Source organism: Metabacillus rhizolycopersici (assembly GCF_020075705.1).
Genome location: NZ_JAIQUM010000012.1, coordinates 57,672 through 112,742 on the forward strand (window position 1 = coordinate 57,672; position 55,071 = coordinate 112,742).

The 55,071-nt window shown below is 36.7% G+C and carries 48 protein-coding genes, 1 pseudogene, 1 riboswitch and 2 other annotated features (1 of these 52 cut by a window edge); of the genes and pseudogenes, 45 read left to right on the forward strand and 4 right to left on the reverse strand.

Annotation, left to right across the window (positions count from 1 at the left end):
- From K9V48_RS07955 to K9V48_RS08080, 26 genes are all read left to right on the forward strand, one after another.
- Positions 1-361, forward strand: the 3' portion of a protein-coding gene (locus K9V48_RS07955; protein ID WP_224138205.1) for a DUF441 domain-containing protein. It extends 104 nt beyond the left edge of the window; 361 of the gene's 465 nt are visible here — the last part of the coding sequence; its start codon lies off the left edge, out of view; it ends in the stop codon at positions 359-361.
- A gap of 764 nt (positions 362-1,125) precedes the next feature.
- Positions 1,126-2,244: a citrate synthase gene (gene citZ / locus K9V48_RS07960; protein WP_224138206.1), complete on the forward strand. Its 1,119-nt coding sequence runs from the start codon at positions 1,126-1,128 to the stop codon at positions 2,242-2,244.
- A gap of 226 nt (positions 2,245-2,470) precedes the next feature.
- On the forward strand, positions 2,471-3,742 hold the full coding sequence (gene icd, locus K9V48_RS07965; protein ID WP_224138207.1) for an NADP-dependent isocitrate dehydrogenase: 1,272 nt from the start codon (positions 2,471-2,473) through the stop codon (positions 3,740-3,742).
- 351 nt (positions 3,743-4,093) lie between these two features.
- Positions 4,094-5,032 carry a malate dehydrogenase gene (gene mdh, locus K9V48_RS07970; RefSeq protein WP_224138208.1) on the forward strand — a complete coding sequence of 313 codons (939 nt, stop codon included), beginning with the start codon at positions 4,094-4,096 and terminating at the stop codon, positions 5,030-5,032.
- Positions 5,033-5,369: 337 nt separating this feature from the next.
- Positions 5,370-5,846: a MaoC/PaaZ C-terminal domain-containing protein gene (locus K9V48_RS07975; protein WP_224138209.1), complete on the forward strand. Its 477-nt coding sequence runs from the start codon at positions 5,370-5,372 to the stop codon at positions 5,844-5,846.
- Positions 5,847-6,516: 670 nt separating this feature from the next.
- Positions 6,517-7,236, forward strand: coding sequence for a response regulator transcription factor (locus K9V48_RS07980; RefSeq protein ID WP_224138210.1), 720 nt, complete (start codon positions 6,517-6,519; stop codon positions 7,234-7,236).
- Positions 7,229-9,001 (forward strand): two-component system histidine kinase PnpS, encoded by a 1,773-nt coding sequence (gene pnpS / locus K9V48_RS07985; protein WP_224138211.1) that lies wholly within the window; start codon positions 7,229-7,231, stop codon positions 8,999-9,001. Before K9V48_RS07980 ends, pnpS begins: the two co-directional genes overlap by 8 nt.
- A gap of 340 nt (positions 9,002-9,341) precedes the next feature.
- Complete coding sequence (gene hflK, locus K9V48_RS07990) at positions 9,342-10,319, forward strand: FtsH protease activity modulator HflK (RefSeq protein ID WP_224138213.1); 978 nt, start codon at positions 9,342-9,344, stop codon at positions 10,317-10,319.
- The gene (hflC, locus tag K9V48_RS07995) at positions 10,309-11,238 is read left to right on the forward strand and encodes a protease modulator HflC (protein ID WP_224138215.1); all 930 of its coding nucleotides are present in this window, start codon (positions 10,309-10,311) and stop codon (positions 11,236-11,238) included. The genes hflK and hflC overlap by 11 nt, the downstream gene beginning before the upstream one ends.
- Positions 11,239-11,389: 151 nt before the next feature.
- Entirely contained in the window at positions 11,390-14,020 is a 2,631-nt protein-coding gene (polA, locus tag K9V48_RS08000) for a DNA polymerase I (RefSeq protein ID WP_224138217.1), read from the forward strand.
- Positions 14,021-14,121: 101 nt separating this feature from the next.
- A complete protein-coding gene (mutM, locus tag K9V48_RS08005) occupies positions 14,122-14,946 on the forward strand; it encodes a DNA-formamidopyrimidine glycosylase (RefSeq protein WP_224138218.1) in 825 nt (274 codons plus the stop codon).
- A 261-nt stretch (positions 14,947-15,207) separates the two neighbouring features.
- Entirely contained in the window at positions 15,208-15,849 is a 642-nt protein-coding gene (ytaF, locus tag K9V48_RS08010; protein WP_224138219.1) for a sporulation membrane protein YtaF, read from the forward strand.
- Positions 15,850-15,868: 19 nt separating this feature from the next.
- Entirely contained in the window at positions 15,869-16,462 is a 594-nt protein-coding gene (gene coaE, locus K9V48_RS08015; protein ID WP_224138220.1) for a dephospho-CoA kinase, read from the forward strand.
- 172 nt (positions 16,463-16,634) lie between these two features.
- Positions 16,635-17,654 (forward strand): glyceraldehyde-3-phosphate dehydrogenase, encoded by a 1,020-nt coding sequence (locus K9V48_RS08020; RefSeq protein ID WP_224138264.1) that lies wholly within the window; start codon positions 16,635-16,637, stop codon positions 17,652-17,654.
- Between the two features lie 394 nt (positions 17,655-18,048).
- Positions 18,049-18,429, forward strand: coding sequence for an adenosylmethionine decarboxylase (speD, locus tag K9V48_RS08025; protein ID WP_111613720.1), 381 nt, complete (start codon positions 18,049-18,051; stop codon positions 18,427-18,429).
- Positions 18,430-18,575: 146 nt separating this feature from the next.
- Entirely contained in the window at positions 18,576-18,971 is a 396-nt protein-coding gene (locus K9V48_RS08030) for a cytosolic protein (protein WP_224138221.1), read from the forward strand.
- A 55-nt stretch (positions 18,972-19,026) separates the two neighbouring features.
- Positions 19,027-19,485, forward strand: coding sequence for a transcriptional regulator NrdR (gene nrdR / locus K9V48_RS08035; RefSeq protein WP_111613722.1), 459 nt, complete (start codon positions 19,027-19,029; stop codon positions 19,483-19,485).
- A 282-nt stretch (positions 19,486-19,767) separates the two neighbouring features.
- Positions 19,768-21,216 (forward strand): replication initiation and membrane attachment family protein, encoded by a 1,449-nt coding sequence (locus K9V48_RS08040; protein ID WP_224138222.1) that lies wholly within the window; start codon positions 19,768-19,770, stop codon positions 21,214-21,216.
- 31 nt (positions 21,217-21,247) lie between these two features.
- On the forward strand, positions 21,248-22,186 hold the full coding sequence (gene dnaI, locus K9V48_RS08045) for a primosomal protein DnaI (RefSeq protein WP_224138223.1): 939 nt from the start codon (positions 21,248-21,250) through the stop codon (positions 22,184-22,186).
- 333 nt (positions 22,187-22,519) lie between these two features.
- The gene (ytxC, locus tag K9V48_RS08050) at positions 22,520-23,371 is read left to right on the forward strand and encodes a putative sporulation protein YtxC (protein ID WP_224138224.1); all 852 of its coding nucleotides are present in this window, start codon (positions 22,520-22,522) and stop codon (positions 23,369-23,371) included.
- A gap of 574 nt (positions 23,372-23,945) precedes the next feature.
- Entirely contained in the window at positions 23,946-25,883 is a 1,938-nt protein-coding gene (thrS, locus tag K9V48_RS08055; protein WP_224138225.1) for a threonine--tRNA ligase, read from the forward strand.
- Between the two features lie 178 nt (positions 25,884-26,061).
- Positions 26,062-26,187, forward strand: a sequence feature (ribosomal protein L20 leader region).
- Between the two features lie 83 nt (positions 26,188-26,270).
- Entirely contained in the window at positions 26,271-26,792 is a 522-nt protein-coding gene (infC, locus tag K9V48_RS08060) for a translation initiation factor IF-3 (protein ID WP_224138265.1), read from the forward strand.
- 20 nt (positions 26,793-26,812) lie between these two features.
- Positions 26,813-27,013, forward strand: a complete 201-nt coding sequence (gene rpmI, locus K9V48_RS08065) for a 50S ribosomal protein L35 (protein ID WP_066326889.1) — start codon at positions 26,813-26,815, stop codon at positions 27,011-27,013.
- 31 nt (positions 27,014-27,044) lie between these two features.
- Positions 27,045-27,404, forward strand: coding sequence for a 50S ribosomal protein L20 (rplT, locus tag K9V48_RS08070; RefSeq protein WP_111613728.1), 360 nt, complete (start codon positions 27,045-27,047; stop codon positions 27,402-27,404).
- A gap of 243 nt (positions 27,405-27,647) precedes the next feature.
- Positions 27,648-27,914: a DUF1294 domain-containing protein gene (locus K9V48_RS08075; RefSeq protein ID WP_224138227.1), complete on the forward strand. Its 267-nt coding sequence runs from the start codon at positions 27,648-27,650 to the stop codon at positions 27,912-27,914.
- 69 nt (positions 27,915-27,983) lie between these two features.
- Entirely contained in the window at positions 27,984-28,580 is a 597-nt protein-coding gene (locus tag K9V48_RS08080; RefSeq protein WP_224138229.1) for a TVP38/TMEM64 family protein, read from the forward strand.
- Positions 28,581-28,667: 87 nt separating this feature from the next.
- Here K9V48_RS08080 and K9V48_RS08085 read toward each other — a convergent pair whose 3' ends face one another.
- Positions 28,668-29,063 carry a sigma-w pathway protein ysdB gene (locus tag K9V48_RS08085; RefSeq protein ID WP_224138231.1) on the reverse strand — a complete coding sequence of 132 codons (396 nt, stop codon included), beginning with the start codon at positions 29,061-29,063 and terminating at the stop codon, positions 28,668-28,670.
- Between the two features lie 160 nt (positions 29,064-29,223).
- Here K9V48_RS08085 and K9V48_RS08090 point away from each other — a divergent pair, with 160 nt between their 5' ends.
- Positions 29,224-29,712 (forward strand): dUTP diphosphatase, encoded by a 489-nt coding sequence (locus tag K9V48_RS08090; RefSeq protein ID WP_224138233.1) that lies wholly within the window; start codon positions 29,224-29,226, stop codon positions 29,710-29,712.
- An 84-nt stretch (positions 29,713-29,796) separates the two neighbouring features.
- Positions 29,797-30,882, forward strand: a complete 1,086-nt coding sequence (locus tag K9V48_RS08095; protein WP_224138234.1) for a M42 family metallopeptidase — start codon at positions 29,797-29,799, stop codon at positions 30,880-30,882.
- Between the two features lie 45 nt (positions 30,883-30,927).
- On the opposite strand, the gene sspI is transcribed toward K9V48_RS08095, so the two are convergent.
- Positions 30,928-31,137, reverse strand: a complete 210-nt coding sequence (gene sspI / locus K9V48_RS08100; RefSeq protein ID WP_111613736.1) for a small acid-soluble spore protein SspI — start codon at positions 31,135-31,137, stop codon at positions 30,928-30,930.
- Positions 31,138-31,250: 113 nt separating this feature from the next.
- On the opposite strand from sspI, the gene K9V48_RS08105 reads away from it, so the two are divergent.
- The 3 genes from K9V48_RS08105 (at position 31,251) to pheT (ending at position 36,194) form a co-directional block, all read left to right on the forward strand.
- A complete protein-coding gene (locus K9V48_RS08105; protein ID WP_224138235.1) occupies positions 31,251-32,003 on the forward strand; it encodes a TrmH family RNA methyltransferase in 753 nt (250 codons plus the stop codon).
- A 205-nt stretch (positions 32,004-32,208) separates the two neighbouring features.
- Positions 32,209-32,485 (forward strand) — a binding site (T-box leader).
- 66 nt (positions 32,486-32,551) lie between these two features.
- The gene (gene pheS / locus K9V48_RS08110) at positions 32,552-33,586 is read left to right on the forward strand and encodes a phenylalanine--tRNA ligase subunit alpha (RefSeq protein ID WP_224138236.1); all 1,035 of its coding nucleotides are present in this window, start codon (positions 32,552-32,554) and stop codon (positions 33,584-33,586) included.
- Positions 33,587-33,779: 193 nt separating this feature from the next.
- Complete coding sequence (gene pheT / locus K9V48_RS08115; RefSeq protein WP_224138237.1) at positions 33,780-36,194, forward strand: phenylalanine--tRNA ligase subunit beta; 2,415 nt, start codon at positions 33,780-33,782, stop codon at positions 36,192-36,194.
- A gap of 272 nt (positions 36,195-36,466) precedes the next feature.
- On the opposite strand, the gene rnhC is transcribed toward pheT, so the two are convergent.
- Entirely contained in the window at positions 36,467-37,411 is a 945-nt protein-coding gene (gene rnhC, locus K9V48_RS08120) for a ribonuclease HIII (protein ID WP_224138239.1), read from the reverse strand.
- A gap of 224 nt (positions 37,412-37,635) precedes the next feature.
- Between rnhC and zapA the strand changes: the two genes are divergently transcribed.
- The 13 genes from zapA to K9V48_RS08185 all read left to right on the forward strand — a co-directional run bounded on the left by zapA (position 37,636) and on the right by K9V48_RS08185 (position 53,610).
- Positions 37,636-37,908, forward strand: a complete 273-nt coding sequence (gene zapA, locus K9V48_RS08125; protein ID WP_410429585.1) for a cell division protein ZapA — start codon at positions 37,636-37,638, stop codon at positions 37,906-37,908.
- A gap of 9 nt (positions 37,909-37,917) precedes the next feature.
- Positions 37,918-38,457, forward strand: a complete 540-nt coding sequence (locus K9V48_RS08130) for a CvpA family protein (protein WP_224138242.1) — start codon at positions 37,918-37,920, stop codon at positions 38,455-38,457.
- A 256-nt stretch (positions 38,458-38,713) separates the two neighbouring features.
- Positions 38,714-40,438, forward strand: a complete 1,725-nt coding sequence (gene polX / locus K9V48_RS08135) for a DNA polymerase/3'-5' exonuclease PolX (RefSeq protein WP_224138243.1) — start codon at positions 38,714-38,716, stop codon at positions 40,436-40,438.
- A 159-nt stretch (positions 40,439-40,597) separates the two neighbouring features.
- On the forward strand, positions 40,598-42,958 hold the full coding sequence (locus K9V48_RS08140) for an endonuclease MutS2 (RefSeq protein WP_224138244.1): 2,361 nt from the start codon (positions 40,598-40,600) through the stop codon (positions 42,956-42,958).
- A 15-nt stretch (positions 42,959-42,973) separates the two neighbouring features.
- Complete coding sequence (locus K9V48_RS08145; protein WP_224138245.1) at positions 42,974-43,378, forward strand: DUF350 domain-containing protein; 405 nt, start codon at positions 42,974-42,976, stop codon at positions 43,376-43,378.
- Between the two features lie 484 nt (positions 43,379-43,862).
- Entirely contained in the window at positions 43,863-45,548 is a 1,686-nt protein-coding gene (locus tag K9V48_RS08150; protein ID WP_224138246.1) for an AMP-binding protein, read from the forward strand.
- 190 nt (positions 45,549-45,738) lie between these two features.
- A complete protein-coding gene (gene fadR / locus K9V48_RS08155; protein ID WP_224138247.1) occupies positions 45,739-46,326 on the forward strand; it encodes a fatty acid metabolism transcriptional regulator FadR in 588 nt (195 codons plus the stop codon).
- Positions 46,327-46,474: 148 nt separating this feature from the next.
- Positions 46,475-47,248 carry an enoyl-CoA hydratase gene (locus tag K9V48_RS08160; RefSeq protein WP_224138248.1) on the forward strand — a complete coding sequence of 258 codons (774 nt, stop codon included), beginning with the start codon at positions 46,475-46,477 and terminating at the stop codon, positions 47,246-47,248.
- Positions 47,249-47,300: 52 nt separating this feature from the next.
- Positions 47,301-48,074 carry an electron transfer flavoprotein subunit beta/FixA family protein gene (locus tag K9V48_RS08165; RefSeq protein ID WP_224138249.1) on the forward strand — a complete coding sequence of 258 codons (774 nt, stop codon included), beginning with the start codon at positions 47,301-47,303 and terminating at the stop codon, positions 48,072-48,074.
- A 63-nt stretch (positions 48,075-48,137) separates the two neighbouring features.
- The gene (locus K9V48_RS08170; protein WP_224138250.1) at positions 48,138-49,115 is read left to right on the forward strand and encodes an electron transfer flavoprotein subunit alpha/FixB family protein; all 978 of its coding nucleotides are present in this window, start codon (positions 48,138-48,140) and stop codon (positions 49,113-49,115) included.
- A 261-nt stretch (positions 49,116-49,376) separates the two neighbouring features.
- Positions 49,377-49,691 (forward strand): thioredoxin, encoded by a 315-nt coding sequence (trxA, locus tag K9V48_RS08175; RefSeq protein WP_224138252.1) that lies wholly within the window; start codon positions 49,377-49,379, stop codon positions 49,689-49,691.
- A gap of 342 nt (positions 49,692-50,033) precedes the next feature.
- Positions 50,034-51,806 carry an excinuclease ABC subunit UvrC gene (uvrC, locus tag K9V48_RS08180; RefSeq protein WP_224138254.1) on the forward strand — a complete coding sequence of 591 codons (1,773 nt, stop codon included), beginning with the start codon at positions 50,034-50,036 and terminating at the stop codon, positions 51,804-51,806.
- Between the two features lie 68 nt (positions 51,807-51,874).
- Positions 51,875-52,053: riboswitch (Lysine riboswitch) on the forward strand.
- A gap of 327 nt (positions 52,054-52,380) precedes the next feature.
- Positions 52,381-53,610, forward strand: a complete 1,230-nt coding sequence (locus K9V48_RS08185) for an aspartate kinase (RefSeq protein WP_224138256.1) — start codon at positions 52,381-52,383, stop codon at positions 53,608-53,610.
- Between the two features lie 174 nt (positions 53,611-53,784).
- Here K9V48_RS08185 and K9V48_RS08190 read toward each other — a convergent pair whose 3' ends face one another.
- On the reverse strand, positions 53,785-54,276 hold the full coding sequence (locus K9V48_RS08190) for a YslB family protein (RefSeq protein ID WP_224138258.1): 492 nt from the start codon (positions 54,274-54,276) through the stop codon (positions 53,785-53,787).
- 569 nt (positions 54,277-54,845) lie between these two features.
- Here K9V48_RS08190 and K9V48_RS08195 point away from each other — a divergent pair.
- Positions 54,846-55,071 (forward strand): annotated as a pseudogene (locus tag K9V48_RS08195) (succinate dehydrogenase); the annotation flags it as partial.

Genomic DNA, 55,071 nt, shown 5'->3' on the forward strand with positions numbered 1-55,071 from the left:
ACTAATCGGGATGGAATCAAAGATATTACCAACAATTGGATCGAAGGGGATTAATTGGGGGGTAACCATTATCACAATAGCAGTCCTCGTTCCAATTGCAACAGGCGATATTGGATTTAAACAACTTATAGATGCAGTAAAATCTACATATGCTTGGATCGCATTGGGTGCAGGTATTGCAGTTGCCATAATCGCAAAAAACGGATTGATTCTTTTAACAGAAGATCCCCACATTACGACAGCGCTTGTTTTTGGAACAATTTTGGCAGTGGCTTTGTTTAATGGAGTTGCGGTTGGTCCCTTGATTGGTGCGGGTATTGCTTATTTAGCAATGCAGATTGTTAAGCTCTTCAGCTCTTAATTTTGTCGTAAAAGAGTTAGGTGGGCACTATTAGGATGACTTTGCGAAGGCGGTCAGTTCTATCCCTGTTGTTTCTGTAATATATCAGTAGTAAGGCTTGAGAATCATTTGGTTTACGTATTGATTTAGCCTAATTTACTTTGCATAAGAAGAAAAGATTACGTAAGCAGAAATGTACACTAATATAACAATTTTATGATAAGATATTAATAATACGATAGAGTGAAGCGATAAAACTCCTAAAAAAAAGTTTTTCTAACAAATTTTTGATGTGGAATGAAGTATTTTCATTTCCAAAAGTCTGAAAATTGTTTATAATGGGATTAGGTCCATTACTCCAACCTGTATTTTGGAAATATCAACTTAAGTCCTTATGGCAGAGCCTTAGCTTTTCTTTCCCTATCATTCACAGAATATCAATTCCGTGAATGATAGGGGAAAATGTCAGTATGAAAATAAAACCGTTTTATTATTTTAAAACCTAGAAATGTAAGCATTTACTTTATTGAGGTGCTTACATATGAGCAAGCGCTCAATCAACTAAAAGTTTAAATGAAAGAGCATAGAAATACATACACTTATAAATAAATTCAGAATATTTTGTGTGATTTGCTCGATTAAAAAATATCTAATTCCACAGATATCTTTGTATACATATATAGACTAAATGGAAAAATGTGTGTTGCACAAATTTTTTGTGGTTGATATTATTAGACTTTTAAGATGATTCTAATGGGGAATAAAAGGTAAAGGAGAGGATTTATATGACATCCACAAGCGGTCTTGAAGGAATCGTCGCTACTACTTCAGCTGTCAGTTCAATTATTGATGACACATTAACATATGCAGGCTATAACATTGATGACTTAGCAGAAAACGCAAGTTTTGAAGAAGTGGTATATTTACTATGGCACCAAAAGCTTCCAAATGTAGATCAGCTAAATGAAATTAAGAAGCAACTTGCGGAAAATGCAAAAATTCCACAGCAAGTCATCGACCACTTCAAAACATATCCTATCAATAATGTGCATCCAATGGCGGCTCTGCGCACAGCTGTTTCATTACTTGGCTTATTTGATGATGAAGCAGATGTGATGGATACAGAAGCAAATTATAGAAAAGCAATCCGTCTGCAAGCACAGCTTCCAACAGTCGTATCAACATTTGCACGTATCCGCAAAGGACTTGATCCAGTCGAACCTAGAACAGACTTATCTATGGCAGCTAACTTCCTATTTACATTAACTGCTCAAGAACCAAATGAAGTTGCAGTTGAGGCCATGAATAAAGCTCTAGTCTTACATGCTGATCATGAATTAAATGCGTCAACTTTTACTGCACGCGTATGTGTTGCAACTCTTTCTGATGTTTATTCAGGGATTACAGCAGCAATTGGTGCGTTAAAAGGTCCTTTACATGGCGGAGCAAATGAAGCTGTCATGAAAATGCTTACTGAAATTGGAAAAGTAGAGAATGCAGAAAGCTACATTAACGAAAAGTTAAATAACAAAGAAAAAATTATGGGCTTTGGCCATCGAGTCTATCGTCAAGGTGATCCACGGGCGAAACACTTGAAGGAAATGTCTGAAAAGCTTTCAAAAATTACAGGTGAGTCTAAATGGTATGAAATATCAACGAAAGTGGAAGAACTTGTAACAGCTCAAAAACCACTTCCACCTAATGTTGATTTCTATTCAGCATCTATGTATCACAGCTTAGGAATTGATCATGACTTGTTCACACCAATTTTTGCTGTTAGTCGCGTTTCAGGTTGGTTAGCTCATATTTTAGAACAATATGATAACAACCGCTTAATTCGCCCGCGTGCTGAATACGTAGGACCTGACAAACAAATATATATACCACTAGAATTACGAGGCTAATATTACTTCGTATGGAAATGGTATAACTAGCTTCTGAATATCCATATTATGTAATCCTCCCTGTTAGATCAGGGGAGGGTTGCTGTGTAGAGTCACTCCTTTTTCATAAAAAAAATGTAAAAGGCTATGATAATCTGCAAAAATGTTCAAAATCTATTATAATTAATCATGTAATTATCTATTATAAAAATAGATAAAGATGATACATAATCTGGGAGGTTTTCTTGTGACACAAGGTGAAAAAATTACAGTTGCTAATGGAGTATTAAATGTACCAAATAATCCAGTTATCCCATTTATTGAAGGAGACGGAATTGGTCCAGATATTTGGGCATCAGCATCACGAGTTTTAGAAGCTGCTGTTGAAAAGGCGTACGACGGTGAGAAAAGCATTGTTTGGAAAGAAGTTTTAGCGGGTGAAAAAGCCTTCAATCAAACAGGTGAGTGGCTACCAAAAGAAACATTAGACGTAATTAATGAATATTTAATTGCGATCAAAGGGCCTTTAACAACACCAATCGGTGGAGGGATTCGTTCTCTAAACGTGGCACTTCGTCAAGAATTGGATCTATTTACATGCTTACGCCCTGTTCGTTATTTCCAAGGTGTACCTTCACCAGTTAAGCGTCCAGAAGACACGGATATGGTTATCTTCCGTGAAAACACTGAAGATATTTATGCTGGTATTGAGTATGCGCAAGGTTCTGAAGAAGTAGAAAAATTAATCAACTTCTTGAAAAATGAATTAGGTGTTAATAAAATCCGTTTCCCAGAGACATCTGGACTTGGTATCAAACCAGTTTCCCAAGAAGGGACAAGCCGACTTGTAAGAGCTGCAATCAATTATGCAATCGAGCATGGACGTAAGTCAGTAACACTTGTTCATAAAGGAAATATCATGAAATTTACTGAAGGGGCCTTCAAAAATTGGGGTTATGAGCTAGCGGAAAAAGAATTCGGTGATAAAGTGTTTACTTGGGCAGAATTCGATCGTATTGTTGAAAAAGACGGTAAAGACGCTGCAAACAAAGCACAAGCTGATGCGGAAGCAGCTGGTAAAATTATTGTAAAAGATTCAATTGCTGATATCTTCTTACAACAAATCTTAACACGACCTCGTGAGTTTGATGTTGTAGCAACAATGAATTTAAACGGTGATTACATTTCTGATGCACTTGCTGCACAGGTTGGTGGAATTGGTATTGCACCTGGAGCGAATATCAACTATGAGACAGGACATGCCATCTTTGAAGCTACTCATGGAACAGCACCAAAATATGCTGGTCTTGACAAAGTAAATCCATCTTCAGTTATTCTTTCTGGTGTACTTATGCTTGAACATTTAGGATGGAATGAAGCAGCAGAATTAGTTATGAATTCAATTGAAAAAACAATTGCTTCGAAGGTTGTAACATACGACTTTGCCCGTTTGATGGAAGGGGCAACTGAAGTAAAATGCTCTGAATTCGGTGATGAACTTATTAAAAACATGAGTTAATTAGAAGAGCATAAGTTTTTTAGCAATCATGCCGTTTCCTCCTTATTAGGAAACGGCATGATTGTATAAGACGTTAAATGTGGTGTTAATCGACTGGATTGCGTTTGCCTGTACGTGCTTCGAGAGTAGTTGTTGCAGCTAGAAAAGAAATCTAAGGATATAAAACGTAAACTTTCTTCTTAGGATTCAAAACCTATAATCTTTATCAATTACAGTTTTTTAGCTAGTTGAATGGGAGTGTCTGTTCCTTTTAGTGAAAGCTATCACAAGCTCTCTTTTAAAAAGAGTGCTTGCGGCTTTGAATTGGAACTGATTTTCTTCTCCAAACCTACAATTAAGGGGATGTTATCTATGGCAATTAAGCGTAAAAAAGTATCTGTTATTGGCAGTGGTTTTACAGGAGCAACAACGGCGTTTCTATTAGCTCAAAAAGAACTTTCAGATGTAGTACTAGTTGATATTCCACAAATGGAAAACTCTACAAAAGGAAAAGCTTTAGATATGTTAGAAGCAAGTCCTGTTCAAGGGTTTGATGCGAATATTACGGGTACATCAAACTATGAAGATACAGTGAATTCTGATATCGTTGTTATTACAGCAGGTATTGCAAGGAAGCCTGGTATGAGCCGTGATGATCTCGTATCAACAAATGCAGCTATTATGAAAAGTGTAACACAAGAAATAGTAAAATATTCACCTGAATGTACAATCATCGTTCTAACAAACCCTGTTGATGCAATGACATACACTGTATTTAAAGAGTCGGGGTTCCCTAAACATCGTGTAATTGGACAATCAGGAGTTCTTGATACAGCACGTTTCCGTACGTTTGTTGCTCAAGAATTAAATCTTTCTGTTAAAGATGTGACAGGCTTTGTATTAGGCGGCCATGGTGATGATATGGTACCTCTAGTGCGATATTCATATGCAGGTGGAATTCCATTAGAAACCTTAATTCCGAAGGATCGACTAGATGCAATTGTTGAAAGAACACGCAAAGGTGGCGGAGAAATCGTTAACTTGCTTGGAAATGGAAGTGCATACTATGCACCTGCTGCATCACTAGTAGAGATGGTTGAGGCGATTCTTAAAGATCAACGACGTGTTATTCCATCAATCGTATATTTAGAAGGTGAGTATGGTTTTGACGGTATCTATTTAGGTGTTCCTACAGTTCTTGGCGGTAATGGTTTGGAGCAGATTATTGAGCTTGAATTAACAGATGATGAAAAATCAGCACTTCAAAAATCAGCAGATTCAGTTAAAAATGTGATGAAGGTATTAGCATAAGAAGAACGCCCTAAGCGTTTAGGTGAAAGATAGAAAAAAGGAAAGTTGGGGGAAACCTCAATTTTCTTTTTTATCGTTTAGAAAACTATAAAAATCTTGAACTGTGGATAAGTGCACGACATCCAGCGCAAGCGTCCGGCCCCGAAGCACAAGGACGTGCAAGTGCAGTCAATGCGACAGGACGTAGCGTTCTTGACTGCCTTTTGGGTCTAAGTCAATCAGGAATTGAAGGTAAAAAACACCTTCAATTCCTGATTGACTTATTTGTACGAGGCTGATCAAGGCGCTTGCGCTTTTGTTCTTAAAAATTCCTTCAAATAAATAAGGTGGTGCGAAGATGCTTCTTGATAAAAAGCGAAAGCCTGGCAGGCATATTGAAGAAATTACTGTTGGAGAAAAATTATCATTAACTGAAAAAATTGAGGATAAAGATTTATTACTTTATCTTGGACTAACAAACGACGCCAATCCTCTTTATATCCAACATGATTATGCATCTCAAACTCCATATGAAAAACCGCTTGTTCCAAGTTTATTGTTAACCGGAATTATTACTTCTGCCGTTTCGAAATATTTACCGGGCCCTGGAAGTCATATTGTTAAACAAAACTTGACATTCGTTAAGCCATTATATCATTATAGTATTGTACAATTCTTATTTGAAGTTAGTGAAATAAATATTTCAGAAAATAAAATTGTGGTCGATGTACAAGCAGTTAATGTAGAAGAGGAAGTTGTTTTGGAAGGAAATATTACTGTATGTCCACCTAGTACAATGAACCTATTGGAAGATAAAGAATTAGATAACTTTTAATCAATACCTAACTTTTCAACAGGTAATATTATTTTCGAGCTGACTCAATTTGAGCCAGTTTTTTATTGTATAGGAAATTATAAAATTCATGTACTGTGGATAAGCGCGCGACATTCAGTGCAAGCGTCCGGCCCCTTGGGGTTATAAGCCACGCATGAATTGGTCTTCTATTCATGCGTGGCTTATGCCTGCCTTAGGCTGATCAAGGCGCTTCCGCTTTTGTGCTATTATTCAGAAATTTCTCTTTTTGGAAGTTCCCCAAAGAATAAAGAGAATTGGAGAACTTCTAGGAAGCACCGAATAAATTAAATAATACCTACATAAACAAGTATTTTTCACTTATAACTATAATTGCGGGTTATTAAGAAGGATAAATGAGGAGAAACTGCCAGTAAAAGTCCGATTAAGTTCAACTAACCTTTCGTGGGGAAAAATCCCCCCACGAAAGGAAGTTTCACTATGCCCCACTTAAACTGGCAGTAATCACCTATCCATTGACTAGTAGTTATTAAGAGGTATAGTTGAGGAGAAACTGCCAGTAAAAGTCCGATTAAGTTCAACTAACCTTTCGTGGGGAAAAATCCCCCCACGAAAGGAAGTTTCACTATATAATAGAAAGTAAAAAGAAGATTGGTTCAGTTGAAGGGAAATACGATCCTTGGAGGCTTATATGAGTAAGAAGGTTTTAGTAGTAGATGATGAACAATCGATTTCAACGTTGCTTCAGTATAACTTGGAACAAGCCGGTTATAGTGTCATAACGGCTATGGATGGGGAAGAAGGATTGTATCGATGCATAAATGAAGATCCAGATTTCCTTGTTCTCGATCTGATGTTACCTAAAATGGATGGGATTGAAGTGTGTAAGCAGCTTCGACAAAGAAAAATAATGGTGCCGATTTTAATGCTAACGGCAAAAGATGATGAATTTGACAAAGTGCTCGGTCTTGAACTCGGTGCTGATGACTATATGACTAAGCCATTTAGTCCAAGAGAAGTAGTAGCAAGAATCAAGGCTATACTTAGAAGATCACAGTCACTTGTAGAAGTTGAGACAAAGGTAGTTGAAGAATTAGAACAAGTGTTGATCGGTGATTTAAAAGTATTACCAGAACATTATGAAGCTTACTATGGAAAGGAACGTTTAGACTTAACTCCTAAAGAATTTGAGTTGCTCGTTTACTTGGCTAAACATAAAGGGCGTGTTCTAACGCGTGATCAACTTCTTAGCGCTGTTTGGAATTATGATTTTGCAGGTGATACGAGAATCGTCGATGTACATATTAGTCATTTGCGAGACAAGATAGAAATAAACACGAAAAAACCTCTTTATATAAAAACAATTAGGGGATTGGGATATAAGCTTGAGGAGCCAAAGATGGATGAATAGATTTCGTTCGCGATTATTATTTGCTTTAATTCCCTTAGTGCTCATTGTCCTTGTTGCCGTAGCGTTACTGCTTGGACAAATTTTTAATAGTTATTATACAAGTTCTTTTATTGAGAATATGGAAAAAGAGGCAAAATTAACGGAATCAATAATTGCGGAAGAAGGGCTATCGCATACAGAGTCGTTCAGAATTATCACTGAACTAGGTAATACATTTAAATCACAAATAATAGTAATGGATGAGAAAGATCATGTTGTTTATGATGAAGGTAAGGTAGAGTACAATCATTTACAACTAATCGAAAATGCTCTACCTACTATGAAAAGCAAGAAAGCCGGTTATTATTATACGGTACAAAAAGAAAAACTAGCATACTATGGGTTACCGATCATGAAAGGTGAAGCGTATAAAGGACTAATTCTTATAAGTTCATCAGTAGAGCCATTAGATAAAGTGAATTATCAAATGTGGCTAATTTTAGTGGTAAGTTTAATTTTGGCATTTATTATTATATTAATAATCGGAGTTAAAATTACCGAACAATATACTCGACCGATTGAATCAGCTATAATAGTTGCTATGGAGCTTGCCAAGGGAAATTATAAGGCTCGTACATATGAAGATCATTTAGATGAAACAGGAATGCTTAGTCAGTCGATAAATATTCTTGCAAGGAACCTTCAAGATATGACAAGAGCCCAGGAAATGCAGCAGGATCGGCTTCAAACATTAATTGAAAACATGGGAAGTGGCTTAATTTTAATTGATGGTCGTGGCTATATTAATTTAGTTAATCGTGCGTATAAGGAGCTTTTTGAGGTGGATTCTGCAAATTTCCTTTATAAGCTATATCATGACGCATTTACTCATAAAGAAATTATTGAAGTTGTAGAAGAAATTTTTATGACAGAGGTAAAAGTTAGGAAACAGTTACACCTGCCATTAAAAATAGAACGAAGGCATTTTGAAGTGTATGGGGCGCCAATTATCGGAACCAATGACGAGTGGAAAGGTATCGTCCTTGTTTTTCATGATATTACCGAATTGAAGAGACTAGAGCAAATGAGAAAAGACTTTGTTGCAAATGTATCTCATGAATTGAAAACGCCAATTACTTCGATTAAAGGTTTTAGTGAAACTTTGTTAGATGGGGCGCTGAAGGATCAACAAACAGCAGAGTATTTTTTATCAATTATACTTAAGGAAAGCGATCGGTTACAGACGCTTATACAAGACCTATTAGATTTATCTAAGATCGAACAACAAGGATATCAATTGTCTATACAGACATGTGATGTCAAAGAAATTTTAGAAGATATCAAAATCATTCTTCAAAATAAATCAAAAGAGAAGGAAGTAGAAGTGTCAGTTTCTCTCCCAGAGGGTCTTTTGTTAATTGAAGGTGATTTATATCGCCTAAAGCAAATCTTTATTAATTTAATAAGTAATGCTTTAACTTATACCCCAAAGGGTGGTTCTGTTAATGTGAAAGTCAAAAAGCATGATCAATTTGTACAGGTCATTGTTTCGGATACAGGAATTGGTATGAAGAAAGAAGAAATACCGAGAATCTTTGAACGCTTTTATCGGGTAGATCGTGCAAGAAGTCGAAACTCTGGCGGAACGGGTTTAGGATTGGCAATTGTTAAACATTTAGTTGAAGCACATAAGGGGCAAATAAGTGTTTCGAGTAAAATTGGTGAAGGGACGACATTTACTGTAAAGTTATATAAAAAGTATCAAGGAAGTCAGAAGGAAGAATAAATGAGATGAAAGTGTAAGTTTCGACAATCTTTACATTAAATTTACATATAATTTACAACTAATTTATTCTATCTTAATATAAACTTGATATTATACTAAGTGAAAACCCCTTCATCCAAGGAGCCAATCTTTTGGACGAGAGCGAAGAGCTCTCGTCCCTTTTTTTTTTTTTTGCAACTTGAAAAATTGTACGTGTTTTCAGTTTTTTTAATGAAATTTAAAAAATCACAAAAATGAAATTATTTTGAAACCTTTTTGAAATATAATCGTACTAAAGTTAGGTAACAAATTGAATGTTTACATATTCGCATGTAAAGTTTAAAAGGAGGTAGGGGATAAAATGTTAAGCATAAAAAGAGTTTTAGCTATCATTGGTGGTGCCTTTTTAATTATTATTTTAGCTATTGTCGCTTTTACTTCATGGTTCACAGTTGATGAGTCTGAACAAGCTGTCATGATTACACTAGGTGAAATAGAGGAAGGCATTAGTGAACCGGGACTTCATTTTAAATTTCCATGGCCAATTCAATCTGTAGAAGTTCTTTCTAAAGAAACGTTCAGTCTCCAATTTGGCTATGAAGAAACGCAAGATGGTGAGGTAAAGGACTTTCCTAAAGAAACCAAAATGATTACAGGTGATGAAAACATTGTATTAGCTGATATGGTTGTTCAATGGAAGATATCAGAACCTGGTAAATATTTATTTAATGCAGAAAATCCAAATGAGATGCTAGAAGATGCTACTTCTGCGAGTTTAAGGAGTATCATTGGTAACTCAAACATTGATGATGCATTAACATCTGGTAGGGGCGAAATTGAAAAGCAAGTACAGGAGCTCTTATCTACGCTTATCGCTGATTACGATATTGGCATCACGATTTTAGCAGTTAAGTTACAGGATGTCGATCTTCCGAATGAAGAGGTAAGGAAAGCATTTACTAATGTGACAGATGCACGTGAAACGATGAATACGAGAACAAACGAAGCGAATAAATATCGAAATCAACGCACTGAGGAAGCAAAAGGAGAAAAGGATGCAATTATCTCTGCTGCAGAAGGAGATAAAGCGGCACGTATGCAAGAATCACGTGGTGATGTAGCGCAATTCAATGCGATCTATAGTGAATATAGCAATGCAAAAGAGATTACACAGAAGCGTTTAGTATTAGAAACGATTGATCAAGTCTTACCGAATGCAGAGATTTATATTATGGAGGATAACGGAAATACGATGAAGTATTTACCAATCAAGGATGCAACTACAAAGCCTGTAGCACCACCAGTAGAGCAGGAAGGGAGTGTTAAGGATGGGCAATGATAAAGTTGTAAACATCGAGGAAAGAAAGGCAGGTTTCTCTTATAAAGGTTACTTGCGCGGTGGAATCATTCTAATTATTGCGATCTTACTTCTGGTGCTCATCCTATCGAATTTGTTTATTGTTAAGGAAAATGAATATAAAGTTGTTCGTCAATTTGGTGAGGTCGTTCGAATTATTGAAGAACCAGGATTAAATTATAAAATTCCATTTCTCCAATCGATAACAACTCTTCCTAAATATCAAATGATCTATAATGTCGAAGAGGCAGAGATTAATACAAGGGATAAAAAGCGGTTAATTATTGATAACTATACGGTTTGGAGAATTGAGGATCCGAAAAAAATGATTGCGAATGCCCGTACGGTCGTTAATGCGGAAACGAAAATGGCAGAGTTTGTTTTTTCGACAGTTCGATCTGAATTAGGTCGGTTAAATTATGATGAAATTATTAATGACGAGAAATCATCAAGAGGAAGTTTAAATGACCAGGTTACAGAGATCGTAAACGAATTATTAGCAAAGGATGAATATGGAATTGTCGTTACAGACGTCCGGATGAAACGAACGGATTTACCAGCTGAAAATGAACAATCTGTCTTTACAAGAATGATTTCTGAGCGGGAATCAACGGCACAAGGTTATTTATCTAAAGGTGATGCAGATAAAAATAGGATTATTGCCGATACGGACAGAGAAGTGAAAGAGATGTTAGCAAAAGCTAAGGCTGATGCAGAAGTTATTCGAAGTGAGGGTGAAAAGGAAGCAGCTAAATTATACAATACCTCATATTCGAAGGATCCTGAATTTTATGAACTTTATCGTACATTACAATCATATAAACAAACCATCGATGAAGAAACAGTAATTATAATTCCATTTGACTCTCCTTACGCTAGCCTGCTAAAGGGAGTACAATAAAGGATAACGTGTTTTTCTAACTATATCTATATTAAAAATGAAAGAACCGTGGTTTTCCTTTCTATTTATTCTCATGATAGAATAGGAAGGGAAACTCGCGGCTCTTTTTTTGTTTACTAATAGTACGTAGCTATTCTGAGGAGGAAGAAATATGACCAAGAAGATTGTTTTAATTGATGGAAATAGTATTGCCTATCGGGCGTTTTTTGCTCTTCCATTATTAAATAATGATAAAGGTGTACATACGAATGCAATCTATGGATTCACAATGATTTTAATGAAAATATTAGAAGATGAGAAGCCTTCACATATGCTAGTTGCATTTGATGCAGGAAAGACCACCTTTAGACATGAAACGTTCCAAGAATATAAAGGTGGACGTCAAAAAACTCCACCGGAATTATCAGAGCAATTTCCTTTTATTCGAGAGCTTCTCGATGCCTATCAAGTATCGCGTTACGAGCTTGAAAAATATGAAGCGGATGATATTATTGGAACTCTTTCTAAGCAAGCGGAAAAGGAAGGTTTTGAAGTTAAAGTAATCACTGGCGATAAAGATTTAACACAGTTAGTTACAGACAAAATAACAGTAGATATTACGAAAAAGGGAATTACAGATGTTGATTCCTATACACCTGACTTTGTGAATGAGAAATATGGATTAATACCAGCACAAATTATTGATATGAAGGGTCTGATGGGTGATACGTCAGATAATATCCCAGGTGTTCCAGGAGTAGGTGAGAAAACGGCAATAAAGCTTTTGAAGGAATTTACCACTTTAGAAAATGTCTTAGATTCTGTAGAGAAGGTAAGTGGAAAAAAGCTTAAAGAAAAGCTTACAGAACATCGTGACCAAGCAGTAATGAGTAAAAAACTTGCAACAATAGATTGTGACGCACCAATAGCAATATCGGTGGGAGATGCTCAATATGAAGGATTCGATCTCAATAAAATTACTGAAATTTTCAAAGAGCTCGGTTTTAATACATTGTTAGAAAAGCTCGGCGCAGAAGTTGGTGGAGAAGAAGAAATTATCCCTGACATTAGCTTTGAAAAAGTCACTGAACTTACATCCGATGTGCTAACAGACGAAGCAGCACTTTATGTAGAGGTATTGGAAGAGAGTTATCATAACGCAGATATTCTTGGATTTGCTATTCATAATGAGAACGGACATTATTACATACCTGCTGATGTTGCATTATCATCTGAGTTGTTCAAAAGTTGGGCGAAAGACGAGACGAAACATAAAATTGTTTATGATGGAAAGAAGACGAGTGTTGCTCTTAACTGGAAGGGGATCGTTTTAAAAGGGGTAAGCTTTGATGTATTAATTGCTGCTTATTTACTAAATCCATCTGATACGTTTGATGATGTTGCCAGTGTTGCGAAGAAAAATGGCTTAACAATCGTTCAATCTGACGAGGTAGTATACGGTAAAGGCGCCAAGCGTTCAGTACCCGATGAGGATATACTTAGTGAGCATCTTGTGCGAAAAGGACAAGCAATCTTCGCTTTAAAGGAAAATCTTGAGAATCAGTTAGAGCAAAATGATCAGTCATCCTTATTTTATGATTTAGAGCTGCCACTATCCGTCATCCTTGCTGAAATGGAAGCAACAGGTGTTAATGTTAATAGTGAGCGATTGAAAGACATGGGCGAGGATTTAGCCATGCAAATAAAGACTCTTGAAGAGAATATTCATGCGCTTGCAGGTGAAGAGTTCAATATTAACTCTCCGAAACAGCTCGGGGTCATTTTATTTGAGAAGCTAGGATTACCGGTGATTAAAAAAACAAAGACAGGTTTCTCTACATCAGCAGACGTTCTAGAGAAGCTTGAGGACAAGCATGAAATAATTAGAGAGATTCTTCATTATCGTCAACTTGGAAAACTAAATTCAACCTATATCGAAGGTTTATTAAAGGTTGTCTATAAAGATACTGGTAAGGTTCATACGCGTTTTAATCAAGTGTTAACGACAACGGGACGACTAAGCTCAATCGATCCGAATCTCCAAAATATCCCGATTAGACTGGAAGAAGGAAGGAAAATTCGCCAAGCATTTGTTCCTTCAAAAAAAGACTGGGTGATCTTTGCAGCTGATTACTCACAAATTGAATTAAGGGTTTTGGCACATATCGCAAATGATAAAAATTTAGTAGAAGCCTTCCGAAATGATTTAGATATTCATACGAAAACGGCAATGGATGTCTTTCATGTTGCTAAAGAAGATGTTACCTCAGATATGAGAAGACAAGCAAAGGCAGTTAATTTTGGTATTGTGTACGGAATTAGTGATTATGGACTTTCGCAAAGTCTCGGAATCACACGGAAGGAAGCTGGAGAATTTATCAAACGTTATTTAGAAAGCTTTGTCGGTGTTCAAGATTATATGGATGACATTATCGCAGAGGCGAGAGAGAAAGGCTATGTGAAAACACTTCTTCATCGCAGAAGATACATCCCAGAAATCACAAGTAGTAACTTTAATTTACGTAGCTTTGCAGAAAGAACTGCAATGAATACGCCAATTCAAGGTAGTGCAGCAGATATTATTAAAAAAGCGATGATTGATATGGCGGCACGATTGAAGCAAGAAAATATTCAAGCGAAGTTATTATTACAAGTGCACGATGAATTAATCTTTGAGGCGCCAAAAGAAGAAATCGCAATCCTTGAAAAAATAGTCCCTGAAGTAATGGAAAATGCAGTAGAGCTCAATGTTCCATTAAAGGTGGACTACTCCTATGGTGATTCTTGGTATGAAGCGAAATAAATAACAAAAGCGGAAGCGCCTTGTTCTGTTATATTTTCTATACTATACCAGTCCTTCGCCCAGATCTTAATTATTGAATTACCTAAAAAGGAAGTGATGTTATGCCAGAGCTACCAGAGGTCGAAACGATCCGTCGAACGTTGCTTCAGCTTGTTAAAGGGAAAACGATTCAAAGGGTTACGATTCGTTGGCCAAAATTAATAAAAAATCCAGATCAGCCTGATCAATTTATAGATGCCTTAATTGGTCAATCGATCCATGATGTAACACGTCGAGGGAAATTCTTAAAGTTTATCCTCGACGATTATACACTCGTCTCTCACTTGCGGATGGAGGGACGTTACGGTCTCTATGAGGCTGATGAGGAATATGATGCTCATACACATGTTATGTTTACATTTACTGATGGAACAGAATTACGTTATCGAGATGTCCGAAAGTTCGGTACGATGCACTTATTTAAAAAAGGGGAAGAAGAAACAGAACTTCCATTATCAAAGCTAGGACCTGAGCCTTTTTCAGAACAATTTACTGTCGATTATTTATGTGAACGTTTAAAGAAAACAACTAGAAAAATTAAAGCAGCATTATTAGATCAAGCAGTTGTCGTTGGACTTGGTAATATTTATGTTGATGAAGCGCTATTTCGTTCAGGGATACATCCCGAGCGCATTGCAAGCCAATTAACACCAAAAGAGTACAATGTTTTACATAAAGAGATTATTGCAACACTTAATGAGGCTGTTGCACAAGGAGGGAGTACGATTCGCTCCTATGTAAATACTCAAGGTGAGATTGGCATGTTTCAACTTGAATTACTTGTCTATGGAAGAAAAGATGAACCTTGTAAAAAATGTGGAACGATTTTAACTAAAACTGTTGTTGCTGGAAGAGGCACTCATTTTTGTGAGAAATGTCAAAAATAGAAATAGTATCAATTAATTTAAGAGGAGGAAGGTAAAAGACTAAAGAGGGGTCTTTTACCTTTTTTTCGTTTAGTGTAACTGTAAAATTCTTGTACTATGGCTAAGTGCACGACATTCAGCGCAAGCGCCTAGCCCCTCCAAAATCATAAGCCTTGCTTAAAAAGAAACATCATGTATTTCTTCAGATGATTCCACTTTTCACATTATTTGGGCTACTATCATACACTATGTTAGCAATCAGAAGGAAGGGGCTAGGCCGTTATGTTCCAACTCGCATCACTATTATTTTTAGCGTTCGCAGTAAGCTTAGATAGCTTTTCAGTGGGCTTTACGTATGGTATGAGAAAGATGAGTATTCCATTTAAATCAATTTTAATTATTGCTTGTTGTTCTGCAGGAACACTGTTAGTCGCTATGCTAGTTGGCGATTTATTGACGAGGATTTTTCCGATTTATGTGACAGAAAGGCTTGGTGGATTCATTCTAATCCTAATTGGTGCATGGGTATTGTACCAATTTTTTAGACCTGCTAAAGAAGTTGCTGAGGGAGAGGTAGAAACAGAAAAAACATTAATAAATTTTGAAATAAAAACACTTGGGATTGTTATTAATATACTTAGAAAACCGATGTCAGCGGATATTGATAAGTCAGGAACAATTACTGGGATTGAAGCATTACTGCTTGGATTTGCTTTATCATTAGATGCCTTTGGCGCTGGGATAGGTGCAGCATTATTAGGTTACTCCCCTCTCATTATGAGTATTTTAGTGGCGTGTATGAGCTCCTTGTTTGTTACTGTTGGGATTAAATCAGGTAATATCTTTTCAAAATTTTCCTGGGTGGATAAATTTTCTTGCTTACCGGGGATCATTTTAATTATGATAGGAATATGGAAACTATAAACAATGGGGGCAAGGCGCTGTGACAGTTGTATTAGGTTTAACAGGTGGAATTGCAAGTGGGAAAAGTACAGTATCTACTATGATTCGTAAACGTGGAATTCGTGTAATTGACGCAGATATCATTTCAAGAGAGGTCGTCGAAGTTGGTAAGCCTGCTTATCATCAAATTGTGGAACTATTTGGCGAGGATATATTGCATGATAACGATACAATTAACCGAGAAAAACTTGGAGCGCTAATCTTCGGAGATGAGAAAAAACGAAATCAATTAAATCGCATAGTCCATCCTGCTGTTCGGGAGGAAATCTTTGAGCAAACGAAAGAAGAGAAAGAAAAAAGTGCAAAAGCTGTTGTATTAGATATACCTTTATTATTCGAGAGCAAATTAACACATTTGGTAGATAAAACGATTCTCGTATATGTTGATGAGAAAACACAGTTGGAACGCTTAATGAAGAGGAATGGCTTTAGTGAGGATGAGGCGATGATGAGAATTCGCTCTCAACTCCCTCTTAAGGAAAAAATAATACTTTCAGATGAACTCATTAATAATAATGGTTCGATTGAAGAAACGGAAATCCAGTTACATGAGATCTTAAGTAAATTAATGTGAAGTATGAAGAGGCTACTGTAGTCTCTTTTTTTTGTGATTAAAATTGAAACGCGGAAATGTATGTAACAAAAACAAAAAAATGTCATATTAACCACATTTTTATCATATATGTGTTATACTGAAATTAATTAATTTATAAATAGTATAACATATATATGAGAGGGGATTTATGATGAGAGCCAATATTGCAATTAATGGTTTTGGTCGTATTGGGAGAATGGTATTTCGCAATGCAATGAAGGAGAAACTGAATATTAAGGCGATAAATGCAAGTTATCCTGCGGAGACGCTTGCGCACTTGATTAAATATGATACAAATCACGGGAAATTTGATGGTGAAGTTATTGCGAATGAGGACCATCTCATTGTAAACGGTAACAAAATCCTGTTAATAAATGAACGTGACCCTAAAAAATTACCTTGGAGTAGTTTAGCGATTGATATTGTTATTGAAGCGACAGGGAAATTTAATGAGAAAGACAAAGCGATGGCTCATGTTGATGCAGGAGCGAAAAAGGTCATTTTAACAGCACCAGGAAAAAATGAAGATGTTACGATTGTTATGGGTGTGAATGAACAAGAATACGATTCCGAAAATCATATCATTATTTCCAACGCTTCTTGTACAACAAACTGTCTAGCACCAGTTGTAAAAGTTCTAGACGAATCATTTGGCATAAAAAATGGACTAATGACAACTGTTCACGCCTACACAAATGACCAAAAAAACATTGATAACCCGCATAAGGATTTACGAAGAGCAAGGGCTTGTGCGCAATCGATCATACCAACAACAACTGGAGCGGCAAAGGCTCTGTCAAAAGTACTCCCGCATCTCAATGGTAAATTACACGGCATGGCATTACGGGTACCAACACCGAATGTATCGTTAGTAGATTTAGTTGTCGATGTTGAAAAGAATGTGACGATTGAAGAAATCAATAGTGCCTTTAAAGATGCAGCGAAGGGTAAACTAAAAGGTATTCTCGACTATACGATGGAACCATTAGTTTCGATCGATTTTAATACGAATCCTTATTCGGCAATTATAGATGGATTATCTACAATCGTTATTGAAGACCGTAAAGTGAAAGTATTAGCGTGGTATGATAATGAATGGGGTTATTCGTGTAGAGTTACGGAACTAACAAAATTCGTTGCTGAAAAAATGAATAATTTATTAAAAGTTTAAGGCATTTTTCTTATTATTTCGGAAGCGTTTTGATTCATATGCAATGATAAAGCGAGACTTAGCATAATCTTAACGGCGGTTCCCACCATTTTTCGTTATTTCTTTTGAATCCAGTGGTAGGGATTTTACTGCCCATTTTGAATGGGGTTTATTGTGTATTACCTTATAAAATCTCCGCCCTTTAACTAGTGATAAACTTTTTTGGTAAAAGTTTGTTGCAAAACATATACAAACAAAGTATACTATTTTTCGTGAACTTCTAATTAAAGCTAAGGTGTTTGGGCTACTTAAAGGGTTAGGACCTCTCTGGACTAACTTTCCCCCGTGGTAGTTAAACATATACCGTTTAGCAAAGAAGTCCTATGAAAATATAGTTAAAGGGGGACCCATGAATATGGAAACAATGGGTAGACACGTAATCTCAGAATTATGGGGTTGCGATTTTGATAAATTAAATGACATGGATTTTATTGAAAAAACATTCGTAAATGCTGCGTTAAAATCTGGTGCGGAAATTAGAGAGGTGGCATTTCACAAATTTGCTCCTCAAGGAGTAAGTGGTGTTGTTATCATTTCTGAGTCACATTTAACGATTCATAGTTTTCCAGAACATGGTTATGCAAGTATTGATGTTTACACGTGCGGTGATTTAAATCCTAATATTGCTGCAGATCATATCGCAGAATCATTAGGTGCTCAAACACGTGAAAACATAGAAATCCCAAGAGGAATGGGACCAGTACAAGTTAAACAAACTCAAGCAAAAGTTCTTTGATTTTTTAGACAAACATGAACAATCTGTTCAGAGGTGCTGATTATTTAATCCGCACCTCTTTTTATTATCGGAAATTTTCAGTATGATAGAGGGAGAATAACTTTGAGCACTATTCGAAAAAATAGTTGAAAGAGGAGAAATTGTACATGAGTTTTAGTAATAAATTAAAAGACTTTTTTAGTACTTACCAAGAAACAAATGAAAAACATCATATATCAGATTTGAAAAGTCATTATTATAAAACTACATACAAAAATGCGTTACATTCTATTCAATCAATTATTGAACAAACAACTGGAATGACCATTACATCGATTTCGGAAGAACGTGGTGAAATAAGTGTGAACATTGATCACCCTAAAAAGGCCTTTTTAATCGTGACTGTTATTTCTGTCCGCCCTTATGAAACAGCAGTCGACTTTACTGTATCAACGAATACATTTTTACCAACAGATTTTGGTTTTAGTAAAAAAATTATTCAACAGCTTTATAAAAGGCTTGATGAAAAAGAAACGTTTGTTGGTGTAGGGAAAAGTATGTAAAAAACATCAAGAATGTAGAAGGTATCCATATAAAGTTTTGATTGGAGCTGGTTATATGAAATGCCCTTCGTGTCAGCATAATGGTACGAGAGTTTTAGATTCAAGACCTGTAGATGATGGTAGATCGATCAGGCGTCGCCGAGAATGTGAAGAATGCCAATATCGCTTTACAACATTTGAAAAGGTTGAGGAATTTCCTTTAATTGTAGTGAAAAAAGAAGGAACAAGAGAAGAGTTTAGCCGTGAAAAAATTTTACGTGGACTCATTAAGGCGTGTGAAAAAAGGCCAGTTCCTTTGCAAAAGTTAGAGGATATTGTTCATGAAATAGAAAAAGAGTTAAGAAGTCAAGGTGTTTCGGAAGTGGATAGTGAGCTTGTAGGTGAAATGGTAATGGACAGGCTTGCAAAAATTGACGAGGTTGCGTATGTGCGATTTGCATCTGTCTATCGCCAATTCAAAGATATTAATGTATTTATAGAGGAATTAACCGATCTAATTAAAAAAGCGAGGTAAGATGGAAGGGAGCTAGTGAAGAAATGTTCTTCAAGCTCTTTTTTCAGTGAATAGAAAGCAAACGTGAAGATTTGATTAGTACCTTATTTCTCGAATGGTAATAAGGATTATGAATAATATGATTTGGACATAGTGTTCGTGTCCTAAGCGTCTTAGCCCCTCTTCGGGCTAAGACGCTTAGGAATTGAAGGTAAATAAAGAACACTTTCTATTCCAGAGCGTCTTATTTGCCCGAGGCTGAACAAGGCGCTGTCGCATTTCTAAATGGAAGGTTTGAAGGGGATGAATCAGCATTGGAAGGAATTACTTGCTATCGATCGTTATGCGGTAAAGAGTAGTTCGGTTCTTCAAGACTTAGATAGAAAGATCTTAACATTACTTTATCAACCGTTAATTGGTTCTAAATGCTATAGTCTTTTTATGACGCTGTGGGGAGAGCTTGAACAAAATCGGTTATGGGGAGATGAGACTACCCATCACAGTTTAATGACGATTATGCAAAGTAATCTACGTGATATTTACCGTGAACGATTGAAGTTAGAAGGCCTTGGTTTATTAAAAACGTATGTAAACGAAGGTGAAGAATTTAAGCGATATGTATACGAACTTCAATCTCCTCTTACACCGAATGATTTTTTTCAAGATGGTGTGTTAAATATCTATCTCTATAATCGAGTGGGTAAAAACAAATTTTTGCAATTAAAACGGTTTTTCTCTGATCAGCAAATGGATGAAGAAATGAAAGATATCACGAGATCCTTTAATGATGTCTTTAACTCTGGTCAATCTGCCCATATGATTTCAAGGGTTAATGATGAGACATTTGACGATTTAACTTTGTCTAGTGAAAGAGAGTATGTCCAAACAAATAATCATACGGCGATAGAAATATCTGACGATACATTTGACTTCGATTTATTTTTCACGGGGATTTCTGACGCAATGATTCCAACAAAGGCGATTACACCCATAGTGAGGGAAGTAATAAAGAAGCTTTCTTATTTATACGGAATAAATGCAATAGACATGAAGAATGTGGTAATGAATAGTATTGATCAAGATGACGCAATTGATATTGAAATACTTAGAAAGTCAGCGCGAGATTGGTATCAATTTCAACATGGAGATGAGCTGCCAGGTTTACTTGATAAAACTCAACCACTTCCATTACAATCGATGGAAAAGGGAAAAAAACAGCGTTCACAGGAAGAAGAACTTATGTATCAATTAGATACAATTTCACCGAGACAGTTTTTAACAGATGTTTCTGGTGGTGTTCCTCCAAGTGCTGGCGATTTACAAATTATTGAAGAAGTAATGCTCGGACAAAAACTAGAGCCAGGAGTAGTAAATGTCCTCATTTATTACGTTATGTTAAAAACAGATATGAAACTTACAAAAGGGTATGTTCAAAAGATCGCAAGTCATTGGACAAGAAAGCAAATTAAAACAGTAAAGGCTGCGATGGATCTTGCTAAACAAGAACATCGTCAATATCAACAGTGGGCAGAAGAAAAGACTACGAAAAAAACATCTACTAATAAAAAGGCTCCTATTCGTAAAGAGATGCTACCTTCATGGTTGAATGAAGATCAAAGTAATGAGCAAAACAAGGATAAAACAAATGAATCAGATGGACAAACGCAGCTAAATCGTGACCAATTCGAACTCGAAAAAAAGAAATTATTTGATCGAATAAAAAGTTATAAGGATAATAAAAGTCATGAATAGATTAAGGAGAAATAAAGTGAGGTGAAGAAGGATGGAACGAATGAGTAATTCTTTTAAAAGTTTAATAAATAGACCTGACTTTAAAGATCGCTTTAACGGTTTGAAAAATCAGGTATTAAATAACTCTGAGGTACAAGCTTTTTTAACAAAGCATGCAGCAGAAATTGAAGAAGGTATGGTTGAAAGAAGTCTTGTAAAGCTTTTCGAGTTTGTTAATCAGAGCAAAAATTGCGAACAATGTCCTTCGTTATCACAGTGTAAAAATCTCTTGGAAGGCTATCATCCACGTTTAGTCATTCAAGGACGAATCATTGATCTTCAATACGACAAATGTCCAACGAAGGAAGCGCATGATGAACGTAAAAAACATGAGTCACTCATTAAAAGTATGTATATTCCAAAGGATATTTTAGCAGCGCAGTTAGATCAGATTGACGTTGAAATGGATGAAACAAGTCGCTTTAAGGCCCTTAGTTTAGCACAAGATTTTGTTGAGCAATACAATAGTGGTAAGCGTCCAAAGGGCTTATATTTATATGGCTCCTTTGGTGTCGGGAAAACGTACATTTTAGGTGCAATTGCGAATGAATTAGCTTCCCATAAAATATCCTCCATGCTTGTATATGTGCCGGAATTTATGAGAGAGCTAAAAGGTTCTTTTCAAAATTCATCGCTAGATCAAAAAGTAGATGTTGTAAAGAAAGTTCCGGTTCTTATGCTAGATGATATAGGTGCAGAATCAATGTCAAGTTGGATGAGGGATGATATTCTTGGTACGATCTTGCAGTTTAGGATGCTTGAAAACCTGCCAACGTTCTTTTCTTCCAATTTTGACCACAAACAACTCCAACACCATCTCTCCTATTCGCAACGTGGTGAAGAAGAACCGGTAAAAGCAGCGAGAATTATGGAACGAATTAAACATATGGCAATACCGATTGAGTTAACAGGCAGAAATCGCAGGGGGTAGAATGTTAAGCACAGTGCTATGAAAAAGGAATAGCATAGGCTGTTAGACACGAACATTTCATTCGGAAATCTAATCCCTCTAGTCACTAAAAAAGTACCTTGCTCCTAGATATAATAGGACAGGTACTTTTTTGAGAGAAAGTATAAATTTTTTTGACTTAGTTTTCGTGTCCAGCGCCTAGCCCCTCGAGGTCATAAGACGCTTGCGCTTTTTGAGATTAAAGGGCAGTAAATTCCCCATGATGGAAGTTTTCTATAAATAATTTCTTTGCTTCTAAAGAACCTAGTTCCCCCATATACATAAAATAGGTGGTGGTAGATAGGGGGGACAAACATGCTTGAGATTTTTTTTGGGTCTCCGAAAGAGGCAAAGACGATTTATTCCATTTTTCGCTCAAGGTGTAAGGGGCTCGATTCAGAACTGCAATTATTAAATCAACGAAGTATAAAAATTAACTCTAAAACGTGGAATATCTCTTTAGAACAGATTATTATACCAGGGCTTGTTCAGTTTATGATTGAATATAAGGAACGCCAAATTCTGGTTGCGATTATTAGGGAAAAATATTATTTTCTAGTGGAAGAAGAACAGCAACAAATTATACATATCGCTCAATCAATTATAGAGGGGGAACGAAAAAATCTACCTAGAGCTCAAAAGCTTTCTCCCCGCGATGATATTTTACGAGCGGCTTTTGAACAATTTTTACGGCCTGATTTGCACTTTTCTTTTACATCATTTCAAAAATTTCGTCTCCATGAATATAGAGAAAAATTACGTGAATATGTTGAAGTAGCTATTGAGGAATATAAGCTTGAACAAGAGTATCAAAGTTTTATTCAAAGCTTGCGAGATTATCTTGAGGTGAAAGAATGTGTCGTAGAATGGATTTTAATCGTGCACGAACAGAATAAAGGATATTGTGTATTTAAACGAAACAAACAAGAAATATCTGAACACGAATTGAAAAAATATATTGATAAGGGTTTTGTGGACCAACATCCAATGGAGATTGATTCAGATTTATTAGCGCCCATAGTCTCGATGGCTCCAAATAGGATTTCACTTTATACAAATGACCCATTTGATGGAATGGTTCAAACCATTCATAATATTTTTCAAGAGAGAGTGGACATACATAGTTATCAGGAATTTTCTCTAAATGTGAACGAGGATAAAAAATGATTGATTATGTAAAAGCCTTCTTGATTTTCAAAAAAAAAAACTTTATAATACGAGGTAATTGCAAAATTATCAGTAATGATAAGGATATGAGCTTGTTTATACGGTTCCCAGAGAGGGGAGGATTTGCTGAAACCTTCCTAACACGATGAACAAACTTACCACCTTTGAACTTCAGTTGTGAACAGTCTATCTAAGTAATAACTGACGGACTTCCCGTTATCGATGTAAAGCCAATTCAAATGTTTCTACAGATTGAATGATTTGTATGAATCATGATGTTTATTTTCTATGAAAAATAATTGTCATGTTGATTTTGGGAACAAGGGTGGAACCACGATCCATTGACTAGAGTATAACTCGTCCCTTTTTTAGGGGGCGAGTTTTATTTATTTTGGAGCAGAAAATATAGACAATAAGCGACGGACTTAGTGCCGTGTCTAGCTCCAGCGCCTAGGTCCTCGAGGCATAAGCCACTCATGAATTGAAGGTAAAAAACACCTTCTATTCATGAGCGTCTTATGCTTGTCGGACTTGAACAAGGCGCTTCCGCTTTTAAAAAAAGGAGTGAACAAGGATGTCAGACGTTATAAAAATTGCGTTTCCAGACGGAGCTGTGAAGGAGTTTGCTAAAGGTACCACGACTGAAGATATTGCGGCATCCATTAGCCCGGGATTAAAAAAGAAATCTCTTGCAGGGAAGTTAGATGGGAAATTAATCGATTTGCGCACAGCCATTCAAGCGGATGGTGCAATTGAAATTGTGACGCAGGATAGTGAAGAAGCGTTAGAAATTATGCGCCATTCAACAGCGCATTTAATGGCACAAGCAATTAAGCGCCTATATAAAGATCAATCGATTCAGCTTGGGATTGGACCAGTAATTGAAAATGGTTTTTACTATGATATTGATATGGAGCAGGCGATCACACCTGAAGATTTACCTGAAATCGAAAAAGAGATGAAAAAAATTATCAATGAAAACCTCGCGATTGTTCGCACTGAGGTAAGTCGTGAAGAAGCGCAGCGACGTTTTGAGGAATTACAGGATCCGCTAAAGCTTGAGTTACTAGAAGCTATTCCACAGGGTGAAGCTGTGTCAATTTATGAACAAGGTGAATTTTTTGACCTTTGCCGTGGCGTGCATTTGCCATCAACAGGTAAAATTAAAGAATTCAAGTTGCTAAGTGTCGCAGGAGCTTACTGGCGTGGTGATAGTAAGAATAAAATGCTTCAACGTATTTATGGAACAGCATTCTTCAAGAAAAGTGAATTAGATGAGCATCTTCGCATCCTAGAAGAAGCGAAGGAGCGTGACCATCGTAAACTTGGGAAGGAACTAGGTTTGTTTACAACTTCTCAAAAGGTTGGTCAAGGTTTACCATTATGGCTTCCAAAAGGTGCAACAATTCGTCGTATTGTTGAGCGTTACATTGTCGATAAGGAAGAACGCCTAGGCTACCAACACGTATATACACCTGTTTTAGCAAGTGTTGAATTATATAAAACATCTGGTCATTGGCAACATTACCAAGAAGATATGTTTCCGATAATGGAAATGGACAACGAAGATTTAGTGCTCCGTCCTATGAACTGTCCACACCATATGATGGTGTATAAGAATGATATTCACAGCTATCGCGAGCTTCCAATCCGGATTGCTGAGCTTGGAATGATGCATCGTTATGAAATGTCTGGGGCGTTATCCGGCCTGCAACGTGTACGTGGCATGACGTTAAATGATGCTCATATTTTTGTTCGACCTGATCAAATTAAAGAAGAATTTATCCGCGTTGTGCGTTTAATTGAAGCTGTTTACAAAGATTTTGGAATTGATAAGTATTCATTCAGATTGTCTTATCGTGATCCAGAGGATAAAGAAAAGTACTTTGATGATGATAACATGTGGGAAAAAGCGCAAAGCATGCTAAAAGATGCAATGGATGAATTAGGCCATGATTATTTTGAAGCAGAGGGTGAAGCGGCGTTTTACGGTCCAAAACTGGATGTTCAAGTAAGAACAGCGCTTGGAAAAGATGAAACACTTTCAACTGTTCAATTGGATTTCTTACTTCCTGAGCGTTTTGATTTAACATACGTTGGTGAAGATGGCAAGCAGCATCGTCCAGTTGTTATCCACCGTGGCGTTGTATCAACGATGGAGCGCTTTGTAGCCTTCTTGATTGAAGAATACAAAGGAGCATTCCCAACATGGCTTGCACCAGTACAGGTTCAAGTAATTCCAGTATCACCTGCGATTCATCTTGATTATGCAAAACAAGTACAGGAGCAGCTTCAAGAAGTTGGTTTACGCGTCGAGTTAGATGCTCGCGATGAAAAAATGGGGTATAAAATTCGTGAATCACAAATGCAAAAAACTCCTTACATGCTTGTAGTAGGGGATAACGAGATTGCAGAAAAAGCGGTTAATGTTCGCAAATACGGTGAGCAAAAATCAGAAACAGTACCGTTCGAGCAGTTTTTAACAATGATTAAACAAGAAGTAAATAGATAATCATTTCTAAAATGGGGACCGTCTCAAAAAAAGTCTTGAACAAGGTGTTTATGCATTTCTTTTAAAAAACTATTGCAACAACTTAAAGCATTTGGTAGAATAACATATGTTGTTAAAAGTTACTTGCAAAGTCTTTGCTATGATGTTATAATCAACAAGGTAATTGAATAGTTTCTATATGAACAAGTAGAAGCACCCGCTTCTCACCTGATTGACACATCCATTTGTAGTTGGCAGGTTACGATGAATTTTTACGTATACAATCGTAGTGTGGGTGTTTATACATCCGCACTTTTTTATTTTTAAGAAAAATAAAAAAGCCAGAATCAACAATAAATTGGATTTGAATAAATGCTATTCAGTTTGATAAAACCTTGGAGGTGGCTAATTATTAGCAAAGATATGATGGTAAATGACGGAATCCGTGCACGTGAGCTTCGTCTGATTGGTGCCAATGGAGATCAACTTGGAATTAAATCACGTCAAGAGGCGTTGGAAATTGCTACTAGAGCTAATTTAGATTTAGTTTTAGTTGCACCAAATGCAAAGCCTCCTGTATGCCGCATCATGGATTACGGAAAATTCCGTTTTGAACAGCAAAAGAAAGATAAAGAGGCGCGTAAAAATCAAAAAATCATCAACTTAAAAGAGGTTCGTCTGAGCCCAACGATTGATGAACATGACTTTAACACTAAGCTTCGAAATGCACGTAAATTCTTAGAAAAAGGCGATAAAGTGAAAGCTTCTATCCGTTTCAAAGGACGTGCAATTACACATAAAGGAATTGGTCAGAAGGTGCTTGATCGATTCTCAACAGAATGTGCGGATTTAAGTACGATTGAATCTCATCCAAAAATGGACGGACGTAGCATGTTCTTAGTTTTAGCACCGAAAAATGAAAAGCAATAATACTTAAGGAGGAATCCCTTATGCCAAAAATGAAAACTCACCGTGGAGCTGCTAAGCGTTTCAAGAAGACCGGTTCTGGTAAACTTAAACGTTCACATGCTTACACTAGTCACTTATTCGCTAACAAATCTACAAAAGCTAAACGTAAATTACGTAAATCAACTGTAGTAAGCAAAGGCGATTTCAAACGTATTCGTCATTTATTAGACAACATTAAATAATCGGAACACCGTAATATAGGAGGGAATTTACATGCCAAGAGTAAAAGGCGGTATCGTTTCACGTAAACGTCGTAAAAAAGTATTAAAATTAGCTAAAGGTTATTTCGGATCTAAACATACATTATACAAAGTTGCTAACCAACAAGTAATGAAATCTTTAATGTATGCTTACCGTGACCGTCGTCAGAAAAAACGCGACTTCCGTAAGTTATGGATCACTCGTATCAACGCAGCTGCACGCATCAATGGTCTTTCTTATAGCCGTTTAATGCATGGCTTAAAGCTTGCTGGTATCGAAGTAAACCGTAAAATGCTTGCTGATTTAGCTGTAGCGGACGAAAAAGCATTTGCTCAATTAGCAGACGCTGCTAAAGCACAATTAACAAAATAATTGAACGTATAAAGAGAGCTGACTCACCGATGGGTCAGCTCTCTTTTTATTGAGAAATAATCCGTACAGTAGAATGGTTGAAAAAGTCGATCCAATGGAGGGTAAAATCGAAATAGTGGTTGAAATCCGTAAATATAATGGAGACAACTGTGTAAATCGTAAAATAGCCCCCTTATAGACAATAGGGTAAGAAAAGCTGATAATAAAAGTTATTAAAAAAATGATAAAAGGGGAAACGAAAGCATGAACTACATAGTAATCTATTACCTTTTGATCAATGTACTTTGCTTTTTTGTCATGGGAATCGATAAAAAACGTGCTAAGCGCGGGGAATGGAGAATAAAAGAAACGACGCTTTGGTGGCTTGCAGTAGCAGGTGGTGCATTAGGTGGGTTTATGGGAATGAGAGTATATCATCATAAAACAAAACATACATCATTTAAGATCGGTTTTCCAAGTATCGCGGCCATTCAGCTATTTCTATTAATCTCTTTGCTAAAATTGGCATAAAGTAAACAAATTCCCGTACAATGAATCGAACACTACAAACATCATTTGATTGCTAACAAGAAAGTGGTGATGACGATTGAAATTGTAGCGGCGTCTGTCTTAACGGCCATAAAAACTACAGGATTCTTTGCTCCATTCGCATTTATCTTGTTTCATGTTTTAAGACAGTTCTTGCTAATTCCTGTTGCGGTTGTATGTGTTGCCGGGGGTATATTATTTGGAGGAGAATTGGGCTCCTTGTATTCTGTTATTGGTCTAACATGTGCGAGTATGACATTTTATTTAATTACGAAAATGTTTCCGGCATTGCTGCAGCGATTTGTGAAAATGAAGGTGAGATGGTTAGGGGCTTATGTTCAATTATCAGTTGGGCAAATTATTATTTTACGGATGATCCCATTTATCAATTTTTCACTTATCTCGCTCCTTATTTTAGAAAAAGTAAAAACGTTTCGTGGTTATGCAAAGCTCTCACTATTGACCCATATCCCTTCAGCACTTTGTTTTACATTTTTAGGAACATTCATTCAAACATTGTCTCCAGTGCTGATAATCGTTCTTTTATCCGTATTGGTTTTCCTTGTTTACTTTTTCAGGGAAAAGCAGGTTATGATTAAGTGGTATGACTTTTTTGTTCCAGCACGTGAAAAAAGTCATGATTCCTAGAAGGTATTAAAAATGGAACAGCAAATACATGCTGTTCCATCTTTTCGTTCATAGAAGGTAAACGGTGACATTTATCTGATTGCATACTTAATGTCCACGCTTTTTATTTAATAATTCTTTAATTGGACTTTTCCAATCAATCTTCGCATAAGGATATCGTTTTTTTACTTCAGCTTCGATGTATGAAAAATCGTCTAAAGTTAATCCTTGTAATCTGCTTGAGGAATTTGCCCAAATGAATATTGAAACGACCTCAAAAGCATTTGACGTAGTACCTAAATATTTTTCTCCTTCAAATAAAACGCCCTTATATGTTAAGGAAAAGTTTTTACGAACGTTTCCTTTGTCATCTAAAATGTAAAATTGTTTATTTTCATGTGCTAATTCAAGTTTTCGTTTTGGATTAAATAAATACTTAAACGCAGCGTATACAAGGAAAAAAATTAGGGCAATTAAAAGTAATCGTAATAACAATACTATCATCTTAGAACCCCTCCTGAGGGCATTTTTCTTAAATATACGTTTGAGAATAGAAAAAGGTTTCAAGATAATTTCATTTTGTTATAATTTTTTATATAGTAGTGTTAGTACGACTTAGCAGTTTTGTATACATATATTAATCTGAGAGTGAGGAAATTAAGTGATGAATTTTTCAAAACTTTTTAGTATGCAACAGGAATTGGATGCGAAAATTGAAGCACAACATCAATTACAAAATGAGCGACTTATGGAGAGAAAAATATTAGCCCTATTAGTAGAAGTTGGGGAGCTCGCAAACGAGACAAGATGTTTTAAGTTCTGGAGCTTGAAGCCACCAGCACCACTTGATGTCATATTAGAAGAGTATGTGGATGGGATCCATTTTATCCTTTCATTAGGATTAGAAATAAACGTTAGTCCATCGATTCAGTTTGAACACAAACAATCTGAACAAAATGTGGCAGAGCAATTTTTAAAGGTGTATGAGACGATTACTTCCTTTAAAGAAGAACAAACTATGATTGTGTACGAAAAAATGTTTGAAGAGTATTTGTTTTTAGGTCAGTTATTAGGTTTTTCAAATGAGCAAATAGAGGAAGCTTACGTGTTAAAAAATGAAGTCAATCATGATCGACAGCAACAAGGGTATTAACAGTCCTAAAATATGGAATATTTCTTTTGATAAAACCTTTCATGTATACTAGTACAAAGATCATGAATTGAAGGAGGTAATTGTATGACAAAGTTAGATGAAACATTAACAATGCTTAAAGATTTAACAGATGCAAATGGGATCCCAGGTAACGAACGTGAGGTTCGGGACGTCATGAAAAAATACATAACAAATTATGCTGATGAAGTGTTTACGGATAATTTAGGTAGTTTGGTTGCTAAGAAAGTGGGAAAAGAAAACGGCCCAAAAATAATGATCGCAGGACACTTAGATGAAGTTGGTTTTATGATAACGCAAATCGATGATAAAGGTTTTCTTCGTTTTCAAACTGTAGGTGGTTGGTGGTCGCAAGTTATGCTGGCGCAACGCGTAACAATCTTGACGAAAAAAGGTGAAATCACAGGCATCATCGGTTCAAAGCCACCACATATTCTCACAGCAGAAGCGCGTAAAAAGCCGGTTGATATAAAGGATATGTTTATTGATATCGGCGCATCTAGCCGTGAAGAGGCGTTGGAATTTGGTGTAATGCCAGGTGATCAAGTTGTCCCTTATTTCGAATTCACGGTGATGAAAAATGAAAAAATGTTGCTTGCAAAAGCGTGGGATAACCGAATTGGGTGTGCAATTGCAATCGACGTCCTTAAAAATTTAAAAGGAACAGATCATCCAAATGTAGTGTATGGAGTTGGTACGGTACAGGAGGAAGTTGGTTTACGGGGTGCAAAAACATCAGCGAATCTTATTCAGCCTGATATTGCATTTGGTGTCGATGTAGGAATTGCTGGAGATACTCCAGGTGTTTCTGAAAAAGAAGCAGCGAGCAAAATGGGAGATGGCCCACAAATTGTCCTTTATGATGCATCAATGGTATCACACAAAGGTCTACGCGATTTAGTAACAGATACTGCCGATGAATTAAACATTCCTTACCAATTTGAATCTATGCCAGGTGGAGGTACAGACTCTGGTTCAATTCATATTTCAGCTAATGGTGTACCGGCGCTTTCGATTACAATCGCTACTCGTTATATCCATTCACATGCTGCGATGCTTCATCGTGATGATTATGAAAATGCAGTTAAGTTGATCACAGAAGTTGTGAAGCGTTTGGACAGTGAGACAGTAAATAAAATTACATTCGATTAATAGTAATCAAAATAAAAATGCTGGGGAGATTACCCAGCATTTTTATTATTTCTTTAATCCGTGTTCCAAAGTTGTTAACATTTCTTGTTTATCCTGCTCATTCGCATTTTGCCAAATAACTTCAAATAAAACACCTAACCCAGGAAGCATCTTTTCTTCACCACTTTGAATCGCATCAACGATTGTATCCTGTAGCTGATCCTGGCTATTTCCTGAAACATTCGAGATAACTGCATGACGTAAATTTAAATTCAACCTACACACTCCTTTGTATTTTCTAACTCTATATAGGTAAGGTTTGTTAAATAAACAAGAATTATGTATGATTGAGATGAGATGTTGGAAATGTACGTTAAAGGAGCAGGAATGTGGATCGAATTGAATCAGTTAAAAATCAAAAAGTAAAGCAATGGAGAAAACTCCATACAAAAAAAGAACGTGAAGCAACAGGAACGTTTATAATTGAAGGCTTACATTTAGTTGAAGAAGCTTTAAAAACGAAGGAAATGATTAAGGGTCTTATTGTTTCTGAAGATATAACGCTTCCTACACATTGGAATGTCGATCAGCTGAACATAATCTTAGTCACGAAGGAAGTCATGAAAGCAATTAGTGATACTGAGGCACCACAAGGGATTGCGGCAATTTGTGAATTTCAAAAGCAACATGCAGCTGATTCTTGGGAAAAGGTTCTCTTTGTTGACGGTGTTCAAGACCCTGGTAACTTAGGGACAATCATTCGCACAGCAGATGCTGCTGGTATAGATGGGGTTATTTTAGGTGAGGGGACTGTTGATCACTATAATTCTAAGGTTATTCGTTCTAGCCAAGGATCGATTTTTCATTTGCCAATTGTGAATGGGAATTTAATGGAGTGGCTTCAAGTTTACAATGAAAAACAGATTCCTATCTATGGTACCTCTTTGCAAAATGGGGTAAGTTATCGTGAGGCTTCATCGACCGAACAATTTTGCCTGATCATTGGGAATGAAGGAAGCGGTGTTAATAGAGAGTTATTACAAAAAACGACCAAGAATTTGTATATTCCTATTTACGGTGGAGCAGAATCATTAAATGTAGGGATTGCAACAGGTATTCTTCTTTATCATTTGCGTGGGTAACTTGCGGGAATAAAATGTTTTGATTATAATAAGATAGAAATTACATACAATCGGCTATAGAGTACTGAAATCACTATCTAACAATGATCCAGTCTAATGGAACGAGCAAGTTTTGTACGAGATGATGATTGTAAAACGAATCTATTTGCTATTTTAGTAAGTTGAAAAAATAAGTTAGCGGGTTCCGTCCCCTTACCTACATATGAAAGAAACGATGACAGAGACCAGTAATTTACAGTTCGTTCATTCAGGGAAAAAATGCCTTAGACTGAAAGCATTTTTTGAATTGAAGTAAATGAATTCACCTCTCGAGTTGACACTTGGACCATGCTTAGAGCCATGTAAAGGTGTTCCGGTTTTTACCGTTATGGAAATGAAGTGAGTCGTACGAAGAAAAGCAATGACTATGAAAGTGTCAAGGTGCTTTCGCTTTTCTGATCGGCTAACAAGGGTGGTAACGCGAATTCAGGCTCGTCCCTTTTATGGGGCGAGTTTTTTATTTTGCAAAAAAAGCTGTTAAAGCTTTTTAAATGAAGGAGGAAATGTAAATGCAGGAGCAATTAAAACAGCTTCAACAAGAAGCGCTTGAAAAAATTGAACAAGCACAGGATTTAAAAGCGTTGAATGACATTCGAGTGGCGTACTTAGGGAAAAAAGGACCAATTACTGAGGTGCTACGAGGAATGGGGAAACTTTCCGCTGAAGAACGACCAGTAATGGGGGCACTTGCAAATGAGGTGCGTGAAGCAATCGCGACATCGATTTCAAGTAAGCAGGAGCGTTTAGAACAAGCAGCTGTTGAACAAAAGCTGGCGAAAGAAACCATTGATGTCACATTACCAGGTAGACCTGTAAGGGTTGGTAATCATCATCCACTTACAGCGGTTGTTGAAGAAATTGAAGATCTATTCCTTGGAATGGGCTATCAAATTGCAGAAGGTCCAGAAGTAGAAACCGATTATTTTAATTTTGAAGCATTAAATCTTCCAAAAGGACATCCAGCGCGTGATATGCAGGATTCTTTCTATATAACAGAAGAGTTGCTTTTACGTACACATACATCTCCGGTGCAAGCAAGAACGATGCAAAAGCATGAAGGAGTAGGACCTGTTAAAATTATTTGTCCTGGTAAAGTGTATCGTCGTGATAATGATGATGCGACCCACTCACATCAATTTACACAAATTGAAGGACTTGTTATAGATGAAAACATTCGCATGAGCGATCTTAAGGGTACATTAGAGGTTTTTGCGAAAAAAATGTTTGGTGAAGAGAGAGAAATTCGCTTACGTCCAAGTTTCTTCCCATTTACAGAGCCATCTGTTGAGGTCGACGTTTCCTGTTTCTCTTGTGGTGGCAAAGGCTGTAACGTTTGTAAGGGAACTGGTTGGATTGAAATTTTAGGTGCCGGAATGGTCCATCCAAACGTACTTGAAATGGCTGGTTTTGATTCGAAAAAATATAGTGGCTTTGCATTTGGCATGGGACCAGAGCGAATTGCGATGTTAAAGTACGGTATTGATGATATCCGTCATTTCTATACAGATGACTTACGTTTCTTAAAACAATTTAAACGAGCTTAAGAACAAAAGCTCAGGGCGCCTCGAACAGGCCCGACAAGCATAAGACGCTCATGAATAGAAGGTTGTTCTTTACCTTTAATTCATGAGTGGCTTATGACTCGAGGGGCTAGGCGCTGGAGCTGGATGTCGTAGGCTTATCTTCAAGAGAAGAATTTTATAAATGCTTAAACAATAATAGGCGGAGGTTTTTAGCATGTTTGTTTCATATAAATGGTTAGCTGAATACGTTGATTTGTCAGGAGTTACTCCAGATGAGTTAGCTGAAAAAATTACACGTAGTGGAATTGAAGTTGAAGGTGTAGATGTTTTAAATGAAGGCATGAAAGGTGTAGTCATCGGTCATGTTGTTGAAAAAGAACCACATCCAGATGCTGATAAGTTGAATAAATGTCAAGTGGATCTTGGTAATGACGAAATCGTACAAATTATTTGCGGAGCAAAAAATGTAGATAAAGGCCAAAAAGTTGCCGTTGCGACTGTTGGAGCGGTTTTACCAGGAAATTTTAAAATTAAAAAAGCAAAGCTTCGTGGTGAAGTTTCACACGGAATGATTTGCTCGTTACAAGAGTTAGGCTTTGAAGCGAAGTTAGTTGCTAAAGAATATTCTGAGGGGATTTTTGTCTTCCCAAGTGATGCTGAGGTGGGAGCTGATGCGCTGCAACAATTAAACCTTGATGATGCAGTTTTGGAATTAGGTTTAACACCAAACCGTGCAGATGCATTAAGTATGCTAGGTGTTGCTCATGAGGTTGCAGCAATTTTAAATCGTGATGTAAAATACCCTGAAATTTCCTATGTTAGCACCGCAGAAAAAGCTTCAGATGCTGTAAAAATTAAGGTGGAAGCATCAGAAGATAATCCATTGTACGTAGCAAAAGTAATTAAAAATGTAACAATCGCACCTTCACCATTATGGATGCAATCAAGACTAATGGCAGCTGGGATTCGTCCTCATAATAACGTAGTTGATATTACGAACTATGTCCTAATTGAATATGGTCAACCTTTGCATTCATTTGATTATGATCGCTTTGGTTCAAGGGAAATTCTTGTCCGCCGTGCAAACGATGGTGAAAAAATTAAAACATTAGATGATCAAGAACGTACATTGACAACAGATCATTTAGTGATTACAAATGGGACTGAGCCAGTTGCATTAGCAGGTGTTATGGGTGGAGCAAATTCTGAAGTTCAATCAGACACTAAAACTGTTCTTTTGGAATCTGCATTATTTAACGGTCAAAGAATCCGCACAGCTTCAAAGGATCACGGCTTAAGAAGTGAAGCGAGCGCTCGATATGAAAAAGGTGTTGATCCAAAGCGTGTTCATGCAGCAGCTGAGCGAGCAGCACAATTAATCTCTTTATATGCAGGTGGAGAGGTGTTAGAAGGTTCTGTCGAAGTTCAATCGGCTACATTCGAACCTGCTGTTGTCAAAACAACGGTTAACAAAATAAATCGAGTTCTTGGAATGGATATTTCCGCAGAAGAAATAAAAGCAATTTTTGAGCGTCTTGGGTTCGGTGTAGAAACTGATAACTCGGTAATTACGGTCACTGTTCCAACACGTCGCGGTGATATTACAATCGAAGAGGACTTAGTTGAAGAAGTGGCAAGGCTTTATGGATATGATAATATCCCAACAACATTACCTGTAGGGCAAGCAATTCCAGGTAAGTTAACAGATTATCAAGAAAAGCGTCGTAAAGTCCGTCGATATTTAGAAGGATCTGGTCTTTATCAGGCGATTACCTATTCGCTTACAAGTGAGGGAAAAGCAGCGAAGTATGCACTAGAAGCTTCTGAGCTGACAAAGCTTGCTTTACCAATGAGTGAAGAACGCTCTGTGTTACGTTTAAGCCTGTTACCACATTTATTAGATGCGTTAAAATACAACTTGGCAAGACAAATGGATCAAGTAGCTCTTTATGAAATTGGGTCAGTCTTTCTTTCTGAAGGTAAGGACCAACAGCCACTAGAAAAAGAACGTTTATCAGCAGCAGTTACTGGCTTATGGCATTCACATTCATGGCAAGCAGAAAAGAAACCTGTTGATTTCTATGTTGTAAAAGGAATTGTTGACGGATTAGTGGATCTGCTTGGATTAACGAACCAAATCCAATATAAGCAAGCTAACCGCGCAGGAATGCATCCAGGTCGAACAGCCGAATTATTCCTTGGGGATAAGCTTATTGGATTCATCGGACAAGTGCATCCAACAGCTCAAAAAGAATTAGATTTAACCGAAACGTATGTGTTTGAACTATCATTAGTAGATCTTTTGACAGCGACAGTAGAAGAAACTCGTTTTGAAATCATTCCTCGTTTTCCATCTATCTCAAGAGACATCGCACTTGTTGTAGATAAAAACGTTGTTGTTGGGGATATTGAACAAATCATCACTGAAGCAGGTGGTAAATTGCTGAAAGATGTATCTGTTTTTGATTTATATGAAGGTGACCGTCTAGAAGAAGGGAAGAAATCTGTTGCATTCTCACTTCGCTACTTCGATCCTGAGCGTACGTTAACAGATGAAGAAGTGACAAAAACACATGAAAAAGTATTAAATGCAGTAGAAGAAAAACTCGGCGCAACATTACGAGGATAAAGAAAAGCGGAAGCGTCTTGATCAGCCTCGGGCTAGGCGCTGGACAATTCTCGAAGCCAAAACTTATAAAAAAAAGGGTAAGCACACGGAATCAGTGCTTACCCTTTTTTAATAAAAATAGCTACAGAATAGGACTTCCTCGCCAATCTTAGCAAAATACATGCGAAAAAGTGTAAAATACTCACCAAACACTTCCATTTACTAGCGAAGCCCTGAAATCAGAAAACTTCATAAAAAGGAGCTTGTGTTTTTTTCTTCATTCCAATTCTACATTATTGTCTTTTCGCTAACTTCATTGCTTTTTCAGTATTAGCAAAATGCTTTTTCGTGATCGTCGATAAAAACTGGCTGCCTCTTTTTTTGATAATATTTGCAGCAGCGATATCCACTTGTGCTCCTGCCCCTTTCGGAATCGTTACTCCTGCTTTTTCAGATAAGCGTTCAAACTCTTTTACGAATGAATACCTAGCGATAATTGATGCAGCTGCAACTGCTAAGTGGACTCCTTCAGCCTTTGTAGAAAAATAAATATTTTCCTTTTCAATGGTTTTCCCCTGAAGGTGTTTAAAATAAATGAGTGGATCAACAAACTGATCAATTAAAAGTCCATCAGGTTTTTCAGGAGCAATTTTATTTAATAAATGATTGATTGCTTGATTATGTAATAATGCTTTGATTTTTCCTTGTGACATTCCTTGTTGTTGAAGTTCATTGTATTTCTCATTGTGAAGTACTAATAAACTGTAGGGAATTGTTTTAATTAAGTTTTTAGCGATTGCGATAATTTGTGGATCTTTTAAATTTTTAGAATCTCTTACTCCTAGTTCTTGGAGTAGTGGTATTTGTTCCTTTTTTACATACGCTGCAACAACGGTAATCGGCCCAAAGAAATCACCTGTTCCAACTTCATCAGATCCAATAATAGACAAGCTTGAAATATTTGTCGGTGGTTGATAACCATTTGTTTGAGGCTTCTTCGTTGTACTTTTAGTGGGTTTGTTTTGAGTTTGAGCTTGCGTACCCCATTTCGCAGCCTCCGCCTCAGCAGTACCACCTTGGAATAGAACTTTACCAGAGTTATAGGCAGTAATCGTACACCCATTTACTTTCGCTGAAAAAACGGCACCTTGTGGCGTTTTTTCGGTTTTATTTATTGCATAATGATCTTCCATGCGTTTCATTGTTGCTGTGTTCACTTTAATAACTGAGTTTGCCAATAGAGACATCCTTTCATCTATACAATTTATTTTACAAAGTGCTATTTAACAGAATTATTTCGCATTAACGTACGGTTACCCCACAACTCTTTTAGTGAATCAAAGAACCGAAGATGGGGATGAAAAATCAAAAATGACGTACGTCTCGCTTTATTTTGTAATCATTGATTTTCTTTCCATACACTCAAGCTTCATGTTATGATAAGGAATAGGATTTGCCGGGAATGGAGGATTTATCGTTGTCAAGTCGCTCAAATTCGAAAACGATAGTAGAAATATATGGTCAACGATTTTCAATTATCGGTAAAGAAAGTACAGATCATATTCGTAAAGTTGCTTCAATGGTTGATCACAAAATGCGAGAGATTAATAGGAAAAGTCCTTCTCTCGATATAAATAAACTTTCTATCTTAACAGCTGTAAATGTTACACATGACTATGTAAAATTAAAAGAAGCATATGAAAAACTAGAGAAACAATTAATAGAAAAGGATTGAAGCTAAGAAATGCTAGATTTAGTGTTATGTATTATTCTTTTATTCGGAATACTCGTCGGCTTAAAGCGCGGTTTTATCCTTCAATTTATCCATTTAGCGGGATTTATTGTTGCTTACATTGTAGCATACCAGTATTTTGATGATCTTGCACCGAAATTAAAGTTCTGGGTGCCGTATCCTATAACAAGTGATAATTTGACATTTTTTACACTGATAGATAATGGAGATTTAGAAGGAGCATATTATCGTGCAATTGCGTTCGTTCTATTATTTATAGGGACGAAGATTGTTATGCAAATAATTGGTGCAATGTTAGATTTTGTTGCTTTACTACCAATATTAAAGCAGTTAAATAGATGGGCCGGTTCAATTTTAGGTTTTGTGGAATCATATTTAGTAATATTTGTTTTACTCTTTATTGCTGCACTTATTCCGATTCATCAATTACAACAAGCTTTAGACCAATCAATTCTTGCTGATCTCATCGTGAATCATACTCCATATTTCTCTGATAAAGTGAAAGAGCTTTGGATACAGTACACGTCATAACTTCTCTCCCCACTTAGAGAAGTTTTTTTGTGTTATAGTAAACTTAAAATTCTTGTACTGTGGATAAGCGCACGACATTAAGCGGAAGCGCCTAGCCCCTCGAGTCATAAGCCAATCAGGAATTGAAGGTAAAAAACACCTTCTATTCCTGATCGTCTTATTTGCCTGAGGATGATCAAGGCGCTTGCGCTTTTGTTCATATTAAAAATTGTACTTTTCTCTTAATTATTTGTATCATTTTAATGAGGTGATAAGCATGGACATACATAAGAAGGACGTAATTCGATTATTAGAAAAGATTGCAGTATTTATGGAACTCAAAGGAGAAAATCCGTTCAAAATATCAGCGTTTAGAAAAGCGGCAAATGCATTAGAGACAGATGAAAGAAGTTTAGCTTTAATTGATGATTTCACGAAAATTGCAGGGATTGGTAAAGGGACTTCTGCGGTAATAAAGGAATTTGTCGAAAAGGGAAAATCCGATGTATTGGATCAATTACAAGAAGAGGTTCCAGCCGGGTTACTAGCTTTATTAAAGTTGCCTGGTTTAGGTGGTAAAAAAATTGCAAAGCTATATAAAGAGTTGCAAATTGATGGTGTTGAAGCCTTGAAGCAGGCGTGTCAGGAAAATAAAATCCAAGCACTCGCGGGGTTTGGGGAAAAATCAGAAGAAAAGATTTTAGCAGCTATTGAGGAAATGGGAAGTCGACCTGAGCGCCTTCCACTAGTGTTCATGCTTCCAATTGCCGAAGACATTGAAACATACTTACTCAAATGTGACGGAATTGAAAGGTTTTCAAAAGCCGGTAGTCTTCGCCGGATGAGAGAAACGATTAAGGATTTGGATTTTATCATCGCAACGAATGAGCCAGAGAAGGTTCGAGATCAGCTTTTAGCCATTCCTGCTCTTTCTGATGTCATTGCTAGTGGAGATACAAAGGTTTCTGTACAATTGAGCTATGAATATGAAGTAAGTGTTGATTTCCGATTAGTAAAGCCTGCTGAATTTGCAACAACACTGCATCATTTTACAGGTTCAAAAGATCATAATGTTAGAATGCGCCAACTTGCAAAAGAGCGCGGTGAAAAAATAAGTGAATATGGTGTAGAAAATGTAGAAACGAATGAAATCAGGACATTTGCATCTGAGGCAGAATTTTATGCGTATTTTGATCTCCCTTATTATCCACCAGAGATTAGGGAGGATGGTTCAGAGGTAGATTTGTTTTTAAAGGAAATGAAAGTAATTCAATTAGAGGATATAAAAGGGGATTTACATATGCACTCAACGTGGAGCGATGGTGCATATACAATAAGGGAAATGGTTGAAGCTTGTCGTAAAAAAGGCTATAGCTATATTGCAATCACTGATCACTCTCAATATTTAAAAGTAGCAAATGGATTGACTCCAGAGCGATTGCGAGCACAGAGGCAGGAAATCGATGCATTAAATGAAGAATATGATGACATTACAATTCTTGCTGGTGTAGAAATGGACATTTTGCCGGATGGTACATTAGATTATGATGATGAACTATTGAGTGAAATGGATATAGTCATTGCGTCCATTCATTCGAGTTTTTCGCAATCACAAGAAGTGATTATGGAGAGGTTAAAAACAGCTTTGCATAATCATCATGTTGATATTATTGCACATCCAACAGGTCGTCTCATTGGAAAGCGAAAGGGATATGATGTAGATGTTGATATGCTCATCCAATTAGCAAAGGAAACGAACACAGCTCTGGAGTTGAATGCTAATCCTAATCGACTTGATTTAAGTGCTGATCATATTAGAAAAGCGCAAGACGCTGGAGTGAAACTTGTCATTAATACAGACGCTCATAATACGGAGATGCTCGAGGATATGACGATTGGGGTTTCAACTGCAAAAAAAGGGTGGATCCGAAGTGAGAATGTGATGAACACATGGGATATCAATCAGCTTAGGGCATTTTTAAATAGAAATCATCAAGAATGAATGGTCAATTGAAATGTTGTTGTTACTTATCAAGTTTGAATTGAAAAGAATCCCGTTTGTACTTAGTTTTAGTGTCTAGCGTAAAGTTCCATCTGCTCGTCATATGCTTGTCGAAGAAAGCAGAGTGATTTACGCTTTTCAAATTAGGAGGTTTACGGTTTGCAACAAAGAGTATTACAGGTTTTAGAATTTGAGAAAGTAAAAGATCAACTTATTAAGCATGCTTCATCCTCATTAGGAAAAGAAAAGGTAAAAGCGTTAATACCTTCAAGTGATTATGATGAAGTCATCATCTCACAGGAGCAAACGGATGAGGCTGCAAAAGTAATCCGCTTAAAAGGCAATGTACCACTAGGTGGTTTAGTTGATGTTAGGGCAACTGTAAAGCGGGCAAAAATCGGTGGCTTGCTGAGTGCTTCTGAATTAATCGAAGTTGCTGGAACACTTTATGCAGGACGAAATATGAAACGTTTTATTGAAAAAATGGTCGAGGAAGAAATTGAATTACACCACTTGCCAGAGCTAGCAGAGAAAATTGTACTTTTATTGGAATTAGAAAGAAATATTTCACAATGTATTGATGATAATGGCCATGTTTTAGACAGTGCTAGCGACACATTGAAAGGCATTCGTCAGCAGCTTCGAACAACAGAAGCAAGGGTTAGAGATAAGTTAGAGTCAATGATTCGGTCATCAAACGCAACGAAAATGCTTTCTGATGCAATTATTACGATAAGAAACGATCGCTTTGTATTACCTGTTAAACAGGAATATCGGGGCGCATATGGTGGCATTATTCATGATCAATCTAGCTCAGGAGCAACATTATTTATTGAACCACAAGTGATTGTGGATTTGAATAACACTCTCCAACAGGCAAAGGTTAAGGAAAAGGTTGAGATTGAACGAATTTTACGACTTTTATCTGATGAAGTTGCTGAATCAAGCAATGAAATTTTGCAAAATATTTATTGCTTATCAGAAATGGATTTTATGTTTACAAAGGCTAAATATGCTAAACAAATCAAGGGAATAAGGCCTGCTGTTAATAACGATGGTGTTGTTAGAATGTTTAAAGCACGCCACCCACTTTTGCCAGAAAATGAGGTTGTACCAAACGATATTGAACTTGGAACAGATTTTACAACGATCGTGATTACAGGTCCAAATACAGGTGGGAAAACAGTTGCTTTAAAAACATTAGGTTTATGTACTTTAATGACTCAGGCTGGCTTACAAATCCCTGCACTTGATGGATCAGAAATGACAGTGTTTGATGCAGTTTATGCGGATATTGGTGATGAACAATCAATCGAGCAAAGCTTAAGTACGTTTTCTTCTCATATGGTAAACATCGTTGATATACTAGATAAGGTTGATGAAAAAAGCTTAGTGCTTTTCGATGAACTAGGAGCTGGCACAGATCCTCAAGAGGGAGCTGCACTGGCCATTTCAATTCTTGATGAAGTCTATCACAGAGGGGCAAGGGTAATTGCAACGACGCATTATCCTGAACTTAAAGCATATGGATATAATCGAAGTGGAGTCATTAATGCAAGTGTGGAATTTGATATTGCAACACTAAGTCCTACCTATAAGCTATTAATTGGCGTACCTGGACGAAGTAATGCATTTGAAATTTCCAAAAGATTAGGCTTACAGGAGCATGTTATAAATACGGCAAGGGCGCAAATGAGTAATGAGCGCAACGAAGTAGATACAATGATTGCTTCATTGGAAACAAGCAAAAAAACGGCAGAGCAAGAGATGGTGGATGCTGAAAAAATCCGCAAAGAAGCCGAACAGCTTCATAAAGACTTACAAAAGCAAATCATTGAGTTTAATCAACAACGCGATTCATTATACGAAGAGGCAGAACAAAAAGCGAAACAAAAGGTAGAAGAAGCACGTCAGGAAGCAGAGCAAATCATTCAAGATTTAAGAAAAATGAGAAAAGAACAGCATGCTGCGGTTAAAGAACATGAGCTCATCGATGCAAGGAAACGATTAGAGGCGTCGGTACCAACCTTTGAGAAAAGTAAGAAGGTAGAGAAGCAAGAGGCTGCTAAACAAAGCTTTTTACCTGGTGATGAAGTGAAGGTGATAACATTTGATCAAAAAGGCCATTTAATTGAAAAAGTAAGTGACAACGAATGGCAGGTTCAAATGGGAATCATGAAAATGAAAGTGAAAGAAAAAGACCTTCAGTATATTAAGAGGGCTAAACAGGAAGTACAAGAAAAGCCGTTAGCGATGGTAAAAGGGAAGGACTACCACGTATCACTTGAATTAGATTTACGTGGTGAGCGCTTTGAAAATGCACTTCTTAAGGTAGAAAAATATTTAGACGACGCAGTGTTAGCCGGCTATCCAAGAGTGTCGATTATCCACGGTAAAGGAACAGGGGCACTCAGAACCGGTGTGAAGGAACTACTAAAGAACCATCGCAGTGTTAAAAATACTCGGTTTGGAGAAGCGGGGGAAGGCGGAACAGGTGTAACAATTGTTGAACTCAAATAGCGGGGAGAAGGTAAGATGAATAAATTTTGGGAGAACGAATTAATTCAAATTGCTGCCTACTATAGTGTTGCCGTTCTTTGTATGCTAGTGTTTTTAACCATTTTTGAGTTAGTTACAAAATATAAAAATTGGGAAGAAATCAAAAATGGAAATATGGCAGTCGCCATGGCAACAGGGGGGAAAATCTTTGGGATTGCTAATATATTCAGGTTTTCCATCGAACAGCATGACGACTTGTTACAGATGATGGGCTCTGGATTATATGGCTTTATCCTTTTACTCTTAGCTTATTTTATATATGAATTTATGACACCCACATTTAATATTGATGAAGAAATACAAAAGGATAATCGTGCGGTCGGCTTTATTTCACTTGTCATTTCGGTTGGCTTATCGTTTGTCATTGGCGCCGGGATTTAAGGAGAGTGTGAATTGGAGACTTTAGCGAAAGTAATGTTCGGCTTATGTGGTTTATTTTTGATAATTGGAATTATTTACTTAGTGTTCTTATAAATAATAAGAAGGGCTGACATCAATTGGTCAGTCTCTTTTTATCCTTAAATAATGCAAAGTAAATTCCAGTCTCTAGTATTAATGAATGAATAAAATAAATTTATCGGGTGTAAAGGTGGTGCTTATAGAAGTCTCAGTTGAAATGTGTCACAGTTTGGGCAATTCGATTGAATTTTATTTATATTTCTGAAAATAGAGAAATCTGCTATACTTTTTTTAAGATGGAAAAAAGAAGATGAGCGATTCCAAATTAACATCACTCCTTATTTATTTTACATTCTATATGTACAAAGATAAGAACTCACTCCGCCAACTAATGAAAAGGAATGTTGAATAAATTAATTCAACTAGAGGTTAACAATGAAAATTGCATAACAAGGAGGAGTAGAATATGGAAATTCAAAAACCATGGTTACGTCATTATCCGAAAGAGATCCCTCATGAAATTACCATTGAAGAAAAACCACTTTACGATTATTTACAGCAGGCTGCTGCTGAATTCCCAACGAATACAGCTATTCACTTTCTAGGAAAAACTCTTTCTTATACTGAACTATATGATCAATCTCTTAAGTTAGCAAACTATTTACAATCACTTGGTTTACAAAAAGATGATCGAGTATCGATTATGTTGCCTAACTGTCCACAAGCCGTTATTGCTTATTATGGTGTATTATTAGCAGGTGGAATCGTTGTCCAAACAAATCCACTTTACATGGAGAGAGAGCTTGAATATCAGTTAAAAGATAGCCAGTCTACATTTATTGTAACCCTTGATTTACTTTATCCAAGAGTGTCAAAAATGAAAGCGTTGACAAACTTGAAGCATATCATTATCACTGGAATAAAAGATTATTTGCCTTTCCCGAAGAATCTACTATATCCTTTTGTTCAAAAAAAACAAAAGAAACTAGTTGTTAAAATTGAGCATCAAGGTGATACGCATTTATTTAAAAAGATTATAGAGCTATCCGAACCAATTGTTGATTTACCAGAATCGAATCCAGCGGAGGATATTGCACTTCTTCAATATACAGGTGGAACAACAGGTTTTCCTAAGGGAGCTATGCTGACACATAAAAACATCATTGCGAATACGAAAATGTGTTCATCGTGGATGTATAAATCTAGAAGAGGTAAGGAATCGATGTTAGGAATCGTACCATTATTTCACGTATATGGAATGACAACCCTCTTGAATTTATCCGTGATGCAGGGCTATAAGATGATTCTTTTACCGAAATTTGATGCGACTGAGACATTAAAAACAATTCAAAAGTTAAAACCGACTTTATTTCCTGGTGCACCGACAATTTATATAGCTTTATTGAATCATCCGGATATTAAAAAGTACGATCTGTCATCAATTGATTGTTGTATTAGTGGATCGGCGCCACTACCACTCGATGTGCAAGAACGATTTGAGGAAGTGACAGGGGGATTACTAATTGAGGGGTATGGATTAACAGAGGCGTCACCAGTTACTCATGCAAACTTCTTCTGGGATAAGAGAAAAGCAGGAAGTATTGGTGTTCCTTGGCCAAATACTGATTCAGCTATTTTATCCTATGAAAGTGGAGGAATTGCTGAAGTAAATGAGTTAGGTGAAATAATCGTTAGGGGTCCTCAAGTTATGAAGGGATATTGGAATAAGAAGGAGGAAACGGAAGCTACTCTTAAAGATGACTGGTTACTAACTGGGGATGTTGGCTATATGGATGAAGAAGGATATTTCTATATTGTTGACCGGAAAAAGGATGTGATTATTGCTGGTGGGTTTAATGTTTATCCACGGGAAATTGAAGAGGTTCTCTACGAGCATGAAAAAGTACAGGAGGTCGTTGTTGCTGGAGTACCAGACCCATACCGGGGTGAAACTGTTAAGGCATATATAGTGTTGAAAAATAACGAGAATGCGACCCCAGAAGAATTTAATGAATATGCTCGTAAGCACCTTGCTACGTATAAAGTACCACATATTTATGAGTTTAGAGAAGAGTTGCCAAAAACAGCAGTCGGAAAAATACTTAGACGGGTTTTAATTGAAGAAGAACATGCAAAATATAAAAATGCGTAAATATTGAATATTTTTCACGTTTAAAATGAATATGAATTTAGAATAAAGCACAGTAAGGAAGAGGCTGATTATAGCAAATCTACCTCTTCTTTACTAGGTGAAGGATTGATTGGGTGGGTAAAGTCTTGACGGAAAAGTGAATGAAAATTATGAATGATTATTCATTCAATTCAAGAAGGAGAGACGCCCGTTGATACAGAAAAGACCCAAATATAAACAAATAATAGATGCGGCAGTGATTGCCATTGCTGAAAATGGTTATCATCAAACCCAAGTTTCAAAAATTGCAAAACAAGCAGGTGTCGCTGATGGCACCATCTATTTGTATTTTAAAAATAAAGATGACATTCTTGTCTCACTTTTTCAAGAAAAAATGGGTAACTTCATTGAAAAAATTGAGGACGAGATTAAAACTAAGCAAACAGCTTCCGAGAAGCTTTACTTTCTCATTGAGAAGCATTTCTCATTGCTTGCAGAAGATCATCACTTAGCGATCGTTACACAACTTGAACTAAGACAATCAAATAAAGAATTACGGATCCGAATTAATCAGGTGTTGAAGGGTTATTTCAATGTTTTGGATAAGATTTTAACGTCAGGGAAAGAAACGGGAGAATTTAGAGAAGGTCTGGATCTCCGCCTTGCGCGGCAAATGGTTTTCGGGACAATTGATGAAATAGCTACTACTTGGGTAATGAATGATCAAAAATATAATATTACGGAACAAGCAATGAAGGTTCACGAATTAATCGTGTACGGTTTTATTCATCAAAGCTAATGAAACTGTGGGTCTATATTCCAATTATTGATGCTTCATAACTCCTGTTATCTGTGAAAGTTTGTCTTACTATTCTAGCAGCCATCTAGGTTAGATTAGGTAGAAACATCGATGATTGCATTAAAGGAAAATAAATAGGAGGATTCAGATGAAGTTTATAAAACTTACTAAGGAGAAGTTTATTGCCGATGTAATAATCAATCATGAACCAGCAAACGCCTTATCAACGCACGTTTTACATGAGCTTTCATTATTGTTTGATCAACTTGAGGCAGATCAAGACGTCAGGGTCATTATTTTGCGTGGTGAGGGGCGGTTTTTCTCAGCGGGAGCAGATATAAAGGAATTTATTGGAGTTCCTTCTGGAAGGGGATTTTCTGCATTATCTGAAGTTGGTCAGCAATTATTTGAGCGAATTGAGACATTTTCTAAGCCAGTAATTGCTGCAATTCATGGTGCTGCCTTAGGCGGTGGTTTAGAATTAGCAATGTCTTGTCATCTCCGGCTTGTTACAGAGGATGCGAAGCTAGGTTTACCCGAATTGCAGCTTGGGATTATCCCGGGATTTGGTGGAACGCAACGGTTACCAAAATACGTTGGGACGGCTCGTGCTTTAGAAATGATGCTAACAAGCGAACCTATCTTAGGAGATAAGGCCGTACAGTTTGGATTAGCTAACCATGCATATCCTGAAGAAACATTAGTTGTAGAGGCAAAAAAGCTAGCAGCAAAGTTTGCAGCTAAAAGTCCACTTTCTGTGAAAGCGATTATTTCACTGCTTAATGCAGGAAAAAAATTTTCCTATCAAGAGGGTATTAAGCAGGAAGCAGCATGGTTTGGTGAAATTTTTGAAAGTGTTGATGCAAAAGAGGGGATTTCTGCATTTATTGAGAAAAGAAAACCAAATTTCATTGGAAAATAACTTCCTATTATAGTGTTGAAACCTATTTTATGAAAACATGGGGGAATGGGATATGAATATTTTCGTCATTATGAAAAGAACATTTGATACGGAAGAAAAAATCACTCTTCAAAATGGGCAGATCAATGAAGATGGAGCAGAATTTATCATTAATCCTTATGACGAATATGCGGTTGAAGAGGCAATCCAATTGCGCGATGCGAATAGCGGAGTCGTTACGGTCGTAACAATCGGGGGAGAGGACTCTGAAAAAGAGTTACGTACCGCGTTAGCAATGGGGTGTGATAAAGCGGTTTTAATTAATACGGAAGATGATCTAGAAGAGGGAGATCAATTTACGACATCGAGAATTTTGGCAGAATATTTTAAGAATCAAAAGATCGACATTATCCTCGGGGGAAATGTGACAATTGATGGTGGGTCTGGTCAAGTAGGACCACGTTTAGCAGAACTTTTAGATATCGCTTATATAACAACTATTACAAAGCTTGATATTAATGGTGATAAGGCAACGGTTGTTCGGGATGTTGAAGGTGATTCAGAGGTTATCGAGGCCACTTTACCACTTTTAGTAACAACTCAACAAGGATTGAATGAGCCTCGTTATCCCTCTTTACCTGGCATTATGAAGGCGAAGAAAAAGCCTTTAGATGAGCTCGAATTAGCTGATCTTGATTTAGAAGAGGATGAGGTTGAACCGAAAACGAAAACAATTGAAATCTTTTTACCCCCGAAAAAAGAAGATGGAAAAGTTTTAGCTGGAGAGATAGAAGAGCAAGTGAAGGAACTGGTATCGCTGCTTAGAAACGAAGCAAAGGTTGTCTGAAGCTAATAAAAGGGGACTCGGGAGAATGAAACCGTTCAAATCATAAAAAAGGGGGAAAAAATCATGGCAAGGAAAGTACTTGTATTAAGTGAGGTTCGGGATCAAGAATTACGGAATGTATCATTTGAAGCAATTGCAGCTGGGAAAAAAATTTCTGAGGGTGGAGAAGTTGTGGCTGTCTTATTAGGTGAAAATGTGTCTTCTTTATCCTCTGAATTAATTCAACGTGGTGCAGATCGTGTAGTGACAGTTGAAGATAAGAAACTTAGCACCTACACACCAGATGGATATTCCCAAGCTGTATTAGCTGTGATTAAAAGCGAAAATCCTGAAGGAATAATATTTGGTCATACAGCATTAGGAAAAGATTTATCACCTAAAATTGCCGCGAAATTAAACTCTGGATTAATTTCTGATGCAACAGCTATCGAAGTGAGCGGTGGAAATGTTATTTTTACACGACCAATCTATTCAAGTAAAGCGTTTGAAAAGAAAATTGTCACAGCTGGAATCATTTTTGCAACGATTCGTCCCAATAACATTCCCCCATTGCAAAAGGATGAAACAAGAAGTGGGGACATAAGTTCATTATCTGTTGAAATTAAAGATCTCCGAACGATTGTAAAGGAAATAGTTCGTAAGGCTTCTCAAGGGGTAGATCTATCAGAAGCGAAAGTTGTCATTGCAGGAGGACGTGGTGTAAAAAGCGAAGAAGGCTTTGAACCACTAAAACAATTAGCTAATGTACTAGGTGGCGCAATCGGTGCATCACGTGGTGCTTGTGATGCTGGGTACTGTGAATACTCGTTACAAATCGGTCAAACTGGTAAGGTTGTCACACCTGATTTATATATTGCATGTGGGATTTCAGGGGCGATCCAACATTTAGCGGGTATGTCGAACTCAAAAGTTATCGTTGCGATTAATAAAGACCCTGAAGCAAGTATATTTAATGTTGCTGATTATGGGATTGTAGGCGACCTATTTGAAGTAGTACCGCTATTAACGAATGAATTTAAAAAACTAAAAATAAATGCATAAACATAATACGGACCTACTTGAAGGTTAATAAACCCATCTTGAACAGTATCACGATTTAAATGTCAAAAATCACCCACCACTAAGCTGTTAGTGAATGAGAGAAGCGAAAATGAGAAGTTACTGTCCGTAAAAGATAAAAAGAAATAGTATGGTTTGATTAAGTAACAAAGGGGAAAATATGAGTGAAGCATAATGTTAGCTACTTTCGTAAGTAAGTGTTATACTTTAGTCATCTTTTACCTAAGATAAGGAGGAATAACAATGGCAATAACTCATGCAACAGATCAAACTTTCTTAAATGAAACAAACGACGGCGTCGTTTTAGTAGATTTTTGGGCACCATGGTGTGGACCTTGTAAAATGATTGCACCAGTTTTAGAGGAACTTGATGCTGATATGGGCGATAAAGTTAAAATCGTAAAGGTTGACGTAGACGAAAACCAAGAAACTGCTGGAAAATTCGGCGTTATGAGTATTCCAACTTTACTCGTTTTAAAAGATGGTGAAGTAGTTGATAAAGCAGTAGGTTATCAACCAAAAGAAGCTCTTGCTGAAGTTTTAAACAAACATGTTTAATAGTTGAGGATTGACTTTTGTCAGTCCTTTTTTTAATGCTTAAGAACTTATAAAATTCTTAAGAACTTATAAAATTCTTGTAATGCAGATAAGCGCACGACATCCAGCGCAAGCGCTTTTGTTCATGCATTCTTTTCCGACAGTATGCAACAATTATTGCTTGGGAAATGACTATAGGTAATTTGGCAATTGGATAGGAGTAGAAATAAATTAGTCATGGTAAAATACAATTAGAACCAAATGGAGTAACATCAAGTGACGGTAAAACTTTTGTTTTGGAAAAAATCCGAACCATGAGTAACTATTAATCAAAGATAAATTTTTACGTAAGGAGTGTTTGCTATGATCAATCAAATAAAGGAAAAGCTTGCACTTCTCCCTGATCAGCCTGGTTGTTATATTATGAAAGATCGCCAAGGGACTGTGATTTATGTCGGTAAGGCGAAGGTATTAAAGAATCGTGTCCGCTCATATTTTACGGGTTCACATGACGGAAAAACGTTGCGACTAGTAAATGAAATTGTTGATTTTGAATATATCATTACATCTTCAAATTTAGAGGCATTAATCTTAGAATTAAATCTTATTAAAAAATACGATCCGAAATATAACGTGATGTTAAAGGATGATAAGACATATCCATTTATTAAAATCACAAATGAGCGTCACCCTCGGTTACTTGCTACAAGAAAAGTGAAAAAAGATAAGAGTAAGTATTTTGGCCCGTATCCTAATGTTCAATCGGCACGTGAGACAATTAAGCTGTTAGATCGATTATATCCATTAAGGAAATGCTCTACATTGCCCGACCGTGTTTGTCTGTATTATCACATGGGACAATGTTTAGCACCTTGTGTGAAGGATGTATCGGAAGAAACAAATCGGATGATGGTAGAAGAAATTACAAAGTTTTTAAATGGTGGATATAAAAATGTAAAAGAGGATTTAACTGTGAAAATGGAAAAGTCCGCTGAAAAATTAGAGTTTGAGCGTGCAAAGGAATACAGGGACCAAATCATTCATATTGAAGCAACGATGGAAAAACAGAAAATGACGTTAAATGATTCAATCGATCGTGATGTATTTGGGTACGCATATGATAAAGGGTGGATGTGTGTACAGGTCTTTTTTATTCGTCAAGGAAAGTTAATTGAACGGGACGTATCGATGTTCCCAATTTATGATACTCCAGAGCAAGAGTTTTTAACGTATTTAGGGCAATTTTACTCAAAGGCAAATCATTTTATACCTAAGGAAATTTTATTACCAGATAGCATTGAATATGATTTAGTTGAAAAGCTGTTAGATGTTACGGCACTTCAACCTAAGCGTGGAAAAAAGAAGGATCTCATTCTTTTAGCTCATAAAAATGCCAAAGTAGCGTTAAAGGAGAAATTCTCCCTGATAGAAAGAGATGAAGAGAGAACGATAAAAGCCGTAGAAAACCTCGGTGAAAAACTTCAAATTCATACTCCACATCGCATCGAAGCATTTGATAACTCAAATATACAAGGGACAGATCCAGTATCAGCAATGGTTGTGTTTGAAGATGGGAAACCAGCAAAAAAACACTACCGTAAATATAAAATAAAAAGTGTTATAGGCCCAGACGACTATGAATCGATGAGAGAGGTCGTGAGAAGACGTTATAGTCGTGTTTTAAAGGAGGAGCTCCCGTTACCTGATTTAATTATTATAGACGGGGGGAAAGGGCATCTTGCAGCAGCCCAGGATGTTTTGGAAAACGAATTAGCACTTGATATTCCAGTTTCTGGTCTTGTAAAGGATGAAAAACATCGAACATCAGAACTAATTATTGGATCCCCTCCTGCGTTAATAAAGTTAGAGAGGAATAGTCAAGAATTCTATCTTTTGCAAAGAATACAAGATGAAGTTCATCGTTTTGCGATTACCTTCCATCGTCAGCTCCGTGGTAAAAATGCACTACAATCGATATTAGATGATATTCCTGGTGTGGGAGCGCAAAGGAAGAAGCTTCTTCTGAAACATTTTGGATCTTTAAAGAAAATGAAAGAAGCAAATGTTGAACAGTTTAAAGAAGCAGGCATGCCTGAAAATATTGCAAAGCAAATCTTTGAACATTTAAAAGAATAAGGATTGTTATTGTTAAAAAGATTTGGTATGCTTATCAGTAATTTCATACTTTGATCGTTAGTTTGTTAGATGATGGTAGAGGTGCGAACTTCATTAGTAACCAGTTTGAGGAGAATGGTCTCCGATGACAATTGGTAAAAGGGAAGCTCGCCGAAGCAATTAAAGCACCATTTGCTTTAATTGCTGGTTTTGCATTTAAGAGATGTAAAATTGTCAGGGGATTTTACCTTGGAGAGCTATCTCATTGTAGGAAACGAATTTATTCGTTTAGTAAGCAATGGGATGTTTTGCGTCCCATTGCTTTTTTTATTGCCAGGAATTTATAAAATTCTTGTACTGTGGATAAGCGCACGACATCCAGCTCCAGCGCCTAGTCCCTCTTGGGTCTAAGCCACTTTTGAAAAGGCAAAGTACGCCTTCTATTCAAAAGCGTCTTATACTTGTCGGGGCTGATCAAGGCGCTTACGCTTTTGTTCTTGCATTGAGACAGTGGATGAGTAATTGGTTGATCAGTAGCTCTAACATAAATCAAACAAGTTTGATCATTGAATAAGAAATGAAGGGTGAGATTAGTTTGGGAATTATCGTTCAAAAATTTGGAGGTACATCTGTTGGCACTGCTGAGAAAATTCTTAATGTAGCGGACCGTATCATTCAGGAGAAAGACAATGGTAACGATATCGTTGTTGTTGTTTCAGCAATGGGAAAATCGACGGATCAGCTTGTAGCATTAGCAGAGCAAATCACAGCTAAACCTTGCAAGAGAGAAATGGATATGCTGCTTACAACAGGTGAACAAGTAACTATTTCTTTATTATCAATGGCCCTAAAGGAAAAAGGATATGATGCCATTTCATTCACAGGTTGGCAAGCGGGAATTAAAACAGAGGCAGCACATGGAAACGCAAGAATTATGAAGATTAACCCTGACAAGATAAAAAGAGAATTAACAAACGGGAAAGTTGTTGTGGTTGCTGGCTTCCAAGGTGTTTCAAATGATCACCAAATCACAACATTAGGTAGAGGTGGCTCTGACACGACTGCCGTTGCATTAGCAGCAGCCTTACATGCGGATAAATGTGATATTTATACAGATGTTACAGGTGTTTTTACAACAGACCCAAGATATGTGAAAACCGCACGAAAACTAGACGCTATCTCTTATGATGAAATGCTTGAATTAGCTAATTTAGGTGCAGGGGTTTTACATCCGCGTGCTGTAGAATTTGCTAAAAACTACAACGTTCCACTAGAAGTACGTTCTAGTATCGAAAATGAAAGAGGTACGATTATTGAGGAGGACACAAAAATGGAGCAAAGTTTAGTAGTAAGAGGGATTGCATTTGAAGATCAAGTAACGAGAGTATCGGTATTAGGTTTGCCGAATGAATTAACAACACTATCTACCATTTTTTCTACATTAGCAAATCACAGCTTGAATGTTGATATTATTATTCAAAGCACGACAAGTGATAATAAAACATCGATCTCATTTTCTGTCAAAACAAGAGATCTTGAGGATACAATCACAATACTTGAGCAACATAAATCTGTATTGAATTATGAAAGAATTGAATCAGAATCAGGTCTCTCAAAAGTGTCAATTGTCGGTTCTGGCATGGTTTCAAATCCTGGAGTTGCTGCAGAAATGTTCGAAGTGTTAGCTAAGCAAGGTGTAGAAGTGAAAATGGTTAGTACGTCCGAAATTAAAGTTTCAACAGTCATTTCCGGGGAACACATGGTTAATGCTGTTGATATCCTTCACAGCGCATTTGAACTTTCAAAAGATACAACAAGAGTATAAAAAATAGGAAAAGCGCAAGCGTCTTGTTTAGCCTCAGCCTTAGACCTAAGAGAGGGATGGACGCTCGCGCTGGATACGAAAACTAAGTCAAAATTTTATACTTTCTTTCTTATCTTTTAAAAATAGAAAAGGGGTTTCACGATTGTGTTACCCCTTCTTTCATGGCTTTGTGCCTTATGGTTTTCGGTGACTTCTTTTTCCTAAAGAGGGCTCATCATGAAGTATATCTTTTTGATCCCACTTTACAGTGAAGATAACTTTATTAGCACGTTTTTTTTCTTGCTCATATGTTTCGGTAATGTAATTGTTCATCATTTGTAGTTGTTCAGCAAGAAAGCCTGCCTCTAATTGAAAAGTAGGTGCATTTGTTTTTTTAAATCGTAGTGAAATGAATTCTCCACTTAGTTCAAATTCCATTTCATTCTTTTTATTATGTAGCAATGCCAGGTTGCCCCAGCCGGCAATCTTAAAAAATTCAAATAGTTCCTCGATAGAATTTACCGGGTGTTTACGGGCCAAGCCTTTACCAGCCCAATACAGGATTTGAGGAAGATCTCGGCCAAGAAGATCCGGGAGAAGAACCTCTCTTAGTAATTCGAAACCAAATGCTGGTATCTGCCTATCCTTTAATTCTTCCAATTGAACGATTTCTAATTGTTTATTCACGGTATTCCCCTCTTTCTATGCTTTATTATATAACAAGAACTAACGTGAAAAACATGTAATATTAAGTAAAAAACAAATAGTTCTTTTGCTTCTGATCTTGTTGAAGATATCGAAAAGTCAGTACAACCCCCTCCTCTAAACGTGAGTGAATTGAATTGAAAAGAAGTGAACGAACGGTCGGGATAAATTCTAGTAAAAAACTCAGGGAAATCTTGCTTTATAAATCTAGTGAATTTAGTGATTTTGATAAGCCGTTATGTTTTTCTTTTAAGTATATTGATAAAATAAAATTATAATATTCAGATTCGCCTAAAAATTTGAATTTATGTACGCGTTTTCTTGACGCTCTTACTTTATCGGGGTAAAATGAACTTGTCACACGATATCTTGAAAAAGCTTATAGACTATGAGGTACCTTCTCAAAGTAAATGCGCTTGATCTTATACATAGATCAGTGGTGACCACCATTGATGATCGTTTAACTTTGGTAGGAAAGGATATTTTGTGTGAAAAGGTAAGGATTTTATTAAAAAACGTGGGTGGAATATTGATCTTAGGGGGTAAGGATAATGGCTGGAAACAGAGAGTTTGTGAATCGTAGACTGCACTCATTACTTGGTGTAATTCCTGTCGGTCTCTTTTTAATTCAGCATCTTGTTGTCAATCACTTTGCTACAAGGAGTCCAGAGGCATTCAATGAAGCAGCACATTTTATGGAGATGCTACCATTTAGGTATGCGTTGGAGATTTTTGTTATTTTTCTTCCGATTTTATACCATGCGATTTACGGTGTAT

Bases quoted from the DNA above. Each gene is read 5' to 3' on its own strand.
- citZ (WP_224138206.1), top strand. From the start codon at position 1,126: ATGACATCCACAAGCGGTCTTGAAGGAATCGTCGCTACTACTTCAGCT.
- mdh (WP_224138208.1), top strand. From the start codon at position 4,094: ATGGCAATTAAGCGTAAAAAAGTATCTGTTATTGGCAGTGGTTTTACA.
- K9V48_RS07975 (WP_224138209.1), top strand. From the start codon at position 5,370: ATGCTTCTTGATAAAAAGCGAAAGCCTGGCAGGCATATTGAAGAAATT.
- K9V48_RS07980 (WP_224138210.1), top strand. From the start codon at position 6,517: ATGAGTAAGAAGGTTTTAGTAGTAGATGATGAACAATCGATTTCAACG.
- pnpS (WP_224138211.1), top strand. From the start codon at position 7,229: ATGAATAGATTTCGTTCGCGATTATTATTTGCTTTAATTCCCTTAGTG.
- hflK (WP_224138213.1), top strand. From the start codon at position 9,342: ATGTTAAGCATAAAAAGAGTTTTAGCTATCATTGGTGGTGCCTTTTTA.
- hflC (WP_224138215.1), top strand. From the start codon at position 10,309: ATGGGCAATGATAAAGTTGTAAACATCGAGGAAAGAAAGGCAGGTTTC.
- polA (WP_224138217.1), top strand. From the start codon at position 11,390: ATGACCAAGAAGATTGTTTTAATTGATGGAAATAGTATTGCCTATCGG.
- mutM (WP_224138218.1), top strand. From the start codon at position 14,122: ATGCCAGAGCTACCAGAGGTCGAAACGATCCGTCGAACGTTGCTTCAG.
- ytaF (WP_224138219.1), top strand. From the start codon at position 15,208: ATGTTCCAACTCGCATCACTATTATTTTTAGCGTTCGCAGTAAGCTTA.
- K9V48_RS08020 (WP_224138264.1), top strand. From the start codon at position 16,635: ATGAGAGCCAATATTGCAATTAATGGTTTTGGTCGTATTGGGAGAATG.
- speD (WP_111613720.1), top strand. From the start codon at position 18,049: ATGGAAACAATGGGTAGACACGTAATCTCAGAATTATGGGGTTGCGAT.
- K9V48_RS08030 (WP_224138221.1), top strand. From the start codon at position 18,576: ATGAGTTTTAGTAATAAATTAAAAGACTTTTTTAGTACTTACCAAGAA.
- nrdR (WP_111613722.1), top strand. From the start codon at position 19,027: ATGAAATGCCCTTCGTGTCAGCATAATGGTACGAGAGTTTTAGATTCA.
- K9V48_RS08040 (WP_224138222.1), top strand. From the start codon at position 19,768: ATGAATCAGCATTGGAAGGAATTACTTGCTATCGATCGTTATGCGGTA.
- dnaI (WP_224138223.1), top strand. From the start codon at position 21,248: ATGGAACGAATGAGTAATTCTTTTAAAAGTTTAATAAATAGACCTGAC.
- ytxC (WP_224138224.1), top strand. From the start codon at position 22,520: ATGCTTGAGATTTTTTTTGGGTCTCCGAAAGAGGCAAAGACGATTTAT.
- thrS (WP_224138225.1), top strand. From the start codon at position 23,946: ATGTCAGACGTTATAAAAATTGCGTTTCCAGACGGAGCTGTGAAGGAG.
- rpmI (WP_066326889.1), top strand. From the start codon at position 26,813: ATGCCAAAAATGAAAACTCACCGTGGAGCTGCTAAGCGTTTCAAGAAG.
- rplT (WP_111613728.1), top strand. From the start codon at position 27,045: ATGCCAAGAGTAAAAGGCGGTATCGTTTCACGTAAACGTCGTAAAAAA.
- K9V48_RS08075 (WP_224138227.1), top strand. From the start codon at position 27,648: ATGAACTACATAGTAATCTATTACCTTTTGATCAATGTACTTTGCTTT.
- K9V48_RS08080 (WP_224138229.1), top strand. From the start codon at position 27,984: ATGACGATTGAAATTGTAGCGGCGTCTGTCTTAACGGCCATAAAAACT.
- K9V48_RS08085 (WP_224138231.1), bottom strand. From the start codon at position 29,063: ATGATAGTATTGTTATTACGATTACTTTTAATTGCCCTAATTTTTTTC.
- K9V48_RS08090 (WP_224138233.1), top strand. From the start codon at position 29,224: ATGAATTTTTCAAAACTTTTTAGTATGCAACAGGAATTGGATGCGAAA.
- K9V48_RS08095 (WP_224138234.1), top strand. From the start codon at position 29,797: ATGACAAAGTTAGATGAAACATTAACAATGCTTAAAGATTTAACAGAT.
- pheS (WP_224138236.1), top strand. From the start codon at position 32,552: ATGCAGGAGCAATTAAAACAGCTTCAACAAGAAGCGCTTGAAAAAATT.
- pheT (WP_224138237.1), top strand. From the start codon at position 33,780: ATGTTTGTTTCATATAAATGGTTAGCTGAATACGTTGATTTGTCAGGA.
- zapA (WP_410429585.1), top strand. From the start codon at position 37,636: ATGGAGGATTTATCGTTGTCAAGTCGCTCAAATTCGAAAACGATAGTA.
- K9V48_RS08130 (WP_224138242.1), top strand. From the start codon at position 37,918: ATGCTAGATTTAGTGTTATGTATTATTCTTTTATTCGGAATACTCGTC.
- polX (WP_224138243.1), top strand. From the start codon at position 38,714: ATGGACATACATAAGAAGGACGTAATTCGATTATTAGAAAAGATTGCA.
- K9V48_RS08145 (WP_224138245.1), top strand. From the start codon at position 42,974: ATGAATAAATTTTGGGAGAACGAATTAATTCAAATTGCTGCCTACTAT.
- K9V48_RS08150 (WP_224138246.1), top strand. From the start codon at position 43,863: ATGGAAATTCAAAAACCATGGTTACGTCATTATCCGAAAGAGATCCCT.
- K9V48_RS08160 (WP_224138248.1), top strand. From the start codon at position 46,475: ATGAAGTTTATAAAACTTACTAAGGAGAAGTTTATTGCCGATGTAATA.
- K9V48_RS08165 (WP_224138249.1), top strand. From the start codon at position 47,301: ATGAATATTTTCGTCATTATGAAAAGAACATTTGATACGGAAGAAAAA.
- K9V48_RS08170 (WP_224138250.1), top strand. From the start codon at position 48,138: ATGGCAAGGAAAGTACTTGTATTAAGTGAGGTTCGGGATCAAGAATTA.
- trxA (WP_224138252.1), top strand. From the start codon at position 49,377: ATGGCAATAACTCATGCAACAGATCAAACTTTCTTAAATGAAACAAAC.
- uvrC (WP_224138254.1), top strand. From the start codon at position 50,034: ATGATCAATCAAATAAAGGAAAAGCTTGCACTTCTCCCTGATCAGCCT.